The 57,025-nt window shown below is 52.4% G+C and carries 51 protein-coding genes and 1 pseudogene (1 of these 52 only partly in view); 23 read left to right on the top strand and 29 right to left on the bottom strand.

Going from position 1 to position 57,025, the window contains the following annotated elements; genetic code table 11:
- The 9 genes from atpB to earP form a co-directional block, all read right to left on the bottom strand.
- Positions 1-459, bottom strand: the 5' portion of a protein-coding gene (gene atpB, locus HNR75_RS12395; RefSeq protein WP_188027297.1) for a F0F1 ATP synthase subunit A. The gene continues 321 nt to the left of window position 1, outside the view; 459 of the gene's 780 nt are visible here — the first part of the coding sequence; its start codon is at positions 457-459; the stop codon falls past the left edge of the window.
- Between the two features lie 8 nt (positions 460-467).
- Entirely contained in the window at positions 468-857 is a 390-nt protein-coding gene (locus HNR75_RS12400) for an ATP synthase subunit I (RefSeq protein ID WP_188027298.1), read from the bottom strand.
- A 205-nt stretch (positions 858-1,062) separates the two neighbouring features.
- Complete coding sequence (locus HNR75_RS12405) at positions 1,063-1,971, bottom strand: ParB/RepB/Spo0J family partition protein (RefSeq protein WP_188027353.1); 909 nt, start codon at positions 1,969-1,971, stop codon at positions 1,063-1,065.
- 11 nt (positions 1,972-1,982) lie between these two features.
- Positions 1,983-2,780, bottom strand: coding sequence for an AAA family ATPase (locus HNR75_RS12410; RefSeq protein WP_188027299.1), 798 nt, complete (start codon positions 2,778-2,780; stop codon positions 1,983-1,985).
- Between the two features lie 11 nt (positions 2,781-2,791).
- Positions 2,792-3,421, bottom strand: coding sequence for a 16S rRNA (guanine(527)-N(7))-methyltransferase RsmG (rsmG, locus tag HNR75_RS12415; RefSeq protein WP_188027300.1), 630 nt, complete (start codon positions 3,419-3,421; stop codon positions 2,792-2,794).
- Between the two features lie 4 nt (positions 3,422-3,425).
- On the bottom strand, positions 3,426-5,315 hold the full coding sequence (gene mnmG / locus HNR75_RS12420; protein WP_188027301.1) for a tRNA uridine-5-carboxymethylaminomethyl(34) synthesis enzyme MnmG: 1,890 nt from the start codon (positions 5,313-5,315) through the stop codon (positions 3,426-3,428).
- A 550-nt stretch (positions 5,316-5,865) separates the two neighbouring features.
- Positions 5,866-6,321: an FMN-binding protein MioC gene (mioC, locus tag HNR75_RS12425; protein WP_188027302.1), complete on the bottom strand. Its 456-nt coding sequence runs from the start codon at positions 6,319-6,321 to the stop codon at positions 5,866-5,868.
- Between the two features lie 68 nt (positions 6,322-6,389).
- On the bottom strand, positions 6,390-6,953 hold the full coding sequence (gene efp / locus HNR75_RS12430; protein WP_024871994.1) for an elongation factor P: 564 nt from the start codon (positions 6,951-6,953) through the stop codon (positions 6,390-6,392).
- 34 nt (positions 6,954-6,987) lie between these two features.
- Positions 6,988-8,154, bottom strand: a complete 1,167-nt coding sequence (earP, locus tag HNR75_RS12435) for an elongation factor P maturation arginine rhamnosyltransferase EarP (RefSeq protein ID WP_188027303.1) — start codon at positions 8,152-8,154, stop codon at positions 6,988-6,990.
- A gap of 96 nt (positions 8,155-8,250) precedes the next feature.
- On the opposite strand from earP, the gene HNR75_RS12440 reads away from it, so the two are divergent.
- Both HNR75_RS12440 and HNR75_RS12445 read left to right on the top strand, forming a co-directional pair.
- A complete protein-coding gene (locus HNR75_RS12440) occupies positions 8,251-9,132 on the top strand; it encodes a DMT family transporter (RefSeq protein WP_188027304.1) in 882 nt (293 codons plus the stop codon).
- Between the two features lie 26 nt (positions 9,133-9,158).
- Entirely contained in the window at positions 9,159-10,229 is a 1,071-nt protein-coding gene (locus tag HNR75_RS12445; protein WP_188027305.1) for an AI-2E family transporter, read from the top strand.
- Here the strand turns inward: HNR75_RS12445 and HNR75_RS12450 are convergent, their stop codons facing one another.
- Positions 10,230-11,141: a LysR family transcriptional regulator gene (locus tag HNR75_RS12450; RefSeq protein ID WP_188027306.1), complete on the bottom strand. Its 912-nt coding sequence runs from the start codon at positions 11,139-11,141 to the stop codon at positions 10,230-10,232. It lies immediately after the preceding gene.
- 170 nt (positions 11,142-11,311) lie between these two features.
- On the opposite strand from HNR75_RS12450, the gene HNR75_RS12455 reads away from it, so the two are divergent.
- Both HNR75_RS12455 and HNR75_RS12460 read left to right on the top strand, forming a co-directional pair.
- Positions 11,312-11,623, top strand: a complete 312-nt coding sequence (locus tag HNR75_RS12455) for a copper-binding protein (RefSeq protein ID WP_188027307.1) — start codon at positions 11,312-11,314, stop codon at positions 11,621-11,623.
- An 83-nt stretch (positions 11,624-11,706) separates the two neighbouring features.
- Entirely contained in the window at positions 11,707-11,925 is a 219-nt protein-coding gene (locus HNR75_RS12460) for a DUF3820 family protein (RefSeq protein ID WP_188027308.1), read from the top strand.
- A gap of 95 nt (positions 11,926-12,020) precedes the next feature.
- On the opposite strand, the gene tkt is transcribed toward HNR75_RS12460, so the two are convergent.
- The 6 genes and pseudogenes from tkt to pdxA all read right to left on the bottom strand — a co-directional run bounded on the left by tkt (position 12,021) and on the right by pdxA (position 19,386).
- Positions 12,021-14,027: a transketolase gene (gene tkt, locus HNR75_RS12465; protein ID WP_188027309.1), complete on the bottom strand. Its 2,007-nt coding sequence runs from the start codon at positions 14,025-14,027 to the stop codon at positions 12,021-12,023.
- 18 nt (positions 14,028-14,045) lie between these two features.
- On the bottom strand, positions 14,046-15,002 hold the full coding sequence (gene tal / locus HNR75_RS12470) for a transaldolase (protein ID WP_343043282.1): 957 nt from the start codon (positions 15,000-15,002) through the stop codon (positions 14,046-14,048).
- A 21-nt stretch (positions 15,003-15,023) separates the two neighbouring features.
- Positions 15,024-15,482 carry a ribose 5-phosphate isomerase B gene (rpiB, locus tag HNR75_RS12475; RefSeq protein WP_188027311.1) on the bottom strand — a complete coding sequence of 153 codons (459 nt, stop codon included), beginning with the start codon at positions 15,480-15,482 and terminating at the stop codon, positions 15,024-15,026.
- Between the two features lie 61 nt (positions 15,483-15,543).
- A pseudogene (locus HNR75_RS12480) lies at positions 15,544-16,529 on the bottom strand (2-keto-3-deoxygluconate permease).
- A 106-nt stretch (positions 16,530-16,635) separates the two neighbouring features.
- On the bottom strand, positions 16,636-18,351 hold the full coding sequence (locus HNR75_RS12485) for a four-carbon acid sugar kinase family protein (protein ID WP_188027312.1): 1,716 nt from the start codon (positions 18,349-18,351) through the stop codon (positions 16,636-16,638).
- 27 nt (positions 18,352-18,378) lie between these two features.
- Entirely contained in the window at positions 18,379-19,386 is a 1,008-nt protein-coding gene (gene pdxA / locus HNR75_RS12490; RefSeq protein ID WP_188027313.1) for a 4-hydroxythreonine-4-phosphate dehydrogenase PdxA, read from the bottom strand.
- A 293-nt stretch (positions 19,387-19,679) separates the two neighbouring features.
- On the opposite strand from pdxA, the gene HNR75_RS12495 reads away from it, so the two are divergent.
- The 3 genes from HNR75_RS12495 to HNR75_RS12505 all read left to right on the top strand — a co-directional run bounded on the left by HNR75_RS12495 (position 19,680) and on the right by HNR75_RS12505 (position 22,428).
- Positions 19,680-20,468, top strand: coding sequence for a triose-phosphate isomerase (locus HNR75_RS12495; protein WP_188027314.1), 789 nt, complete (start codon positions 19,680-19,682; stop codon positions 20,466-20,468).
- 32 nt (positions 20,469-20,500) lie between these two features.
- A complete protein-coding gene (locus HNR75_RS12500) occupies positions 20,501-21,466 on the top strand; it encodes a sugar-binding transcriptional regulator (protein WP_188027315.1) in 966 nt (321 codons plus the stop codon).
- A gap of 275 nt (positions 21,467-21,741) precedes the next feature.
- Positions 21,742-22,428, top strand: coding sequence for a DNA-binding protein (locus HNR75_RS12505; protein WP_188027316.1), 687 nt, complete (start codon positions 21,742-21,744; stop codon positions 22,426-22,428).
- 82 nt (positions 22,429-22,510) lie between these two features.
- On the opposite strand, the gene mnmE is transcribed toward HNR75_RS12505, so the two are convergent.
- The 6 genes from mnmE to HNR75_RS12535 form a co-directional block, all read right to left on the bottom strand.
- Positions 22,511-23,872 carry a tRNA uridine-5-carboxymethylaminomethyl(34) synthesis GTPase MnmE gene (gene mnmE / locus HNR75_RS12510; protein ID WP_188027317.1) on the bottom strand — a complete coding sequence of 454 codons (1,362 nt, stop codon included), beginning with the start codon at positions 23,870-23,872 and terminating at the stop codon, positions 22,511-22,513.
- A gap of 115 nt (positions 23,873-23,987) precedes the next feature.
- Positions 23,988-25,637, bottom strand: a complete 1,650-nt coding sequence (yidC, locus tag HNR75_RS12515; RefSeq protein WP_188027318.1) for a membrane protein insertase YidC — start codon at positions 25,635-25,637, stop codon at positions 23,988-23,990.
- A 3-nt stretch (positions 25,638-25,640) separates the two neighbouring features.
- On the bottom strand, positions 25,641-25,898 hold the full coding sequence (gene yidD, locus HNR75_RS12520; RefSeq protein WP_188027319.1) for a membrane protein insertion efficiency factor YidD: 258 nt from the start codon (positions 25,896-25,898) through the stop codon (positions 25,641-25,643).
- Positions 25,865-26,221 carry a ribonuclease P protein component gene (gene rnpA, locus HNR75_RS12525; protein ID WP_188027320.1) on the bottom strand — a complete coding sequence of 119 codons (357 nt, stop codon included), beginning with the start codon at positions 26,219-26,221 and terminating at the stop codon, positions 25,865-25,867. Before rnpA ends, yidD begins: the two co-directional genes overlap by 34 nt.
- A complete protein-coding gene (gene rpmH / locus HNR75_RS12530) occupies positions 26,221-26,358 on the bottom strand; it encodes a 50S ribosomal protein L34 (RefSeq protein WP_188027321.1) in 138 nt (45 codons plus the stop codon). Before rpmH ends, rnpA begins: the two co-directional genes overlap by 1 nt.
- A 250-nt stretch (positions 26,359-26,608) precedes the next feature.
- Positions 26,609-30,079, bottom strand: coding sequence for an acyl-[ACP]--phospholipid O-acyltransferase (locus HNR75_RS12535; RefSeq protein ID WP_188027322.1), 3,471 nt, complete (start codon positions 30,077-30,079; stop codon positions 26,609-26,611).
- Between the two features lie 138 nt (positions 30,080-30,217).
- Here HNR75_RS12535 and HNR75_RS12540 point away from each other — a divergent pair, with 138 nt between their 5' ends.
- From HNR75_RS12540 to HNR75_RS12570, 7 genes are all read left to right on the top strand, one after another.
- Positions 30,218-30,973: a helix-turn-helix domain-containing protein gene (locus tag HNR75_RS12540; protein WP_188027323.1), complete on the top strand. Its 756-nt coding sequence runs from the start codon at positions 30,218-30,220 to the stop codon at positions 30,971-30,973.
- A 153-nt stretch (positions 30,974-31,126) separates the two neighbouring features.
- Positions 31,127-32,512 carry a chromosomal replication initiator protein DnaA gene (gene dnaA, locus HNR75_RS12545; protein ID WP_188027324.1) on the top strand — a complete coding sequence of 462 codons (1,386 nt, stop codon included), beginning with the start codon at positions 31,127-31,129 and terminating at the stop codon, positions 32,510-32,512.
- Positions 32,513-32,530: 18 nt separating this feature from the next.
- Complete coding sequence (gene dnaN / locus HNR75_RS12550) at positions 32,531-33,634, top strand: DNA polymerase III subunit beta (protein ID WP_188027325.1); 1,104 nt, start codon at positions 32,531-32,533, stop codon at positions 33,632-33,634.
- 5 nt (positions 33,635-33,639) lie between these two features.
- On the top strand, positions 33,640-34,713 hold the full coding sequence (gene recF, locus HNR75_RS12555; protein ID WP_188027326.1) for a DNA replication/repair protein RecF: 1,074 nt from the start codon (positions 33,640-33,642) through the stop codon (positions 34,711-34,713).
- Positions 34,714-34,733: 20 nt separating this feature from the next.
- Positions 34,734-37,154 (top strand): DNA topoisomerase (ATP-hydrolyzing) subunit B, encoded by a 2,421-nt coding sequence (gyrB, locus tag HNR75_RS12560; RefSeq protein WP_188027327.1) that lies wholly within the window; start codon positions 34,734-34,736, stop codon positions 37,152-37,154.
- Between the two features lie 177 nt (positions 37,155-37,331).
- Complete coding sequence (locus tag HNR75_RS12565; protein ID WP_188027328.1) at positions 37,332-38,345, top strand: polyamine ABC transporter substrate-binding protein; 1,014 nt, start codon at positions 37,332-37,334, stop codon at positions 38,343-38,345.
- Positions 38,342-40,768, top strand: a complete 2,427-nt coding sequence (locus HNR75_RS12570; protein WP_188027329.1) for an EAL domain-containing protein — start codon at positions 38,342-38,344, stop codon at positions 40,766-40,768. The genes HNR75_RS12565 and HNR75_RS12570 overlap by 4 nt, the downstream gene beginning before the upstream one ends.
- Positions 40,769-40,820: 52 nt before the next feature.
- On the opposite strand, the gene HNR75_RS12575 is transcribed toward HNR75_RS12570, so the two are convergent.
- From HNR75_RS12575 to glyQ, 3 genes are all read right to left on the bottom strand, one after another.
- Positions 40,821-42,062, bottom strand: a complete 1,242-nt coding sequence (locus HNR75_RS12575) for a valine--pyruvate transaminase (protein ID WP_188027330.1) — start codon at positions 42,060-42,062, stop codon at positions 40,821-40,823.
- Between the two features lie 102 nt (positions 42,063-42,164).
- Positions 42,165-44,237 (bottom strand): glycine--tRNA ligase subunit beta, encoded by a 2,073-nt coding sequence (gene glyS, locus HNR75_RS12580; protein ID WP_188027331.1) that lies wholly within the window; start codon positions 44,235-44,237, stop codon positions 42,165-42,167.
- A gap of 12 nt (positions 44,238-44,249) precedes the next feature.
- Positions 44,250-45,164: a glycine--tRNA ligase subunit alpha gene (gene glyQ, locus HNR75_RS12585; protein ID WP_188027332.1), complete on the bottom strand. Its 915-nt coding sequence runs from the start codon at positions 45,162-45,164 to the stop codon at positions 44,250-44,252.
- 106 nt (positions 45,165-45,270) lie between these two features.
- Here glyQ and HNR75_RS12590 point away from each other — a divergent pair, with 106 nt between their 5' ends.
- From HNR75_RS12590 to cbl, 8 genes are all read left to right on the top strand, one after another.
- Complete coding sequence (locus tag HNR75_RS12590; protein WP_188027333.1) at positions 45,271-45,846, top strand: DNA-3-methyladenine glycosylase I; 576 nt, start codon at positions 45,271-45,273, stop codon at positions 45,844-45,846.
- Positions 45,847-45,861: 15 nt separating this feature from the next.
- A complete protein-coding gene (zntB, locus tag HNR75_RS12595) occupies positions 45,862-46,878 on the top strand; it encodes a zinc transporter ZntB (protein WP_188027334.1) in 1,017 nt (338 codons plus the stop codon).
- A 118-nt stretch (positions 46,879-46,996) separates the two neighbouring features.
- Complete coding sequence (locus HNR75_RS12600; protein ID WP_188027335.1) at positions 46,997-47,998, top strand: sulfate ABC transporter substrate-binding protein; 1,002 nt, start codon at positions 46,997-46,999, stop codon at positions 47,996-47,998.
- Positions 47,999-48,064: 66 nt separating this feature from the next.
- A complete protein-coding gene (locus HNR75_RS12605; RefSeq protein ID WP_188027336.1) occupies positions 48,065-48,604 on the top strand; it encodes an RBBP9/YdeN family alpha/beta hydrolase in 540 nt (179 codons plus the stop codon).
- Between the two features lie 118 nt (positions 48,605-48,722).
- Complete coding sequence (gene cysT, locus HNR75_RS12610) at positions 48,723-49,559, top strand: sulfate ABC transporter permease subunit CysT (protein WP_188027337.1); 837 nt, start codon at positions 48,723-48,725, stop codon at positions 49,557-49,559.
- A complete protein-coding gene (gene cysW, locus HNR75_RS12615; protein WP_246358915.1) occupies positions 49,559-50,374 on the top strand; it encodes a sulfate ABC transporter permease subunit CysW in 816 nt (271 codons plus the stop codon). The genes cysT and cysW overlap by 1 nt, the downstream gene beginning before the upstream one ends.
- Before the next feature lie 16 nt (positions 50,375-50,390).
- Complete coding sequence (locus HNR75_RS12620; protein WP_188027338.1) at positions 50,391-51,476, top strand: sulfate/molybdate ABC transporter ATP-binding protein; 1,086 nt, start codon at positions 50,391-50,393, stop codon at positions 51,474-51,476.
- A complete protein-coding gene (gene cbl / locus HNR75_RS12625; protein WP_188027339.1) occupies positions 51,473-52,429 on the top strand; it encodes an HTH-type transcriptional regulator Cbl in 957 nt (318 codons plus the stop codon). The genes HNR75_RS12620 and cbl overlap by 4 nt, the downstream gene beginning before the upstream one ends.
- A 19-nt stretch (positions 52,430-52,448) precedes the next feature.
- On the opposite strand, the gene tusA is transcribed toward cbl, so the two are convergent.
- The 4 genes from tusA to HNR75_RS12645 are packed head-to-tail and all read right to left on the bottom strand — an operon-like array spanning position 52,449 to position 56,177.
- The gene (gene tusA, locus HNR75_RS12630) at positions 52,449-52,697 is read right to left on the bottom strand and encodes a sulfurtransferase TusA (RefSeq protein ID WP_188027340.1); all 249 of its coding nucleotides are present in this window, start codon (positions 52,695-52,697) and stop codon (positions 52,449-52,451) included.
- A 39-nt stretch (positions 52,698-52,736) separates the two neighbouring features.
- Entirely contained in the window at positions 52,737-53,990 is a 1,254-nt protein-coding gene (locus HNR75_RS12635) for an ABC transporter substrate-binding protein (RefSeq protein WP_188027341.1), read from the bottom strand.
- A gap of 2 nt (positions 53,991-53,992) precedes the next feature.
- On the bottom strand, positions 53,993-55,465 hold the full coding sequence (locus HNR75_RS12640) for an ATP-binding protein (protein WP_246358917.1): 1,473 nt from the start codon (positions 55,463-55,465) through the stop codon (positions 53,993-53,995).
- Positions 55,455-56,177 (bottom strand): response regulator, encoded by a 723-nt coding sequence (locus HNR75_RS12645; protein ID WP_188027342.1) that lies wholly within the window; start codon positions 56,175-56,177, stop codon positions 55,455-55,457. Before HNR75_RS12645 ends, HNR75_RS12640 begins: the two co-directional genes overlap by 11 nt.
- 212 nt (positions 56,178-56,389) lie before the next feature.
- On the opposite strand from HNR75_RS12645, the gene hemG reads away from it, so the two are divergent.
- Positions 56,390-56,911, top strand: coding sequence for a menaquinone-dependent protoporphyrinogen IX dehydrogenase (hemG, locus tag HNR75_RS12650; RefSeq protein WP_188027343.1), 522 nt, complete (start codon positions 56,390-56,392; stop codon positions 56,909-56,911).
- Positions 56,912-57,025 lie beyond the last annotated feature (114 nt).

The following is a 57,025-nucleotide window of genomic DNA, read 5'->3' on the forward strand; positions in this document are numbered from 1 at the left end:
GCTGTAGAACAGAATCAGGAAGAATACGCCAAACGACATAGACAGGGTGATATTAACGTCTGCAGATGGAACCACGCGCAGGTAGGGAATATTGCTGAGCTGTGCCAGACGAGGCAGATAATCGATAGGCAGTAAGTCCATCGCGTTCATCAGGAAAATCCAGACAAAAACTGTCAGTGCCAGCGGCGCGATCAGTTGGTTTTTGCCATGGAAAATACCCTTCACGGTGTCATCCACAAATCCGAACACCATCTCAACAAAACATTGCAGCTTACCCGGCACGCCACTGGTTGCTTTAACAGCGACTCGGCGGAATAACCAGATAAACAGCGTTCCCAAGACCACGGAAAAAACCATGGAGTCGATATTTACCGTCCAGAAGCCACTGCCGACCTGCAGATGATGCAAATGGTGGGCAATATATTCCTGGGAAGTAAGCGTTTCTCCTGTGGAAGCCATGCTAGTTCCTAGTAACGATTGTTGAGGGTTAACGATATTATCCACTGACTGACCAGCATCAGACTGAACGTGATCAGCACGACGGCATGATTCACATCCAGCCACTTGAACACCACGACAAAACAAACCAGCGTAGCAATCAGTTTTGAACCGGCAGCCAGATAGACATCCCACAGCACCAGTCCGACATCCAGTTCACGATCGGGTCGTGAGGTACTGAGAATGCTGAACAGTAACTGAGGTACCCAGTAAGTTCCGCCTCCGCTCAAGACGGAACCCGCAGTAACGCCATCTTTTACCAGCCAGGTAATTAATGTCGCTACTACTATCAGGGCAAGCTGAACCAGAAGCACAGACCACGCCATAGTTTTCACACTCATCGCAGGTCTTGGCAGCATTCAGCTTTCTCCGATTTCAGGCGCTCTTTTACAGCGCAGTTATTTAACACAAAACCAACAAAAAAGCATCTTTTTGTTAAAAAGAACACCAACACGCATTTAACATATATATTAAATGTAACTAATTGGTGCATAAGGATTTTTTTTGCTGATTTAAGCAAAACATTATCCGAATAGAACAGAAAAAACCAGCCGTTTTTGTGAACTAGTTCAAATTGAAAAAGCGGCGGATTTTCTCAAATTCAGCAGCATTCTGATAACTCAGAACAATCTTGCCGTTATTATTACCAGAACGTACAAATTGTACGGGAACCCCCAATTGACCGGAGAGGGATTCAGACCAGTCTGCCGTTTGCTGATCAGCTTCCGGCTCCGGTTTCGGTGCAGGCGGATTCAGCAGTTTCTGTACCAGCCGTTCGGTATCCCGGACCGTCAGATTCTTTTGCGCCACCGAACGGGCCGTTTCGCTCTGTAATTCGCCATCCAGACTCAGCAAGGCACGGGCATGCCCCATGTCCAGATCGCCGTGTTCCACCAGCTGTTTGACATCAGCGTTCAGCTGGTTCAAACGCAGCAGATTGCTGACCGATGAACGCGATTTGCCGACCGCATCGGCCACCTGCTGATGGGACAGTTCAAATTCGGTCATCAAACGTTGCAAAGCGACCGCTTCTTCGATGGCATTCAGATCTTCACGCTGAATGTTTTCAATCAGCGCAATCGCCACCGCGGCATTGTCTTCCACATTTTTCACCAGACACGGCACCGTTTCCAGCCGCACCAGCTGACTGGCACGCCAGCGACGTTCCCCGGCAATGATCTCGTACTGCTGCTCTGCCACCTGGCGCACCACGATCGGCTGAATCACGCCCTGGGCCCGGATAGAGCTGGCCAGTTCCTCCAGCGCCTCCTGCGACATATCACGCCGTGGCTGATATTTGCCCGGACGCAGCCAGCTGATCGGCAGGGTCTGCAATTCGCCTTTCTGGTTATCAACCGTGTTTTGCGCCGCATCCGCCTGCATATCACTGAAAATTTGTTTCTGCCGGGCGATCTGGCTGGTCCCCAGCAATGCTTCCAGGCCTTTGCCTAAACCTCGTTTTTTCGCTGTCATCACAAATTATCTCACGCCTGGGCTTCGGTTTTTTGCTGTTGTTCTTGCTCTTCACGGCGCAGCAGTTCACCGGCCAGACCCAGATAGGCCTTGGATCCCAGTGAACTCTTGTCGTAATACATCACCGGTGTGCCATGACTTGGCGCCTCGGCCAGCCGCACATTACGCGGAATGATGGTGCGGTAGACCTTGTCACCGAAATACTGCTTCAACTGTTCCGAGACCTCATTGGACAGGCGGTTACGGTGATCGAACATCGTCCGCAGCACCCCTTCAATCTTCAGATTCGGATTCACGACTGCCGCCAGTTTGCTGATGGTGTCCACCAGGGCGGTAAGTCCTTCCAACGCAAAGTATTCGCACTGCATCGGCACCAGCACCGAATCGGCTGCCGACATGGCATTGACCGTCAGCAGGTTCAGCGCCGGCGGGCAGTCAATGAAAATAAAATCATAATCATCCCGGATCGGAACCAGCGCATTGCGCAGGCGGATCTCGCGGGCAAACACTTCCATCAGCCGGATCTCGGCCGCGGTGGCATCGCCGTTCGCCGCGATCAGATCATAGCCTCCGGTGGTTTCGGTGATGATCACATCCCGTACCGGCAGCTCTTCGATCAGTAGTTCGTAGACAGTCCGGTCCGTTTCGTATTTATTGACACCGCTGGCCATGGTGGCATTTCCCTGCGGATCGAGATCGATCAGCAGCACCTTGCGGCGGGTCGCTGCCATTGACGCAGCCAAATTCACGCTGGTGGTCGTTTTTCCGACACCACCTTTCTGGTTTGCTATGGCAATGACTTTTCCCACAGTAGCGGATCCTAAAGTTGTTTTTTCACAATAATCAGATGGCGTTCGGCATCCAGTTGCGGCACGGTCAGACGATGCGCTGAAACCAGTTCAAATCCGGCGGGCAGGGTTGTCAGTTCATCCTGCGGATAAAGCCCTTTCAGCGCCAGAAACACCCCGTGTGGCGCCGGTAGATGCCGGCACCAGCCCAGCATATCGTTCAGCGACGCAAACGCCCGGCTCAGCACACCGTCAAAGCCGGTCTCATCGTGGAAGTCTTCCACGCGCGACTGGACGGCAACGACGTTTTTCAGTCCCAGTTCGAGGATAACCTGGCGAATGAAACGGATCCGTTTGCCCAGGCTGTCCAGCAGCACGAACTGTTTGTCCGGCTGGACAATCGCCAGCGGCAGACCCGGCAAGCCGGGGCCGGTGCCGACATCAATAAACCGGTTGCCGTTCAGATAGGGTGCCACCACGATGCTGTCGAGAATATGCCGCACCAGCATCGCTTCGGGCTCACGCACTGATGTCAGATTGTATGCCTTGTTCCACTTGTGCAGCAACCCGACCAGTGCCAGCAGTTGCTGTTTCTGCTGATCGGACAGCGATATATGGGCTTGTTGCAGCAGCGATTCCAGCTGCGGAAGTAATGTTTGCATATTTTCAGGCCGTTTTACGCAGCAGGCCGCGTTTTTTCAGATGAACCAACAAAATGGAAATCGCCGCCGGAGTCACACCGGAAATGCGCGATGCCTGACCAATGGTCTGTGGCTTGGTGTCGTTCAGCTTGATGCACACCTCTTTCGACAGTCCCGGTACCTCGCTGTAATCCAGATCCAGCGGCAACAGGGTTTCTTCATGGCGTTGCTGCTTATCGATTTCATCCTGCTGACGTTCGATATAACCGGCGTATTTCACCTGGATTTCAATCTGTTCCGCCGCCTGCTGATGCTCGATCCCCGGACCAATGCCCTCGATCGCCATCAGATCCGCGTAATTCACTTCCGGACGGCGCAGCAGATCCTCCAGGCTGGCCGGACGGCTCAGCGGGGTCTTCAGCAGCTGGTTCAGATTTTCGGTGGCCGGATGTTGTGGCTGGATCCAGCTATCCTTCAGGCGTTGCTGTTCCTGCGCCATCATTTCCAGCTTGTGATTGAAGAACGCCCAGCGTTCGTCATTCACCAGCCCCAGCTCACGGCCAATCGGTGTCAGACGCAGATCGGCGTTGTCTTCACGCAGCAGCAGGCGATATTCGGCACGGCTGGTGAACATGCGGTACGGTTCTTTGGTCCCCAGCGTGGAAAGATCGTCCATCAGCACCCCGATATAGGCCTGATCACGACGCGGCGCCCAAGGATCCTTGTCCTGCGCCCGCAGCGCGGCGTTGATCCCGGCCAGCATCCCCTGGGCGGCGGCTTCTTCGTAACCGGTGGTACCGTTGATCTGGCCGGCAAAGAACAGGTTCTGCAGGCACTTGTTTTCCATGTTCGGTTTCAGATCCCGCGGATCGAAAAAATCATATTCGATCGCATAGCCCGGACGGGCAATATGGGCATTGGCAAACCCTTTCATCGACCGCACGATCTGTACCTGCACATCAAACGGCAGGCTGGTGGAGATGCCGTTCGGATAGAGTTCATGCGTGGTCAGACCTTCCGGCTCGATGAAGATCTGGTGCGCTTCCTTGTCGGCAAACCGCATGATCTTGTCTTCGATCGACGGACAGTAGCGCGGACCGATGCCTTCGATCACACCGGCATACATCGGGCTGCGATCCAGGTTGGCGCGGATCACATCATGGGTTTGCGCATTGGTATGCGTGATAAAACAAGGCACCTGCCGCGGATGCTGTTCCGGCTTGCCGAGGTAGGAGAAAACCGGTACCGGATCGTCGCCCGGCTGGATCTGCAACTGGGAGAAATCCACGCTCCGCGCGTCGATCCGCGGTGGCGTCCCGGTTTTCAGGCGACCAATGCGCAGCGGCAGTTCACGCATACGCTCCGCCAGCGAGATCGAAGCCGGATCACCGGCGCGGCCGCCGCGGTAATGTTCCATGCCAATGTGGATCAGGCCGTTGAGGAAGGTACCGGCAGTCAGTACCACGGTTTTGGACAGAATGCGGATCCCGGCCTGAGTCACGACGCCACAGACGCGATCGCCATCCAGGATCAGATCGTCACAGGCCTGCTGGAACAGCTGCAGATTCGGATAGTTTTCCAGAGTATGACGGATCGTCTGTTTGTACAGTAAACGATCGGCCTGGGCGCGGGTGGCGCGAACCGCTGGGCCCTTGGATGAGTTCAGAATGCGGAACTGGATCCCGGCATGATCAATGGCCTGCGCCATGATACCGCCCATCGCATCCACTTCTTTGACTAAATGACCTTTCCCAATCCCTCCGATGGCCGGATTACAAGACATGTGTCCTAATGTCTCAATGTTGTGGGTCAGCAACAGGGTTTTCATGCCCATACGTGCTGCTGCGGTTGCGGCTTCGGTGCCAGCATGGCCTCCGCCAACCACAATCACATCGAATTGATCATGATACTGCATCTGCAAACTCCAATTATTGCCATCAAGGATCGTTATTCAGTGGGGCGCATATTCTAGCGGGTTTACGGGATCAATAACATCAGAGAACGATCTTAAGAGGAAAAGTGATCGCTTATTAGATCTAGGATCTTTTTATGATCTTCTTATTGATCTCTATTATATAGATCCGGGTCATCTGTTAATAACTTAAAAATGATCAGAATGATCAAGGTGTTGGGATGGATCCAAACCTGTGATTTTTCCGGGATCCAACGGGGTTGAACATGAGTATAACCATCGTTGTTATACACAGACCCGACTGAGCTATCTGGTTGTTAATAGGATAAAAAGAGCTTGATCAGTGGTTTTACGCATGGTTATACACAGAACTTTTTTTCATGATCCTTTCTTGTGTGTATCTGACTTTTTATGATGATCGAGTTGTCAGTGTTCTGTGGATAAATCTGTGCAAGGCTTTTCGGGGCACGATCGTTTCTGGAAGTGGATAAGATCATAAGCGGAAAAAGGGATCACGTCACGTGCTGCGGGTGATCCCGGGCGGAAGTGATGATCAGTTCAGAAGGGGGCTCCATTCGGAAAACCAGACATCGGCGGCATCTTCCGGAATATCGTGCTGGGTGACATCGATTTCCAGGCGTTCCCCGATCCGGCAGGCGCCGGTTTGCTCCATGAGCAGATCCAGCAGACGGCCACCGGCACAGAAGGTGTCATAGTTGCTGTCGCCCAGCGCAACCACGGCGTAGCGGAGATCCGGCAGTTGCAATGAGCGGGAGGCCAGATCCTGAGTAAACGGCTGCAGGTTATCCGGTACCTGACCGGCACCATGTGTGGAGGTGACGATCAGCCACAGCGTGTCCGGGCCTTTTGCGGCCAGCAGCTGAGCCAGATCCGGCTGATAATGCAGTGCGGTATGGTGGTGCTGGGTCTGTAGCAATCCGGCCAGATGTTCTGCCACATATTCGGCTGCCCCAAGGGTGGAGCCGATAATGATATCGATATGCGCCATTGTTGTTTCCTGCAAATAAAAAAAGGAGCCATAAAGGCTCCTTTTATAAAACGATTTCGTGCAGAAGACTACACGCGACGTTTGAATTCACCGGTACGGGTGTCGATTTCGATCTTGTCACCGATCTTCACGAAGTCAGCAACAGAGATAGTGGCGTCAGTGCCTTTCAGTTTGGCTGGCTTCATCACTTTGCCTGAAGTATCGCCACGAACTGAAGGTTCGGTGTATTCCACTTCACGAACGATGGTGATTGGCAGTTCCATGGAGATGGCTTTGCCTTCGTAGAAGGTCACTTCACAGATGTCTTCCATACCGTCGATCAGGTAGTTCAGTACGTCACCCAGGTTTTCTTTCTCGATGTCATACTGGTTGTATTCGGTATCCATGAACACATACATCGGGTCAGCGAAGTAAGAGTAGGTACACTCTTTACGTTCCAGCTGGACGGTGTCCAGTTTGTCGTCGGCTTTGAACACAGTTTCTGCACCTGCGCCGGACAGCAGGTTTTTCATTTTCATTTTAACAACGGCAGAGTTACGGCCGGATTTGTTGAATTCGGTTTTCAGTACGACCATCGGGTCTTTACCGATCATGATTACGTTACCGACACGGATTTCCTGAGCGATTTTCATGTGTTCAATTCCTGAATTGAGCTTAGCTGTAAATTTACGCGCTGCATTTTAGCTGTTTTTCGGCAAATTGCACCAACTGGCTGGCTAAATTTCCACCAGCAAGTGCAGTTTGCGGCCACTGTTGTGCCTGTTTTTGCCATTCTTGCCAGTGTGCTTGCAGGGTAAACCAGCTTTGTTTCAATTCTGCGCGGTGGGCCTGATTAAAGCTCATGAACAGAGTCCGGACCGCTGCGGCCAGTTCCGGCGACATGCTCCGGCAGTAGCGCTCGGTGAAAGCCTGCAGTTTTTCCAGATGTGCTTCGTCTTCCTGAGGGTAGATATGCCAGAGAAACGGGCGGGCGGCCCATTGCGCCCGCAGGAAAGAATCTTCGCCGCGGACGATGTTAAAGTCGCAGCTCCACAGCAGTTGATCGTAACCGGCCTGATCGGTCATCGGCAGGATTTCCAGGGTCAGTGCGCCTTGCTGCCAGCATCCACCTGCCTGACAAACCTCGTCGGGTAATACGCCTTGCAGGCTGTTCAGGGCCCGGCCGGCCGGAACCAGGCACCGGACCGGCACGGCACTGTGCTGCCAGCATTCCAGCAGCGTCGGCAGGACCTCGTTTTCATAAATGAACAGGCTGACAAACAGTTCGTTGTCCTGCGGTGGCCGCAGTCCCCGGTCTGCGCAGAGCTGTTGCCGGTGCCCGGGTTGCTGCTGCCAGTGATCGCGTGCCGCAAACAGATTGTTTTCGCACAGCAATCCGCCGCTTTTCTCACTGAAACCGGGGAAAAAAAAGTATTTGGTCAGGTGCTGCTGCCGGGATGACAGGCCATGGCAGCCATCGATCCAGCTTTCGGCCGTGAGGTATTCCAGATTCAGCCAGACCGGTGGCTTCGCCATGTGTTGCATGGTGTGCTGCACACTGGCCGGCAGCTCGCAGGCAAACGCTTCGATCACCACGTGGCCAGGCTGCCAGTCAGCCGGAAAAGCGGCATTCCAGTGACCGATCAGCACATTATCGATGTTCTGCATGGCCAGTGCCGGATCAAGCTGCGGACATAACCGCCGGAAACTGGCCAGATCATCGACCCAGAGGCGGACCGGCAGCCGGTATTCATTGCTTAACTGACGGGCCAGACGCCAGGTCACACCGATGTCGCCGTAGTTATCAACCACGGTACAGAAGATATCCCAGTAAGAGGAGGCTGTTTGCGGCATAAGATTCATCATCCTGCAAGATAGTGGCAGGATCGTAGCAGAAAATCAGGCAGAATAGCCGCACAGGCGCATTTCGCATTCAATGAAGAGATAACTATGCAAGCTAATCTGATGTTGTTGGTCACGGCGGCTATCTGGGGTTTTGCCTTTGTTGCCCAGCGGGTTGCCATGGACCATATGGGGCCGTTTTCCTTTAACGGGGTGCGCTTCCTGCTAGGTGCTATTTCACTGTTACCGCTGATCTGGCTATTTTCCCGCAAGCGGGCAGTGGCCACGACCTCGGCGGCCAAAACCTCGATCTGGCTGGCCGGTGGCGTCGCCGGCACCATTCTGTTTGTCGCGGCAGCCTTGCAGCAGGTGGGTCTGCTGTATACCACGGCAGCCAAAGCCGGTTTTATTACCGGTCTGTATATGATCCTAGTGCCGTTTCTGGGCCTGTTTCTGCGTCATGTGACCGGGCTGAATGCCTGGCTGGGGGCGGGGATTGCGCTGATCGGTCTGTATCTGCTGAGTATCAACGCGGACTTCACCATGTCGAAGGGTGATTTTCTGATGTTTATCGGCGCGATTTTCTGGGCCTGCCATATCCTGTGGATCGATTTTATTGGTCGGCGGGTCAATGCGCTGCAGCTTTCTGCGGTACAGTTCCTGTTCTGTGGCCTGCTGAGTCTGCTGGTGGCGTTCTGGCAGGAGACACCGTCGTTGTCTTCGGTGCTGCTGGCCTGGGAGTCGGTGTTATTTGCCAGTTTCATCAGTGTCGGCGTGGCTTATACCTTGCAGGTCGTTGCCCAGAAAAAGGCCAATCCAACCCATGCGGCTATTATCATGAGTATGGAAGCGGTCTTTGCGGCGGTGGGTGGGGTGGTATTCCTCAGTGAATCGCTGCCGTTACGAGGCTGGATGGGGTGCGCCCTGATGATGAGCGGTATGCTGTTATCGCAGATCCCGCTGCCGGGGCTGAAAAAAGCCGCCCACTGACAGAAATAACACAAGGAGCCGGAATCATGTCTTCCCGTTTGCAGGAATATACGCAGCCACTGATAGCCTTATTGTTACTGGTGGCGATTGTCTGGGCGGCCTTCATCGTGATTGCGCCGTTTCTGGTGGCCACGCTGTGGGCCATCATTCTGGTGTCGGCGACCTGGGATCAATTTGCCTGGCTGTCTGCGCGGCTGGGCGGTCGGGATGGGATCGCCGCGGTACTGGTGGTGGCGCTCATGCTGCTGTTTATCATCGTGCCGCTCGTGCTCGCTTCGGTGGAGTTTGCCCAGCAGCTGACGGTGCTGGCGCGGGAGCTGCAGCAACAGATAGAGTCGGGTGTCTGGCCGGCACTGCCGCAATGGCTGCTGGATTTACCTTATGCCGGCGAGTGGTTGCAGACCGAATGGCTGGGGCTGCAGCAGCAGGATCTGCAGGTGCTGACACAGTTAAAGGGTCTGGTGACACCGCTGGCCAGAATCATGCTGAGTGTTGCCGGGTCTTTTGGCGCCGGTATGCTGATGCTGCTGATCAGTCTGCTGATCGCCGGGGTGCTGTATGCACACGGCAATACGGTGCATCGCTGGGTGCTGGCATTCAGCCACAAGGTGGCACCACGGGAAGGGATCCGGCTGCTACATGTCGCGCACACAACGATTCGTGGCGTGGTTAATGGCTTTATCGGGGCGGCGATCGCGCAAGGCGCTTTTGCCTGGTTCGGTTATGCGATTGCCGGGGTACCGCATGCGTTGAGTCTGGGACTGGCGACCTGTCTGGTTTCGGTGATTCCGGGCGGACCGATGCTGCTATCGATTCCGGCGATTGGCTGGCTTTATCAGCAGGGCGCCATTGGCTGGGCCGGGTTCACGGCGGTATGGATCCTGTTTGCCGTTGGTTCCATTGATAACGTGGTGAAATCACTGGTGATTGGCCGCAGCAGTCCGTTGCCGATCGTGCTGATTCTGTTTGGTGTGGCCGGTGGCGCTATCGGTTTCGGGTTGCTGGGCGTGTTTCTGGGGCCGATTTTACTGGCGCTGGTTTATGCTTTGCTGAAAAACTGGGTGAATGCCGATCAATCTGAAACGACCGCCTCATGATCACCGGGCCGGGATCTGCCAGTCGGTGCCGGCCAGCTTTTCCGCCAGATAATCAATCAGCGTTTTTACTTTCAGCGACAGGTGTTTGCGTGACGGGTAGACCGCATGGATGCCGAAAGCGGGGCCGTGCCAGCCCCGGAGTATGGGTCGAAGTTTGCCTTCTTTCAGCTCGGAGACGATTTCAAACACCGGCAGCAGGGAAATGCCCTGACTGGCCAGGGTCAGAGCCCGGATCGTATCGCCGTTATTGGTGTGAATGCGCGGCTTCAGACTGACGCTGCATTTTTCGCCATCGGCCGACTGGAAGTGCCAGATATCGCCGGTAGGCAGATAGGAAAACGCAATGGTCTGATGCTGCACCAGTTCATCCGGTGTCGCCGGACAGCCGTGTTTTTCCAGATAAGCGTCGGTTGCGCACAGCAGCGGATAACTGTCGGCGAGACGCCGCGACACCAGTGTGGAGTCGGCCAGATTGCCGATACGGATAGCCAGATCAAAACCTTCTTCCAGTAAATCAATCCGGCGATCGGTCAGCTCGATATCCAGCGTCACGGCCGGATTGCGCTCCATGAATTCGGCCCATAAGGGCGCCAGATAACGGGTACCAAAGGAGAGTGGGGCATTGATACGGATATGACCGATCAACCGGCTGTTATGTGCACCGATTGCACTGTCGGCATCGTCGAGATCGGCTAAAATTTGTCTGGTGCGCTGATAATAATCCCGGCCGGCTTCAGTCAGCGCGATGCGCCGGGTCGAACGCTGCAGCAGGCGGACACCCAGATAGGTTTCCAGCTCCTGGATATAGCGTGATACAGCGGCTTTTGAGCTGTGCAGACGTTGCGCTGCCGCAACAAAACTACCACTTTCCACTACAGCGATCAGGGCATGCAGGCTACGCAGTCGATCCATGGATTGTTCCGGTTTCTGAAACAGTTAATTTTTATAAAAGCTATTTATCTGCGTCCGCTCAACGAATAAAGTGAGCTCATGCCAACGGAAAATGGTCACATGATTAAGAAGATCGTGCTGTGAGGGATCTCACAATGAATAACCAAAACTGATTTCCGGAGTTCCGAATTATGAAAAAGTCATTATCACGTATTACCGCCGTTGCTCTGTTCTCTCTGTTTGCGGCGACGGCAGCACAAGCAGCTGTCGAGACCTACCGTGCGCATGGTACCGTGCAACAGGTTGATGCGGCCAATGGTAAAGTCGTCCTGGCACAGGATGCGGTCACTGAACTGGGCTGGCCGGTCCGTACCATGACTTACAAGGTGCATGGCGACAAGACGCTGCAGGGTATCTCGGCTGGCCAGACCGTCGATGTGACCTTCACTACGACCTCACCTTATCAGGCTGCCATTCAATTCATTACCCCTGTTTCACAGTAACCGGGTTGTCTGCGGCGGGTCCTGTTACCGGCCGCAGCAATGATGGTATGCTTTTACGCTGACGTCATTGCCGGATCTGCCCCATGTTTACGCAACAACACCTGCTCCAGCTGGCCCGTACGCCGATGCCTTTCGGTAAATATCAAGGGCGGATGCTGATCGATCTTCCCGAAGAGTATCTGCTCTGGTTTGCCAAAAAGGGGTTTCCGCAGGGGGCGCTGGGGGAACTGATGGCGCTCTGTCTCGAGCTGAAGATAGAAGGGTTGGATAAGCTGATCAAACCGCTCAAACATCCGCAGTGAAACCGGATCTACCGGTTATCCTTTCCGGTCATTACACATGAAAAAGAGAAAGACTGTACGGGTCTTTCTCTTTTTAGTTATGTCTGCTTTTTTTGTTAACGTTTCAGCAATGCCAGCGCTTTTTCTGTCACATTCTCGGTGGTGAATCCAAACATCCGGAAGAGTTCATCCGCCGGGGCCGATTCACCAAACGTGGTCATACCGACCACATCGCCGTTTAAGCCAACGTATTTGTACCAGAAGTCGGCAATACCGGCTTCCACAGCCAGTCGGTTGCTGACCGCCGCCGGTAGAACCGATTCCCGGTAAGCGGCATCCTGACGATCAAACACCTCGGTGGCAGGCATGGAAACCACGCGGATCTGATATCCCTGCTGTGTCAGCTGGTCGGCGGCCTTCACGGCCAGTTCGACCTCAGAACCGGTTGCAATCAGGATCAAATCCGGGGTATTGCTGCAATCTTTAAGAATGTAACCACCACGGGAAACATTGGCCAGCTGCTCGGCGTTACGGCTCTGCTGCACCAGATTCTGACGTGAAAAGATCAAGGCAGAAGGGCCGGTCTGATGTTCAATGGCATAGCGCCAGGCCACTGCGGTTTCAACCTGATCACAAGGGCGCCAGGTGCTCATGTTGGGGGTCATGCGCAGTGAGGCCATTTGTTCAACCGGCTGGTGGGTTGGCCCATCTTCACCCAGACCGATAGAATCGTGGGTATAGACAAAAATCGCGCGTTGTTTCATTAACGCGGCCATACGTACCGCATTGCGCGCATATTCCATAAACATCAGGAAAGTGGCACCGTAAGGGATGAAGCCGCCGTGCAGGGTGATACCGTTCATGATGGCGGACATGCCGAACTCGCGGACACCATAATGAACATAGTTACCGGCCGGATCTTTATCCAGATCCACGCTGCCTGACCAGGTAGTCAGGTTGCTTGGACTGAGATCGGCGGATCCGCCCAGCATTTCCGGCAACAGACCGGCGATTTGTTCGATCGTATTCTGCGATGCTTTACGGCTGGCAATGCTGGCCGGGTTGTACTGCAGTTGCGAAATATAGTCGTCCATTTTGGCTGACCAGTCTTCCGGTAACTGTTTCTGTGTTCTGCGGGTAAATTCCCGGGCAAGTGCCGGATAAGCTTGCTGATACGCTGCAAACTTCTGATTCCAGGCTCTCTCTTTTGCGGCACCGGCTTCCTGAGCATTCCATGCCTGGTAAATCGCCTGTGGTACTTCAAAAGGAGAGAGGCTCCAGCCCAGTTGTTCCCGGGTTGCTGCGATTTCTTTATCACCTAAAGGTGCACCGTGACAGTCGTGAGAACCGGATTTATTCGGTGAACCAAAACCAATGACGGTTTTACACATCAGGATGGATGGCCGGTTGGTCTCGGCCTGGGCCAATTCAATCGCGGATTGGATAGATTCAGCATGATGGCCATCAATATCGCGGATCACATGCCAGCCATAGGATTCGAAACGTTTGGCGGTGTCATCGGTAAACCAGCCTTCCACATGACCGTCAATGGAGATGCCGTTGTCGTCGTAAAAAGCGATCAGTTTGCCGAGTTTCAGTGTGCCGGCAAGCGAACAGGCTTCGTGAGAAACACCTTCCATCAGGCAACCATCACCCATAAACACATAGGTGTAATGATCAACAATGTCGTGAGCCGGGCGGTTGAACTGTGCGGCCAGTGTTTTTTCGGCTAAAGCCATCCCAACGGCATTGGTGATGCCTTGGCCCAACGGACCGGTCGTCGTTTCAACACCCGGTGTATACCCCAATTCCGGGTGGCCGGGTGTTTTGGAATGCAATTGCCGGAATTGCCGTAAATCATCCAGTGAAAGATCATAGCCGGTCAGGTGCAACAAGCTGTACAACAGCATTGAACCGTGACCATTCGACAGAATAAAGCGATCCCGGTTGACCCAGTTCGGGTTGCCTGGATTATGATTCAGAAAGTCCCGCCACAGGACTTCTGCCATATCCGCCATGCCCATTGGCGCTCCCGGATGACCGGAGTTTGCTTTCTGGACACTGTCCATACTCAAAACACGAATCGCGTCTGCTAATTTGCGATGTGTATATTTGGTGCTCATGTTTCCCCCAGTCCTATTCTAAATGAGTGCTGAAATCATCTGTTCCAGTTTGATTTGATCGGCTGCGAATGCCCGGATACCTTCTGCCAGTTTTTCTACCGCCATGGCGTCACTGTTATGTTGCCAACGGAATTCGTCTTCCGTCATCGCGGCAGGACGCACTGCATTTGGGGTGCTGGTCGCGGTCAGTTTGCGGCTGACAGGCTGGTCGCTGGCGGTTAACTCGTCCAGAATTGCCGGGGAAATGGTTAAGCGGTCACAACCACACAAGGCGAGCACTTGTTCTTTTTTGCGGAAACTGGCGCCCATCACAACGGTGTTGTAGTGGTATTTTTTATAGTACTCATAGATAGCGCGGACTGATTTCACACCAGGATCGGTATCAGCAAGATAGTTTTCGGTTGGCTGATTTTTCTGATACCAGTCGTAAATACGACCCACAAAGGGTGAAATTAAAAACACACCGGCTTCAGCACAGGCGCGTGCCTGAGCAAAAGAAAAAATCAGTGTTAAGTTACAGTTGATACCTTCTTTTTCCAGTTCCTCTGCGGCCCGGATACCTTCCCAGGTGGCGGCGATTTTGATCAGAATGCGGGATTTATCGATCCCTTTTTCCTGATAAAGCGAGATCAGTTTTCGCGCTTTCTGAATACACTGGTTTTTGTTAAAAGAGAGGCGGGCATCCACTTCCGTTGATATCCGGCCCGGTACATATTTCAACACTTCGGCACCGATATTCACCGCGACTTGATCGCAGGCATTCATCAACATGGTTTCGTTGCTGCCGCCCAGTTCTTTCGCTGCATAGACGGCATTTTCAATCAGTTTTTTGTAGTGTGGTAACTGGGCCGCTTTTAACACCAGTGACGGATTTGTAGTTGCATCTTCAGGTGCAAATTGTTTGATGGAATCAATATCACCGGTATCAGCAACGACAATGGTATGTTTTTTTAATTCACTAAGCTGGCTCATAATATCTCCTTGACCAAATAATTATTATTTTTGGCAATAATGATCTTGGTAATAACTGATTCTATCTACTTTTGGTGCGGAGTTTCCGCCTTCGAATTCAGATTCAAACCAGGCGCTTAATATGTTTTTTGCAAGCTCGACACCAATAACGCGTGCACCCATGCAAATAATTTGCGCATTGTTGCTTTTACGTGCGCGTTCAGCAGAAAACGTGTCATGGCATTGTGCGGCACGAATACCCGGAACTTTATTGGCGGTAATGCTGACGCCAATCCCGGTACCACAAATTAAAATGCCACGTTCATGCTTTCCTTCTTTAATGGAGGTTGCAACATTATGTGCAACATCTGGATATAATTTATTGTCAGGGTTACGGTCGCTACTGTAATCGACAAATTCAATATGGTTAGCATTTAAATATTCAATAATTTTATTTCTGAAATCAAACGCAGCATCATCTGCACCAATCGCAATGGTAGTCATAATATTCATCCTTTATTTCGGGTTCAGGTCACCCAGATGAGTGACCTGGTTTGATATTTAATTACTGATGTGATGTCGCTGTTTCGGCATCTGGTAATTCTGTTCCGTATTTCTGTTTTAATTTCTTGTCGAAATAAGCAACCACCAGCGGTGCAATCAGCATGGTAATAATGCTGGCTGTCGCAAGCTGAGCGGTTGCTGACTGAACATAAACCTGTAGCGTCGGATCTGCTTGTGCAACCATGGCCGGTGTTAACGCTGAGCTGGCTGCTGTGGTTCCCAGTGCGGCACCCAGCGCAGTTTTCTTTTTCAGGAACAGGTTGTAAACGAAGTAGAAAATGACACCTGTACAAGCCGAGATCAGACCTAATACGATGCCTGATAACCCTGCGGTAAAGACAGTGTTCATACTGGAGTTCGCACCAATCGCAAACGACATGATGATGATGACCAGTGGTTGAGACGCGGCACACAACTGCTTGAATTTTTCATCCACATTTCCCCAAACCATGCCAATCAGCAGAGGAATAATCATGGATAACAGCGCAGCAAAAGGAATGTTCGCCAGTCCGCTTACGCCAAGCACAACCATGGTGACAAAAGGACCGTCTTTGATACAGAAGACAGAGATTGCCCCCGCATCACTGGAGTCGCCATAGTTGCTGCATAATGCGATATAAAGAGAACTGTTAGAGCTGGTAATACAGGCCACCAAGGCAAGCATCGAAATACCAATGAATCCTTCAGGTCCTAATAATGAACCGATGCCATACACGACAATCCCGCCCGCGATGACTTTCATCATTAATAACACGCCACCTTTATAAAGTGGTAAACCTCCTGTTTAATATTAATCGATGATCCACAAATCAGGAGGAATATCCCCATCATCGCACTTGAACCACTTTTGAATAGTGCTGTTGTTGGGCCGCCTATTTTTAATAGATCAGGGAAAAAAGTATTAATCAAAATTGCTGCCATCAGTGGAATGATAATTAAACCACCTGGCACTTTGTTCATTTTTTCAAAAATATTTATATTAGCCATGTATTCCTCACAAAGAGAAATTCATCGAATTTCTCGTTAACGGTTGTGTGTTGTTGTGTGAGTCAATTGATTTAAAGGTAAAACGGCCAACCTTATTACTGCAAAATCAAGCTGATTCTTTATAAATGTTATCGACAATTTGTTCGATAATGTTATCCGGCCCAGTCAGACCACCTTTCCCGATACAAACCATTCCTTCATACTCACCCCCAATAATCCGGACTAAATCAGTTTGTGGAATAACGTAATCGACCATTTCAATGCCTTTGGCGCCTAAATGTTTTAAGACATTCACCATGGTGTCGCCACCGGTCATGTAAATACCCTTAACATCACCACTATCCTGTTGCAGGATGTTTTTGACGATTTTGCCTAAACCACAGTTAATATTGGCTGCTGCCTGGCCTGCAGGGAGGAAGAATTTGGATTCTTCTTCTTTCAAGTCAAGCACACGGCCGGTTAATGCAGATTCAAAGACAAAAATTGAATTCCGGCGATTCGTGATTTGATTGCGTGCCTGCTCAACCACACGATTAATTTCGATGTCGGCGGAGTTTGCGCTATCAATCAGCAGTTCAGCGTCAACCGGGATGTGACAAACCCGCTTATCGGTTTCGAGCAAGCGCCCAAGCTGGCGTTTTGTCACCGGGCTCGCACTACCAGCAACAATGACAATCGAACCGCTCTGGCTTTCACGTGGAATGGCTTGTTTTTGGTTGAACCGTTCCTGTTTTGCCATATCACGGGCATAGGCCAGACGTTCGGTAAACGGACCAGGATCGACACACAATACATTCCAGTTCAGTTGAACTACCGCATTGGCAATCGTTTCAACATCATCCATCGAGATGGCATCGACAACCAGGACACGAGCACCTTGATTGCGTTTGGTTTGCATGGTTTTCGCGACCGAATCGGTACCAGCCAAAACCTGAGTCAGGGAAACATGATCAACCTGGTATTCTGTCTGACGGGCAATCAGATCAGGTACATAAGTTTCCGTCACCGGGGTACGCACATCTTTCGCCACATCCGTTTTAGACAACGCGACGCAATCGATCACCGAGAAACCACCCACCACAATACGACGAGATTGCGGCATTGCAGGCACCACTACGGCCATCGTATCTGCAGGCAGATTGTGCAACATGGCATCAATTTCATACCCAATCCCGCCACGCATGGTGGTATCGATACGTTTTGAGAAGTAAGTCGCGCCCTTTTCTTTTAACAGCTGGATGGCTGCAGAAACGCGGGACTGTGCCTGCTCTTTTGGTAACGGACGGCTGTCACTGCTCAGTACCATCGCCTGATAGTCTTTATTGACCTCCTGCAACGATTCCACATCAAAGAATGCTGCGGTTTCTACACCGGAACGCGCCAGCAGAACGCCGACTGTGGTTGCGCCTGTCAGGTCATCTGAGACGATCCCGATTTTTTCGTTTACACCACGTTCATTTATTTTTGTGATGTTTTCCGGGCGTACATCGGATACATAAATAGATTCCGTGATGTATTGCGCCAATGGGCCGGATTTTCCGGTGGCATGCAGGTTGATGGTCGGGATCCCGCGTTTCGGATACAGACCACAGCGCAGGGTACCGCCACAATCAATGACCGCGATCCCGATTTCAGTTTCTGGCGGTTCACCCTGTTTGAAGACATCCACCGCTTCCCAGCCAGTGAGACTTTCCAGTTTTTCCACCACCGCTGGCTTATTACCACCCGTGATGTATGTGATTTTCTTATTATTTTCGATCCGGACCTTGAGTGGACCACCCCAACCATCAACGCCTTTATGAATTTCCAGATATTTATCCATAGTCAGTGCCTTGTCTGAAATCAACGGTTATTGGTTTTTCATTTTCCAGTACTGCGCAGCTCTGAGAGTCGATTCAATCATGCTGATTGAACCTGCTTTACCTGTGCCTGCGATATCAAAAGCAGTGCCGTGATCGACAGAGCTACGCATGAATGGCAAGCCAAAAGTAATGGTGATCGAACGTTCAAAATCGAGGGTCTTACAAGCGATATGCCCTTGATCGTGATAGAGGGAAAGAATGGCGTCGTAATTGCCTAATTTACCAAGGTGGAAGACGGAATCGGCCGGCACCGGACCAATGGCATTAATGCCTTTTTCCTTTGCTGCCTGCACGGCAGGGATCAGATGGTCTTTTTCTTCATGACCGAACAAACCATTGTCTGAACCGTGTGGATTCAGTGCTGCGACCGCAATGCGTGGGTTTTTGATATTCAGTGCGGTAAATTCTTTATTAATTTGCTCAACACAGGCGAGCACACGCTCTTTATTGGCGTAGTCGCAAGCATCTTTCACGGACATGTGACGGCTGACAAAGAAAACGCGCAGGTTACGGGTATGAAACATGGTCAGACCATAGTCTGAATTGGTTTCGTGTTGATAGATCTCGGTATGCCCCGGATGTTTACACCCAACCAGTTTGATCGCTTCTTTATGAATAGGGGCTGTGGAAACCACATCGATTTCCTTGTTCATGCCCAGTTCAATCGATTTCATGACATAGTCATAGGACATTTGCCCAGCCAATTTCTGAACTTTACCCCATTCGATGCTGTTGCAATCGTAAGGACCGGTTTCCAGAACATCGATGGTGCCAAACTCGAATTTTCCTTCAGACGGTTTGCTGATTTTGTTTACTTTGAAATCGCATTTATTGATGTTCATTGCGCGTTCAATAATCGGCACCGAACCAATCAGAAATGGTTTGCATTCGTTATAGATTTCTTCTGATTGCATGGTTGCTACACAGATTTCAGGACCAATCCCTGCTGGGTCACCCAAAGTCACTGCGACTACAGGTTTTCTTGTTGAAGACATACAAACTTCCTCTATCGTTCGTTGGTGTTTGATAAAACGTTCATTACATGAACTTTTGTTATATTCAGTTTGTCGGTGTAACGATAAAATTTAATCGACCTGGATCACAAAAATCCCTACAAAATGCAGGGCGGAGAGATTTTGTGAGATCGATCAAATAAACAAATGACCGAATATATGTTTTGTATAAAAACAAATGTTCATGAAATGGTGAGGCATATCACTTTTATTTGTAGGGGTTCTGATTACCGTAAAAACACGAAAAATTTTTCAGGTATGACAGGAGCAGAGTCATGAAACAATATTGGGTTGGTACAAGCTGGAAAATGAACAAAACACTGGCCGAAGCGTTGGATTTTTGTGAGATATTACAAATACATAAAAACAATATTCCGAATTTTATCCAGCCATTTGTGATCCCGCCGTTTACCACTGTCAGAGAGGTAACGCGCCAAATCAGTCAGCAAGAAATACGGTGTTTAACTGGTGTGCAAAATATGCATTTTGCGGAAGAAGGGGCGTTTACCGGCGAAATTTCCCCCCGCATGGTGACCGAAACGGGCGCGACATTGGTTGAAATCGGGCATTCAGAGCGCCGGGCATACTTTGGCGAAACGGATATCACTGTGAACAAAAAAGTGCATGCCGCCTTAAATCATCAGCTTCGTCCGCTGGTGTGCGTGGGGGATGAGTTGTCTGAAAAACAATGGGGCGCCTCTGCAGAGACGGTGATCAGACAAATGAAAGCAGCCTTATATCAGGTTGCGGAACAAGATGTGCCGAAAGTCATTCTGGCGTATGAGCCCGTATGGGCCATTGGCGATGGTGGTATCCCTGCTACCGCAGAAGAAGCTGCCTATGTGCACGATGCAATGCGTCAGGCGCTGATAACGATGTATGGCGCAGAAATTGCGGAGAAAGTGACGCTACTTTATGGCGGAAGTGTTAATCTTAACAATTCATTAGAGCTCATCAGCCAGCAAAATATCGACGGTTTGTTTGTAGGTCGATCCGCCTGGAATGCAAATGGTTTTTGTGCGTTACTTGATAAAGTCGCTCAGTTTCTGGCTCAAAAACCCTAATTCCCAATACCGATAGCTAAGGAGGTCCGTTCATGGCAGAGAGTGATTCTGACAATGAACTGCTAACAGAAATTGCGATTGCGTATTATGAAAATGAGCAGACTCAGGAAGAGATAGCACAACGATTTGGTATTTCCCGTATCAAGGTTGGGCGTTTGCTGAAAAAAGCGCGTACGGAAGGCATTGTCGAAATTAATGTGAAATATCATCCGGTGTTCAGTTCCAATATTGAACAGCAACTGATTGATAAATTTGGCATTAAGAGAGCATTAATCGCGGTCGACCATCGGGATGAGGATGAACAACGCCAACTGGTAGCGGCGCTGGTTACCAATTACCTTTCCAGTGTACTGAAAAATGGGATGTCAGTGACGGTCGGTCAGGGCAGAAATGTGGCTGCGATTGCGGCGCATGTGGGTATTTTCCCGGAGCGCCAATGCAAATTTATCTGTGGGATTGGCGGTACGCATCGCGATGGCGAAATGATCGATAGCGATCATATCAGCCGGCATTTAGCGAAAAAGTTTAATGCCAGTAGCGAAACGTTATATGCCCCGGCGTATGTCGAAAACCGGGAAATGAAACAAGTATTCATGCAAAACCGGTTGATCAAAGACACGCTCGAAAAAGCAGCGAAAGCGGATATTGCGCTCGTTGGTTTGGGAGATATGAATGAAAATAGCTATATGGTCCAGTTAGGCTGGTTTACCTCGCAGGAAATCATGTCTGCACGCATGGATCTGGGGGTTGTCGGTGATATTGCCGGTTATAGCTTTATTGATATTCATGGCAAGCCGGTGGATACCGTCATGAATGATCGTGTCATTGGGCTTAGTCTTGAAGAATTAAGACATATTCCCTGTGTCATTGCGATCGCATCTGAAAACACCAAAGCGATGGCCATTTTAGCGGCCTTACGTTCCGGTGTGATTGATATTATTGCTACCAGTGCCTCTAACGCACGGACTGTGCTGAATCTGCAGCAGCAGGCGGGATAATCCAGGTTCTCCGAAAGGCATCTACGGATGCCTTTCCTTTTCCGCTCAGCATCCATCTTCCGGCCATTGTTTTACGTCACGTGAGCCTTTTTCTGATGTTCATATTTCCTTTGCATTGTCCGGCTAGGATCGTGATGTGATGGACTCAATGATTCTGACATTGTTATTGGTTTAACCAATGCGTATTTGTATATGTAACAGCTATACTTGATGTCATTTGATTCTCTCTCAGTACTTATAATTCATTAAATTAATAACCGGGTAACAGAATGAATATGACTATAACGCAAGATCAGGTGAATGCGGCTGCGGATGCTATCTGTGCTGAAGGCAACAAACCCACCGTTCTGGATGTCCGTAAGCGCCTGAAGGCTGGTTCGATGTCTGAAATCTGGCGTTTCTTTCAGGTATGGCAATCGATACAGGCGACCTCGGATGAACCGGAGTTTTCTGTTTCTGGCGAATTACAGCGCACATTAGAAGAGTTTATTACCCGGCAGGTCGCTGCGGTCAAAACGCAGCTTTCTCAGGACATTGACGTTTTACGTCAGACTAATACTGAGCTGATGGCAGAAATTGATCAGCTGACGCAGCAGTTAACACAGCAAACAGCGGAGTTAAATTCAGCCCGGACCATCAAGGATGAAGTGACTGGCCGGTTTGATCAGCTGAATGCCGAACTGAAACGGGCGCAGCAGGAGATCGAAATCGAAAAAGAGTCTGCAACGCATTCCAGAATGGAACTGGTCAAAGTGCAACTGAAACTGGAGTCAGTGCCACGTCTGGAGGCTGATCTGGATCAGCTGTATAAGAATCTGGAGCAGGAGCGGGTGGCCAAGATGAATGCCGAGCACGATGCGAAAACGCTGGCAGCCAAACTGGAAATTGAAACGGCTGCCCGTAAAAAGGCAGAAAGTGATTTACTGGAACAGATCCGCGGTAAGAATGAGCAACCAGCCTGAGCCGAAACTGATCTATAACCGGTCTGTGTGGAACAAAAAAGGAGTCTTAAGACTCCTTTTTCTATGGTGCCGGGGCAGCGATTTACTTCCCGATGCAGAATGAGGAGAAGATCCGACCCAGTAGGTCATCGGCACTGAAGGCGCCGGTAATTTCGCTTAACGCTTCCTGCGCCAGCCGCAGTTCTTCGGCCACCAGCTCACCGGCAAGATAGACCTCCAGTTGCACTTTCGCTTCTTCCAGTCGTTCGGAGGCCCGTTCAATGGCATCCAGATGGCGGCGGCGGGCAATAAATCCGCCTTCCAGCGTACTCTGGAAGCCCATGCAGGCCTTCAGGTGTTCCCGCAGCGCATCCAGTCCTAAACCGGTCTTAGCGGAGATTGGATAGACAGCATAGCCAGCTTCCTCGCTGACGGTCAGTTCTTCACCGGTCAGGTCGGCTTTATTGCGTACTACGGTGATACCGAGGTTTTCCGGTAACCGATCCACAAAATCCGGCCAGATATCATGCGGATCACGCGCATCGGTAGTGGTGCCGTCAACCATGAACAGGACGCGGTCGGCCTGTTCGATTTCCGCCCAGGCGCGTTCAATACCAATTTTTTCCACGGTATCGTCAGTATCACGCAGACCGGCAGTATCAATGATATGCAGCGGCATGCCATCCAGATGAATATGCTCGCGCAACACATCGCGGGTGGTACCGGCAATTTCAGTGACGATCGCGGATTCGCGGCCAGCCAGCGCATTCAGCAGGCTGGATTTACCGGCATTCGGGCGGCCGGCAATCACGACTTTCATGCCGTCACGTAACAGCGCACCCTGCTGTGCCTCGCGTTTAACCTGTGCCAGATCAGCCATTACACCGTACAGGGCATTCGCAATTTTGCCGTCGGAGAGAAAATCGATCTCCTCTTCCGGAAAATCTATCGCGGCTTCCACATAAATGCGCAGGTTCGTCAGGGAATCAACCAGCTGGTGGATTCGAGTGGAAAATTCCCCCTGCAGTGACTGCATTGCCGAGCGGGCGGCCTGTTCGCTGGTGGCTTCAATCAGATCGGCAATAGCTTCTGCCTGAGCCAGATCCAGCTTGTCATTCATAAAGGCACGTTCAGAGAATTCACCGGGACGGGCAAGACGAACACCATTTATCGTCAGTATACGGCGCAGCAGCATGTCCAGTACCACCGGACCACCATGCCCCTGCAATTCCAGCACATCTTCGCCGGTGAAGCTGTAAGGCGCCTTGAACAGCAATGCAATGCCCTGATCCAGCGCTCTGCCATCCGCATCACAAAACGGCAGCAGCTCGGCATGGCGCACTTTCGGTATTTTACCCAGCACTTCCTCCGCCACTTTGGTACATAACGGGCCGGAAATACGCAGGATACCAATCCCCCCGCGGCCGGGTGGAGTAGCGAGCGCGACGATAGTCTCTGTGTGCATGATGATTCTCGGAATAAGGTACTTTCTGAAATTGTAATGAATAAAACGGCGAATGCCGAATAGAAAAAGCCCCGCACACAGGGCGGGGCTTAAGTAAGGCTAACCGGCAGAAAAATTATTTCTTGCGGGTATGCAAGCCTTTTTTCTCCAGCTGACGGAAGATCAGCGTCTGCTGGGTAATGGTCACAAGGTTACTCACCACCCAGTACAGGGTCAGACCGGACGGGAACCACAGGAACATGAAAGTGAAGATGATTGGCATAAACTGCATCACTTTCTGTTGCATCGGGTCGGTAACGGTGGTCGGGCTCATTTTCTGGATGTACCACATGGTGGCACCCATCAGCAGCGGCAACACGTAGTACGGATCTTTAACCGACAGGTCAGTCAGCCACAGCGCAAATGGCGCATGACGCAGTTCTACAGACTCCATCAGGGTCCAGTACAATGCGATGAAGATAGGCATCTGGATCAGCAGCGGGAAGCAGCCGCCCAGCGGGTTTACTTTCTCTTCTTTGTACAGCTCCATCATCGCCTGAGACATTTTCTGGCGGTCATCGCCTAAACGCTCACGCAGTGCCGTCAGTTTCGGCTGCAGCAGACGCATTTTCGCCATGGAGGTGTACTGGGCTTTTGACAGCGGGTACATCACACCACGGACAATCATGGTGATCAGGATGATGGCCACACCCCAGTTACCCACCAGACCGTGCAGGAACTGCAGCAGCTGGAACAGTGGCTGAGCAATGAACCACAGGTAACCGTAGTCAACGGTCAGATCCAGATGCTGCGCAACCGCCGCCATCTGATCCTGCAGTTTCGGACCAATCCACAGGCTGGTACCAACAACGGCTTCACTATTGGCAGCAATGGTGGTCAGCGGCAGTTTGACACCGATAATCGCTTCACCACTGTCTTTGGCGTCAGCGTTCACATTCACCGCTTTGCCGTAAATGTGGTTCTGCGCGTCGGCTTTACCGGTCCAGGCAGTCACGAAGTAGTGCTGCAGCATGCCGGCCCAGCCAGCCTGGGTGGCCACATCCAGTTTGGACTCACCGATGTCAGCAAAGTTTACTTTTTCATAACGCTGTTCAGCGGAGGAGTAGGCGGCACCATGGAAGGCGCTGGCCATCATTCCCGGGGTGCTGCTGCCTTCCGGCGCGGCAATCGTCTGTTTCAGCTGACCATAGAACTGAACTTCCAGAGGCTGGGCAGACAGGTTTTTCACCTGATAATCCACGCCGATCGCATAACTGTCGCGTTTCAAAACAAAGCGCTTGGTGAATACGTTGCCTTTGGCATCGGTATACACCATTGGTACTACCAGTTCATCCTTGCCTTCAGCCAGAATGAATTCAGTACCTTCGGCGGTATACACCGGACGTTCCGCCTGGTTATCAACACCGTCACGACCAATCAGACCACTCTGGGCAACATATTGGCGCTGAGGTTTCTTTTCCAGCAGTACGAAGGGTTTGTCTGACCCCTGGGTTTCAGTCTGTTTCAGCAGTTTGGCTTCAACAATATCACCGCCCAGTGTATCCACAGTCAGTTCCAGCACATCAGAACGCAACGTCAGCAATGCATGTTTCGCACTGGTGGCCTCGTTTTGATTCGGAACATCACCGGTGGATGAGGTCGGGACAGAACTTTCCGCGGTCGCCGGGGTTGCAGGTTTCGGGGCCTTATCAACCATCCAGCTCTGCCAGAGCATGAAGGTGACCAGCAATAAGCCGATCAGGAGGAGATTACGTTGAGGTTGCATAGTTTATTTTCTTCGCTTCGATTGCTTAGGTTGCGGAACCGGATCATGGCCGCCTGAATGTAAAGGGTGACATTTTAATAGACGTTTGCCACCTAACCAAATGCCTTTTATGAGACCGTGCAGGCAAATCGCATCAATCATGTATTGAGAACAGGTTGGTGTAAAGCGGCAACGCGGGCCAAGAAGCGGACTAATGACCCACTGATAGACTCTTATGAGTGCAACGGCTAGCTTTTGCTGCGGCGAGCGAGGGTGCGCCATAGCTTGTCCAGCAGTTGTAATAAAGCAGGGTTATCCAGATCGCGAATACCTGATTTGGCAATCACCACAATATCAATGGGCGGCAGTTCGTGCTGATGCAGACGAAAGCTTTCACGTACCAGACGTTTTACCCGGTTACGCCATACCGCACGTTTTAATGCTTTTTTAGGTATAGCCAAACCCAGACGGGGATGCGTCAGTTCGTTTTGTATTGCCAGCAGAGTGAGATGTGGAGAAGATGCGCGCACAGGCTGCGCGAAGACTTTCTGGAAGGTTTCGGGAGTTAACAGACGTAACTCCCGAGGAAAGGTTTGCTTGACCATTAAGCAGTGGTCAGGCGAGCACGACCTTTAGCGCGACGAGCTGCCAGAACTTTGCGGCCGCCCTTGGTTGCCATGCGAGCACGGAAACCGTGGTTGCGGGCACGTTTCAGTACTGAAGGTTGGAAAGTACGTTTCATAGCTATAATCCGTGAATTAACTGTACAGATTTGATACTGCCGCCCATCGACGCGCCGATGATATGGCGAAAGCATCAATTCAAAGAGGCCGGATTTTAAACAGATAACGGGTATACGTCAATCGGCCAGTCTAAAACCGGCAGCAAGAGACGCAAGAAATCGTTGTTTTATCCGGATCCCCGTAAAAAAACACCACGATCCAGCAGGATCGTGGCCGGCGATTATATCGGTTTATGCCTGCGGAGCAAGATCACACTGCCGGATCTTGCTCCTGTGTTTGTTGCGCCACCTGCCGGGCCAGGCTGAAATCCGTTTTTCCGGAGCCCAGTTTCGGCAGATGCGTCAGCTGCAGGATCCGGGATGGCAGTAACAACGGCGGGCATCCCTGAGCCAGCATGGTTTTACGCAGACCGTCCGGATCCAGGCTGACGGTGGTCAGTAACACAATCTGTTCGCCTTTTTTCTCATCCGGCAGATTAACGGCAATGACTTCGGTTTCTTCAGGCAGTGCCTTTTGTACAGCCTGCTCCACCGTGGTCAGACTGATCATTTCACCGCCGATTTTGGCAAAGCGGGAGTAACGGTCGACGATAAACAGAAAACCATCTTCATCCAGATGACCTTTGTCACCGGTGACATACCAGCGGCTGTCATCGATCTCTTTGATGACGGAGGCGGTTTTTTCCGGGTTATTCAGATAACCCTGCATCACCTGAGGCCCGCCAATCAGGATCATGCCGTCACTGCCGGTTGGCAACTGCTCAAAGGTTTCCGGATCGACAATCCGCACACTGGAGCCGGGCAGGGGCATCCCCACGCTGCCGGTTTTACTGCCAATCTGCAGATCCCAGTATTGGGTATCCAGACAATCCGGCAGATTCACACTGGCGACCGGGGTGGTTTCGGTGGCGCCATAGCCTTCCAGTATGTGCTTATTGAAGCGGCTGAGAAAGGCTTCCCGTACCGCCGGATTCAGTTTCTCCGCGCCGGCCACCACGATGCGCAGACTTTCCATCATCAGCGGATGTACTTTCGGATGTTTGGCATACAGGCGGAAGAAGGTGGAGGTACCGCACAGAATGGTCGCCCGGTATTGCGCCACGTTTTTGGCCACACCTACGGCATCGGTCGGATCGGCATGACAGACCACCGGAATGCCTTCGATCAGCGGCATAAACTGGTTTACGGTCAGACCGAAGGCGTGGAACAGCGGCAGACAGGACATCAGCACATCCTGTTCCTGGGTGTTCACCACATCCGAAATCTGTTTCAGGTTGGCCATAATGTTCTGATGGCTGAGCATAACGCCCTTCGGCGACCCTTCGCTACCACTGGAGAACAGGATGGCGGCGGTTTGCTGGCTGTCATGCGCGTGATTGCAGAGATGTTTCAGAATGCGGGCGGGCAGCATCCGGATGGCCAGCCAGCGCCAGAAGGTTTCATTGAAATGGATCTGGCTGCGCAAGTCCTCGAGATAAATGATGTAACGGCCTTCCAGTACCGAGACGGCATCCGGATTGCGTTTGACCAGTCGTTCGATAAACCGGCGTGAGGTATAGATAGTCTGAATATCAGCCTGTTCGATCGCGGCTATCAACGCGTTTTTACTGGCGGTGTAGTTCAGGTTCACAATCGTTTTACCCGCCAGCAGTGTCGCCATGTTACACAGCACGCCACCGGTGCTGGTGGGCAACAGTACCCCGATATTCTGCTCCGGACTGATCTGACGGATACGGTGCGACAGTGCCCAGGCGGCAGTCAGTGCCTTATCGGCGGTCAATGGTTTGGAAATGCCATCGGCCAGTGACAGTCTGCGGCGTTCTGCTTTTTTGACTGAACTTATCCAGGCATTGGTCAGCGTCGGCAGGTTTTCCACATGACGCTGCCAGGACTGTACCGAGAGATCGAAGACGCGCTGTTTAACGAAGGTCGCATTGCTGGTCTTCGGCTGCGGCTGACCAAAGGCGACGATGATTTCGCGGTAGTAGCCACTGCGACGCAACGTTTTCAGTTTGTTGGAGGAGCGGGAAAACTGGCTGCCCCATAAACCCCGCAAATAAAAGGGCACGATCACGACGTCGTCATTGACGCGGCGGCAAGCCAGCTCAAAACCCCGGCGGAATTCGCCCAGATGGCCATTGCGGCTGATGCTGCCTTCCGGGAACAGACAAACCACTTCTCCCTGATTCAGCAGTTCACTGATGGTTTCCAGGGCGCGACGGCTGCCGGTGTTGGCAATCGGGATGCAGCCATACAGGCGGAATAACCATTTCAGGTACTTATGCTCATAGATGCTTTTGATGATCACAAAGCGAACCGGACGCGGACTGGCAATCTGCACAATCGCCCAGTCAATCCAGCTGATGTGATTCCCCAGCAGCAGGACACCACCGGTTGACGGGATATTCTGGATACCCTGAATATCGACTTTATAGCGCTGGCTGAGCAGGCCCTGGGCAATAAAACGCAGCAGGCTCTGCGGCATTTTACTGATGGTGTAAATGCAGCCGAGAACGGTCACCACGGCCATCAGATAGAGCAGATGTTTGCCATCGTAACCGAGTTCTGCCACCACCACGGTTAACACCAGGAAAGAGAGCATGGCAATGTTCTGGAACAGGTTGTTGCCGGCAATCACTTTACCGAGTTCATCTTCCCGGCTGTGGAACTGGATCAGTGCATTCAGCGGGACAATGAACATACCACCGGCGGTGCCGATCAGCAGAAAATCGAGGGCATACAGGGTGGTGCTGGTAAATTGCGGCAGCATGACCAGACCGGTGGCAACGCCGACAATGCCCACCGGGATCAGGCTGGTGGCGATGTAATTGCGCGAGAAACGGGCCGCCAGCCAGGAGCCCAGCGCAATACCGAGGCCGGTACAGGCCAGCACGCCCTGCAGCACCAGCGTGTTTTCAATGCCGGCCGTCTCTTTGGCAAAGGCCGGAAAGGCGGCCAGTAAAACCTGACCCACCGCCCAGAACAGCGACAGACCGAGCACGGACAAGCGGATGACATCACGCTCCAGTACCGGCTGCAGCTCCTGATGAAATTGTTTTATATGCAGACTGTTTTTCCAGTCAAACGCCGGCATGGGCTCCGGATGCTCCAGTGTGGGCAGGCGGTACAGCAGGGCTAATTCCAGCACGGTACAGCCCACTAGCATCCAGCCGGCCGGCGCCAGTGACTGCAGAATCGGCCCGCTGCTTTCGGTACCGGCCGGGAACCAGAGTTCAAATACCACGGTAAACGCCACCGTACCGGCCAGAATGGCAATAATCGAGACTGCCTGTACCGCACCATTGGCTTCGGCCAGATGGCTCTTGCCGAAAAGAGCCTGAATGTAGCCATATTTGGCCGGAGAGTAGAAGGTCGCCTGTATCGCGAGCAGGAAAGTCATCACGAACGCCGGCCAGAACCACCCCTGGTAGTAACAGAGCGTGATCGCCAGTGTCAGGCCGACGGCTATCCAGGCCGACCAGCGCATGACCTTGTCTTTCGGATATTTGTCGGAGCTGAACCCGGCTGGCGCAAAAAACATGATGAACGGCAGCAGGATCAGGGCATTGACAATCGCCGTCAGGATCACCTGCTGTGAACCGTCATAAATCTTGAAGACCGTATTCTGAATAATGATTTTATGCCCGAGATCGACAAAGGCATTCATAAAGCCGGCCAGCAGAAAGGCGAGGGCGCCGCGCTGGCTGAGTAGTTTAAACATCAAGGAAGTCCTGATTTCCATCTAACAATAGCTATATCGTGAGTAATGGTATCGTTTTTTACAAACAGAATTGACTATGTTGCGTCATTTACACCTCATGGTATCGTTTAACGATACTTTTATCGGGCGGAGAGCTTAATGAGTCAGACCCATACCCTGTTACAGACACTGAAAAAACAGTTACGGGCCCAGGGAAAAACCTACGCCGATGTGGCGCAGTTGCTGGGTTTAAGTGAAGCCTCGGTCAAGCGGCTGTTTGCCAGCCAGAGTTTCAGTCTGCAGCGGCTGGAACAGCTTTGCGACTGGTTACAGATTGAATTTGCCGAGCTGATGCAGCAGGCCCAGCAGCAGCCGCAACTGACCCAGCTGACCTTGCCGCAGGAACAGGAAATCGCGGCAGATCAGTTGTTGTTGCTGGTGGCGGTCAGTGTGATCAACGGTTTCACGTTTCAGGATCTGTTGTCGCACTATGCACTGACCGAACCGGAGTGCGTGCGCAAACTGGCCGCTCTGGATCGGTTGAAGATCATCGACCTGTTACCAGGTAACCGGATCCGGTTACGGCTGGCGACCCATTTCAGCTGGTTACCGGATGGTCCGATCCAGCGTTTTTTCCTGCAGCGGGTACAACAGGATTTTTTCCAGTCCCGTTTCGATAAAGAGACCGAAAAATTGCTGGTACTGAATGGCTTGCTCTGTAACAGCAGCAACCGTGAGCTGCAGCAGCTGATGACGCGCTGGTCGCGGGAGTTCAGTGAGCTGACGCGGGGGGATCGCAGCCTGCCGATGGACGAGAAACACGGTACCACGCTGGTACTGGCCGTCCGGCAGTGGCGGCATGTCCTGTTTGACGAGATCAGTCGATCATCGGTGAGTAATGTTGTGGATAAATAGTGAGCGCATTTGGAAATTATCCCAGCATTATCCACAATACTAGCCACATGATCCGCAATGATTGTGAAGATCCTGCGAACAAGATCTGGAGATCGATCCGCAAACGGGAGTAAAATAGAAAGTCTTTATAAAATGATCAGACAGGGGTGAAAAGTGACCGCTTCGCTATGGCAGCAATGCCTGACTCGGCTGCAGGAAGAATTACCATCCGGTGAGTTCGGCTTGTGGATCCGACCGCTTCAGGCTGAGTATGGTGATCGTTCGCTGACCCTCTATGCCGCTAACCGGTTTATTCTTGACTGGGTACGCGATAAATACCTGTTACGGATCAATAGTCTGTTTACCGAACTGTGTGGTGCCGATGCGCCAACGTTGCATTTTGCGGTGGGCCGTCGTCCGGCCGCCACCGGTGCTCCGGTGAGCACGGCGTCTGCGCCTGTGGCGGAAACGCGCAGTGAACCGGCGGTTACTGTCCCTTCCTGGAGCAGTAAACCGGATCTGGTGCCGGAAATTAACCACAAGAGCAACATCAACGAAACCTATACCTTTGATAATTTCGTTGAGGGTAAATCCAACCAGCTGGCGCTGGCGGCCGCGCATCAGGTAGCAGAAAACCCGGGCGGTGCCTATAACCCGCTGTTCCTGTATGGCGGTACCGGCCTGGGTAAAACCCACCTGTTGCACGCGGTGGGTAATGGTATCCGGGCGCGCAAGCCGAATGCCAAAGTGATCTACATGCAGTCCGAGCGTTTTGTGCAGGATATGGTGAAAGCATTGCAGAACAACGCGATTCAGGAATTCCAGCGTTATTACCGCAGTGTCGATGCGCTGCTGATCGACGATATTCAGTTTTTCGCCAAGAAAGAGCGTTCACAGGAAGAGTTCTTCCATACCTTCAATGCGCTGCTGGAAGGTAACCAACAGATCATTCTGACCTCCGACCGTTATCCGAAAGAGATCGACGGCGTGGAAGATCGTCTGAAATCCCGTTTCGGCTGGGGCTTAACCATTGCCATCGAACCGCCGGAACTGGAAACCCGCGTCGCGATCCTGATGCGCAAGGCAGAGGAGAACAAAATCCATCTGCCGCACGAAGTGGCCTTCTTTATTGCCAAGCGTCTGCGTTCCAACGTGCGTGAGCTGGAAGGGGCGCTGAACCGCGTGATCGCCAATGCCCGCTTTACCGGCAAACCGATCAATATCGATTTTGTGCGTGAAGCGCTGCGCGACATGCTGGCACTGCAGGAAAAACTGGTCACGATCGAAAATATCCAGAAAACGGTCGCCGAATATTACAAAATCAAAGTGGCGGATCTGCTCTCCAAGCGTCGTTCACGCTCGGTAGCGCGGCCGCGTCAGCTGGCCATGGCACTGGCGAAGGAACTGACCAACCACAGCTTGCCGGAAATCGGTGATGCCTTTGGTGGCCGCGACCATACCACCGTGCTGCACGCCTGCCGTAAAATTGCCGAGTTGCGCGAAGAGAGTAATGATATTAAAGAAGATTACTCGAATCTGATCCGAACCCTTTCCTCTTAATCGCGGGAGAAACAGTCCATGCAATTTTCCATTAGCCGTGACAGTTTGCTGCGGCCGTTGCAGTTGGTATCCGGTTCTATCGGCGGTCGTCCGACACTGCCGATCCTGAGTAACGTGCTGTTAAATGCGACCGAGCAACGTCTGTCACTGACTGGTACCGATCTTGAAGTGGAAATGATTGGTCTGGTGCCGTTAGCCGGTGCCGTGACCGCTGGCAGTGTCACCACACCGGCGCGCAAGCTGCTGGATATCTGTCGTGGTTTGCCGGATGGTGCTCAGCTGGATTTTGTGCTGGAAGGCGAACGTCTGATTCTGCGCTCCGGCCGCAGCCGCTATTCGCTCTCGACCTTGCCGGCCGCGGATTATCCGAATATTGAGGAATGGAACTCGGTACTCGAGTTCGATATCAGTCAGCAGGAACTGAAACGCCTGATGGAGGCCACGCAGTTCTCGATGGCCAGCCAGGATGTGCGTTTCTATCTGAATGGCATGCTGTTCGAAACCAGCGGTCAGGGTTTGCGTACGGTAGGAACGGACGGTCACCGTCTGGCCACCTGCCGCCGTGAAGTGCTGAGTGAGCCGCAGGCCGATCATCAGGTGATTCTGCCGCGGAAAGGGGTACTGGAGCTGGCGCGTTTGCTGGAAAATGACGATCGCACCATCCGTCTGCAGATTGGCCAGAACAACCTGCGCGCTGAAGCGGAAGGGTTCATTTTTACCTCCAAACTGGTGGATGGCCGCTTCCCGGATTATCGCCGGGTATTCCCGCGTCAAAGTGACAAGATTCTGATTGCCGAACGCGAACTGCTGAAACAGGCATTTTCACGTGCGGCGATCCTTTCCAATGAAAAATTTCGTGGTGTGCGGTTGCATCTGAAAACCAATCTGCTGCACATTACTGCCAACAATCCGGAACAGGAAGAAGCCGAAGAGCTGATCGATGTACAGTATGATGGCCCTGAGCTGGAAGTCGGATTTAACGTCTCCTATGTGCTCGACGTGCTGAATGCGTTAAAATGTGAGCAGGTGAAGTGGTACCTGACGGACGCAAACAGCAGCGCTCTGGTGGAAGATGCCGGCAATGACGATGCGCAATATGTCGTCATGCCAATGCGTCTGTAGGCCGCATGCTGCACAAGCTGCAGATCCAACATTTTCGTAATCTCAGCCAGGCGGAACTTGTTCCCTCTGGCGGGATGAACCTGCTGTTAGGGCTGAATGGTAGTGGCAAATCCAGCGTGCTGGAGGCGATTCATTACCTCAGCCTTGGCCGTTCTTTCCGCACTCATCTCACCAACCGGGTGATCATGCAAGGCGAGAAGGCCTTCACGTTGTTTGCCCAGCTGGAACAGGATGAACAACAGATCAGCATTGGTTTGCGAAAGGACCGGCAGGGCGATACGCAGCTGAAAATCGGCGGCAAAAATGCCGATAAACTGGCACAGCTGGCCAGCCTGTTACCGCTGCAGCTGATCCATCCGGAAGGGTATAATCTGCTGACCGGCGGACCGCAGCAACGGCGTGCGTTTGTCGACTGGGGCGTGTTTCACGTGGAACAGGCTTTTTTCCCGCTCTGGGGGAAAGTGCGGCGTCTGCTGAAACAGCGTAATGCGTTGTTGCGTCAATCCAGTCACTATGCGCTGCTGGCCTACTGGGATCAGCAACTGGCTGAATTCAGCCTGGCACTCAGTTTATTCCGGCAACAATATTGTCAGGCTTTGCTGCCGCTGGTGCAGCAGATCTGTCAGGAGTTGTTGCCCGAATATACTTTTCAGGCCACCTTTTATGCCGGGTGGCAGCAGGAGCAGGAACTGGCTTCGCTTCTGCAGGAAGGATTTGAGCGTGACCGCCAGTTGGGTCACACCGCAGTGGGTCCGCACCGGGCTGATTTACGGCTGCGGGCGGAAGGGGTCCCGGTGCAGGATTTACTGTCCCGGGGACAGCTCAAGTTACTGGTGTGTGCCTTGCGTCTGGCGCAGGGGTTATATCTGCGGCAGCACAGTGAGAAAACCTGCCTGTTTCTGATTGATGATTTCGCATCAGAGCTGGATGCGGAGAAACGCTATGTTCTGGCAAAACGGTTGCAGCAATGTGAGTCACAGGTGTTTATCACCGCCATTGACCAGCAACCACTGCAGGGCATGATGCAAGAATTTGATTGCCGTCTGTTTCACGTGAAACAGGGCAACATCACCGAATAGTCGATAATGCGAGAATAAACATGAGCGAGAATACTTACGACTCCTCGAGTATTAAGGTACTGAAAGGGCTGGATGCGGTACGCAAACGTCCTGGTATGTATATCGGGGATACCGACGACGGTACAGGTCTGCACCATATGGTATTCGAGGTGATGGATAACTCCATCGACGAAGCACTGGCAGGTTATTGCACTGAGATCGTGACACGTATTCATGAGGATGGTTCCGTTTCCGTGCGCGATAATGGCCGTGGTATCCCGGTCGATATGCACAAAGAGGAAGGCCGTTCCGCTGCGGAAGTGATCATGACCGTGCTGCACGCCGGTGGTAAGTTTGATGACAACTCCTACAAGGTCTCCGGCGGTCTGCACGGTGTGGGTGTGTCCGTGGTGAACGCGCTGTCCGACAAACTGCTGCTGACTATCAACCGTAACGGCAAAGTCCACCAGCAAACCTATTTCCTGGGTGAGCCGGAAGCGCCACTGGCCGTGGTCGGTGAGTGCGATGGCAATACCGGTACCGAAATCCGTTTCTGGCCAAGCCCGTCCATTTTCTCGGATGTGACTTTCCGCTATGAAATTCTGGCGCGCCGTTTCCGCGAACTGTCGTTCCTGAACTCGGGTGTGTCGATCCGCCTGATTGATGAGCGTGATGGCCGTGAAGATCATTTCCACTATGAAGGTGGTATCCGTGCCTTCGTGGAATACCTGAACCAGAACAAAACCCCAATCCATCAGAAAGCCTTCTATTTCGTGCTGGAGCGTGAAGACGGCATCGCGGTGGAAGTGGCAATGCAGTGGAATGATGCCTATCAGGAAAACGTCTACTGCTTTACCAACAACATTCCGCAACGTGACGGTGGTACCCACCTGGCCGGTTTCCGTGCTGCGCTGACCCGTACGCTGAACAACTACATGGATAAAGAGGGTTACAGCAAGAAAGCGAAAACCTCCGCGTCCGGTGATGATGCGCGTGAAGGTCTGACTGCGGTGATTTCGGTGAAAGTGCCGGATCCGAAATTCTCCTCCCAGACCAAAGACAAGCTGGTTTCTTCCGAAGTGAAGACGGCGGTGGAACAGGCGATGGGCGAAAAGCTGGATGAATACCTGCTGGAAAACCCGGGTGAAGCCAAAGTCATCGTCGGCAAGATCATCGATGCGGCTCGGGCGCGTGAAGCGGCACGTAAAGCACGTGAAATGACCCGCCGTAAAGGTGCGCTGGATATCGCCGGTCTGCCGGGCAAACTGGCGGATTGTCAGGAACGTGACCCGGCGCTGTCTGAACTGTACATCGTGGAAGGTGACTCTGCGGGCGGTTCTGCGAAGCAGGGTCGTAACCGCAAATATCAGGCCATTCTGCCGCTGAAAGGCAAGATCCTGAACGTCGAGAAAGCGCGTTTCGACAAGATGCTCTCTTCACAGGAAGTGGGCACCCTGATCACCGCACTGGGCTGTGGTATCGGCCGTGACGAATACAATCCGGATAAAATGCGTTACCACAACGTCATCATCATGACCGATGCGGACGTCGACGGTGCGCACATCCGTACACTGCTGCTGACCTTCTTCTACCGGCAGATGCCGGAAATCATCGAACGTGGCTATGTCTATATTGCGCAGCCGCCTTTGTACAAAGTGAAGAAAGGCAAGCAGGAGCAGTACATCAAAGACGAAGATACGCTGTTGGAATATCAGACCACACTGGCACTGGATGGTGCCGAGCTGCATGTGAATGATTCCGCTCCGGCGATCTCTGGCGCCCAGCTGGAGAAACTGGTACTGGAATACCGTTCCGCCCAGCACCTGATTACACGCCTGTCTCGTCGTCTGCCGGAGGCGGTGCTGCAACAGCTGCTGTGCATGCCGGTATTGAATGCAGAGCTGCTGCGTGATGAAACCCAGGCCAAGGCATGGGTTGCGCAGTTGCAAAGCAATCTGGACGAGCAGGGCAACAATGGCTCGCAATATGTACTGTCCGTACATCGCCATGCCGAGCATGGTGTTTATCTGCCTCAGATCCTGCTGCGTCAGCACGGGGTAGAGAAGCACTATCAGCTGGGCTTTGAGTTCCTGATGTCCCCGGAATATCAGCAGATCGTCAGCATCGGTCAGCAGATCACCAATCTGATTGAGCCGACCGGCTTCCTGAAGCGCGGTGACAAGGTGCGTCCGGTAGCCAGCTTCGAAGAAGCGCTGCAGATCCTGCTGGATGAAGGCAAACGCGGTCTGTATATCCAGCGCTATAAAGGGTTGGGTGAGATGAACCCGGAACAGCTGTGGGAAACCACGATGGATCCGATGACGCGTCGTATGCTGCGTGTGACCATTGAAGATGCGATTGCCGCCGACCAGCTGTTTGCCACGCTGATGGGCGATAACGTGGAGCCGCGGCGTGAATTCATCGAAAGCAATGCGCTGAAAGTGGCCAATCTCGACGTATAAACCACTGCTTAATTAGCGAAAATGAATAAACCCCGGGGATCACATCTCTGGGGTTTTTTTATACAGAAATGCAAGAGGAGACTAACGCGGCAAAGGGATGGTCTATAGTTAAACAGGTGCCTCTATTGGCTCCTGATTTATGGTGAGGGCATGTGAACAGATATAAGGGCAAACGGGATGCGTTATTGGCTCAATATGTTGTTGCTGTCATTCGCCGGCTATTGTCCGGCCTCAGAGTTGGTGATTTACACCTGGGAGTACTATCTTGCTCCGGAGGTGAAATCCCGCTTTGAGCAGGAGACAGGTGTCCATATCAAGGAAGTGAGTTATGACAGTGATGAAGCCCGTAATCGTCTGTTAGCCGGAGGCTATCCGCCGGAGTTTGATATTGTTTCCATCGATAGTCTGTCGCTGAACGATCCCACCTGGCGAAAGCTTTTCATCCCGATGCCTGCCGCAGTCAGAACACAGAATCCGGCCATTGATCCGGCATTTACCGCTCGCTGCGGTGATCTGGCTGTCCCCTATATGTGGGGTTCTCTGGGGATCGCTTACCGGCGAAGCCAGGTCTCTGAACCCATTACCCGCTGGCAACAGTTGTTCACACCGGAACCGGGGCTGGCAGGTCGCATCGTGATGGTGGATGACACGTTTGATCTGATTTCTGTGGCGTTAAAAGCCGCCGGCTTTTCGATCAATACCCACTCGGAAGCAGAGTTACAGGCGGCTTATCAGCTGCTGCGCAAACAGCGTCCCTTCGTTGCAACCTATCAGCTTTCTTTTGCGGCACTAGCGGACAGTCAGTGGGGAAAAAGGATTGCAGCGGCGATGGTTTACAGCGGCGATTTTAATGTTGTACGGCAGTATTCCGAATATGACGACTGGGTTTATGTTGCGCCGGACGAGGGGTCACCACTCTGGCTGGACTGCATGTCGGTACTGAAAACCAGCCAGCATCAAAACGAAGCGAAGCGTTTTCTGCAATTTCTGACCCGGCCCGATATTGCGCTGCTTAATGGACAAACCATGGGGTTCACTCCGGCATTGAAGAAGCACTATCTGCCGGAGGCAATACAGGGCAACAGCATCATTTATCCTCCGGCAAAACAGCTGCAGCGCTCGGAGTTTTATAACGCCGATGTGAGCAGCAGTGAACTGCGTCATGCCATCTATTTCTCGGTGCTGAAATGAAAGGGCTGGGCAGGAAACTATTACTCGCACTGCTGCCGGTTGTCATTCTGCCGTTGCTGGCGCTTGGCGTGCAAAGCATGATGAAGCTGGGCGATATGGCTAACCGTCATATGGAATTACGCCTGACCAGTATGGCCACCACCATCAACGAACACCTGAGTGGTGAACTGCGGCGGAATATGGTGGAGCTGACACAGCTACCTAACTCCGAAGCCCTGATCGCGTATCTGGCGACCGAAGTGACAGGAACCCAGAAAGTGTATATGGGGATCCGGGTCCAGCGCATGTTTCATCAATTACTGGTCAGTAATAAAGGATTTCTGCAGCTAAGCCTGCTCAGTCCGGAGAACAAGGCATTACTGCGCGTTGGTGAGGGCATCAATCCCTTCGATGACATAGCGCCGAGTAATCAGACATTTATGCAGCACTGGGCTGAACAGGCCGGGGCAAAAGAACAGTTCAATTATCTGATGTATTCACCCGAGATCGGCGAATTTGTCTATAAACAGGGCTACCGGTTTACAGCTTCCGGACCGGAGATATCTCGGAATGGAGATACAATCCAGAGCTACAACCTGATCCTGACATATTCGCTGCGCAAATTCGGTGAAATGTTTTTAAAACAGCAGGAGCAGCAGGGGATCTATTTATTGCTGCTGGATAAATCGAATACCTTTATTGCCGGCAGGACTCCACTTGGCTGGCGTAGCGGTAATCAGGATACGGATGAAATTGTTCTGCCGGAAGACGAGTTTCTTGTCCGCCGCCTGCCGTTAGATGATGGTCTTATTCTGGAGGCGTTGATTCCGAAAAAACTGATGACGGCGGAAGCAATGGAACTGCGTCTCACCACCGTGATCTGGCTGGTCATCAGTTGCCTGATTCTGCTGGCATTACTGCATGTTGTGCTGAAGCGTCTGATCCTGAATCCGGTCAGCAATCTGCGGGATTTGATGAAACAGGTGGCAACGCATGAAATCAGCGAGATCAATTCGGTGCCGTCCAAAGATGAAATGGATGAGCTGCATAACCATTTCGCCGGCATGTTCAGTCAGCTGGAGGTTTCCAAACGTGAGCTGGAGCGGGCCGCGTTTATTGATCCCCTGACCGGGATCGGTAACCGCGCTGCCTTTATCCGGTGTCTGCAAAATATGGTGGAGCGGCATCACAAGCAGCAAACCTGTTTTTATCTGGCACAACTGAAGTTGCATAACCTGACCTGGATTAATAATACGTTTGGTGCCAAAACCGGTGATCAGGCATTGCAACTGATGAGTCATATCCTGCAGCAATTACTGCATGAACACACCCAGGCAAATGCCCGCTGTGTCTGTCTGGCGCGCTCTGGGTCGGATGAATTTATTTTTTCTATTCCCTGTTATACGGGAGAACCAGGCCAGAACACACTGGTATTGCCGGATGCCAATACGCTTTGCGAACAACTGGCGGCCAGATTGAGCCAGCCGGTCATGCTGGGCAGCTATGCCATCAAACTGCGTTTCAGTGCCGGTATTGTCCGCTTTCCGGATATCGCCAACAGTGTTGAAGAGCTGATGGAGGGGGTGAGTAAAGCCCGGCGGCAGGCGAGCCGTTATCAGGGGAATCACTGGCTGCAACTGGACAATACCATGGTGCAGCATATCCGCGAGGACAAATGGCTGGAATCGGAATTGCGGGACGCGATAGCCGGGCAGCAATGCTTTGTTGTTTATCAGCCGCAGTACGACATTCACAGCGGACATATTGTCGGTGCCGAGGTGTTACTCCGCTGGCGGCATCCGTCATATGGTATGGTGCCGCCGGATCGGTTTATTCCGATAGCCGAAGTCTCCGGCCAGATCATGGAAATTGACCTCTGGGTTCTGGAACAGGCCTGCCGGTGTCTGGACAAACTTACGACCAGAGGGATCGCGGACTTTCGTCTGGCGGTGAATGCTTCCGGTACGGAGCTGTCCAATCCGGCCTATCCCGAGGCCGTACAGAGTATGCTGCAGCGCTATAAGATCCCGCCGCACCGCTTTGGTATCGAGATCACGGAAACCGCAATTGTGGAACTGGATGAGGTGGCGCGGGTGATGGTCCGGACACTGAAAGAAATTGGCGTCGAAATTGAACTGGATGATTTCGGCACCGGTTATACCTCGCTCAGTCATCTGACCAATTTACAGCTGGATGTTTTAAAAATCGATCGTTCCTACATCATGCAGCTGGAGAGTAATCCCAAACTGGTCGATTCCATCCTGCAATTGGCGGATGCGTTTTCATTGCGGGTCATTGCCGAAGGGGTGGAGACGATAGAGCAGCTCAAGCTGTTGCAGCAAAAAAGATGTCATATGGCGCAGGGGTATCTGCTGTCGAAACCGGTCACCGAGGAGGAGCTGATCGCGTTGCTGTTTGCCGACTGTCTGGCGGAGGGTGAATGAGATAAAGGAGGTGCCGGCCTGACTGCGCCTGACCGGCATTCCCGATACAACCTTACAGCGCGTTGATCACCTGCTGCAATATCGCAATACCCTGTTTCACTTTCTCTTCTGGCTGGGCGTAATTGAGGCGGATGCACTCATACTGGTGACGCCAGTTCTTATCCGGCAGACCAGGGAAGAAATAATGCCCCGGTACGATAATCAGCCCGTGCTGTTTCAGTCTTTCATACAGTTCCTGAGAAGAAACGCTGAGCCCTTCAAACCATAACCACAGGAAGAGCGCACCCTCCGGTTTATGGATCCGCAGTTTGGGCGCGGGGATGGCTTCCTGCAACCAGTGGACAGCCTGTTCCGCTTTCTGCTGATAGAACGGGGCGATGATATCGGCACTGTGCTTCAGAATATCGCCGGATTCCACCCAGCGTTGCATCAGCGCAGGGCCAATACCACTCGGCGCCAGATTGATGATGCCGGAAATATTGCTCAGCGCCTGAATGATCTTCTGATCCGCGATCACGATACCACAGCGCAGACCCGGCAAGCCCAGTTTGGACAGGCTCATGCACAGGATGGTGTTGTGGTTCCAGAACGGATTGACCTCACTGAAGATGATGTGCGGAAACGGTGTGCCGTAGGCATTATCGATGATCAGCGGAATATTCTTCGCCTGGGCAATTTCATCCAGCTTGATGATCTCTTCGTCAGTCAGCACGTTCCCGGTTGGGTTGGTCGGACGGGAGACGCAGATCATACCGATGTCATCACCAACCTCTAACGCATCAAAGTCGACCCGGTATTTGAACAGCCCATTCTCCAGAAAATCGATATGCGGCTTGCAGGCGACGAACTGATCTTCGGCCAGACCACCATCGGCATAACCGATATATTCCGGCGCCAGCGGAAACAGCACCTTTTTCTTTTTGCCATCCGCGTAATCGCCGGCCAGCAGGTTGAACAGGTTGAAGAAAGCACTCTGACTGCCGTTGGTGAGGGCAATATTGTCGGCAGTGATATTCCAGCCGTACTCGCGACGGAACAGTCCGGCCAGCGCCTGACGGAAACCGTCATGACCCTGCGGGCCGTCATAATTCAGCATGGCCTGCAGCAGGGCACCATCATCCAGCCGCTGCTGTGTTTCCTGCCGGAATAATTCGACCATTTGTGGAATCGCTGCCGGATTGCCGCCACCCAGCATGATGGCTTCCGGGTTCTTCAGACCTTCATTCAAATCATCCATCAACTGGCTGATACCAGCCAGGCGTGTGAATTTTTCGCCAAACTGTGAAAATTGCATATCTATGTCTCGACACTAACCCTGCGTTTCACGTGAAACATTAACGGGAACAGAAAAAATAAGGCCCGGAGAACCGGGCCTTGAATCATGTGCAGCGACCGGTTATTGCTGCAATAACGAAATATCCGCCGCCTGCAGGAACAGGGCCTGCAGACGCGCCAGCAGTGTCAGACGGTTCAGCTTCAGCGCTTCGTCATCCGCCATTACCATGACTTTATCGAAAAAAGTATCAACCGCTTCGCGCAATGCTGCCAGTTCGGTCAGTGCGAGCTGATATTCGCCATTGGCAAACAGAGGCATCAGTTTGGCTTCCATTGCTGCAACCTGCTGTGCCAGCACCTGTTCTGCCGGATCCTGCAGCAGGGCGGTATCGACGTTCTCTTTCAGTTTGCCATCAAACTTCGCCAGAATGTTGCTGACGCGTTTGTTAGCCGCAGCCAGTGCTTCGGCAGCATCCAGCGTACGGAAATGGCTCACTGCTTTCACGCGCGCATCAAAGTCAGCCGGACGAGTCGGACGACGCGCTAGCACGGCCTGAATCACGTCCACCGCGATACCTGCTTCCTGATAGGAGGCACGGAAACGGCCCAGCATGAAATCAACCACTTCTTCCACAACGGTTTTATTGCTGATTTTGCCATCGTAAAGTTCAGCTGCTTTGCTGACCAGCGTCACCAGATCCAGATCCAGCTGTTTTTCCACGATGATACGCAGGGTACCAATCGCGGCGCGACGCAGCGCGAACGGGTCTTTATCGCCTTTCGGTGCCTGACCGATACCGAAAATACCGGCGAGGGTATCCAGCTTGTCGGCGATCGCGACCGCGCAGGCGACCAGACCGTTAGGCAGTTCGTCACCGGCAAAACGTGGCATGTACTGCTCGTTCAGTGCCACTGCGACATCTTCCGCTTCGTGGTCATGACGCGCATAGTGCATGCCCATCACGCCCTGCGTATCGGTGAATTCCATCACCATGTTGGTCATCAGGTCACATTTGGACAGCAGACCGGCACGGGTCGCGTGTTCCACGTCAGCACCGATTTGCGCGGCGATGAACGCAGACAACTCGGCGATACGCACGGACTTGTCTTTCAGCGTGCCCAGCTGTTGCTGGAACAGCACGGTGTCCAGACTTTCCAGACGGGAAGCCAGGGTGTGTTTCTTGTCAGTATTGAAGAAGAACTCGGCATCGGACAGGCGAGGGCGAACCACACGTTCGTTCCCCTGAATGATCTGGGTCGGGTCTTTCGATTCGATGTTGCTGACGAAGATGAAGTTTGGCAGCAGTTTGCCGTTGCTGTCATACACCGGGAAGTATTTCTGGTCACCCTTCATGGTATGCACCAGTGCTTCGGCCGGTACCGCCAGGAATTTTTCTTCGAAGGTGGCAGTCAGGATAACCGGCCATTCCACCAAGGAAGTAACTTCTTCCAGCAGTGCTTCTTCGATATCGGCGATACCACCCAGTTGCTGCGCCGCTGCTTCGGCACCGGCTTTGATGAAGGCTTTACGCGCTTCGTAATCGGCCTGTACCTTGCCTTTTTCCAGCAGCAGGGTCGGATATTGATCCGCGTGGCTGATTTCAAACTGCGCTTCACCCATGAAACGGTGACCGCGGATGATACGGGCCGAGTGCAGACCTAATACCTCACCGGCCACCAGTTCGCCACCGAACAGCATACACAGGGTGTGTACCGGACGGATGAACTGGGTGCGTTTCGCGCCCCAGCGCATTGGTTTCGGAATCGGCAGACCAGCCAGCGCGGCAGCAACCATCGCCGGCAGCAGCTCGGTGGTTGGCAGACCGGCTACATTCGCGCGGTAAACCAGCCATTCGCCTTTGTCGGTAGCCAGACGTTCCGCCTGCGCTACTTCGATACCGTTGGACTTGGCCCAGCCAGCAGCGGCTGGTGTCGGGTTTCCGGCAGCATCAAACGCAGCGGCAACGGCCGGACCGCGTTTCTCAACCTGCTTGTCGGCCTGCTTGTCGGCCAGCTCCGCCACTTTCAGAGCCAGACGGCGAGGCGCGGCGAACCACTGTACGCCCTGATGTGCCAGACCGGCCTTGTCCAGTTCGGCAGTAAAGTTATCAGCAAACGCCTGCGCCAGTTTACGCAGTGCTTTTGGTGGCAGCTCTTCGGTGCCAAGTTCAATCAAAAAGTTTTCTGTTGCCATTTGCTTATACCTTTACGCTTTGGTTGCATTGCACATCGGGAAGCCGAGACGTTCACGTGCGGCGTAATAGGCTTCCGCCACCGCTTTGGACAACGTCCGGATCCGCAGGATGTAGCGCTGACGTTCGGTCACAGAGATAGCGTGACGGGCGTCGAGCAGGTTAAAGGCATGTGCCGCTTTCAGAATGCGTTCGTAAGCCGGCAATGGCAGTGGTTGTTCCAGACCGAGCAGGTGCTGACACTCTTTTTCGCACTGATCGAACAGCTGGAACAGGAATGGCACGTCGGCGTGCTCGAAGTTGTAGGTGGACTGTTCCACTTCGTTCTGATGGAACACATCACGGTAGGTGACTTTACCCAGCGGACCGTCAGCCCAGACCAGATCGTACAGACTGTCCACGCCTTGGATATACATCGCCAGACGTTCCAGACCGTAAGTGATTTCACCGGTGACCGGTGAACATTCCAGACCGCCGACTTGCTGGAAGTAGGTGAACTGCGTCACTTCCATCCCGTTCAGCCACACTTCCCAGCCCAGACCCCAGGCGCCCAGCGTTGGGTTTTCCCAGTTATCTTCCACGAAACGGATGTCGTGAACCAGCGGGTCAAAACCCAGCTCACGCAGCGAACCGAGATACAGTTCCTGGATATTGTCTGGTGACGGTTTCAGAATAACCTGAAACTGGTAATAGTGTTGCAGACGGTTCGGGTTTTCACCGTAGCGACCATCGGTCGGACGACGGGATGGCTGCACGTAGGCGCAGTTCATCGGCTCCGGACCAATGGAACGTAAGAAAGTCATCGGATGTGAAGTACCAGCGCCCACTTCCATGTCGAGCGGTTGTGAAATGACACAACCCTGGCGGGCCCAGTAATCTTGCAGGGATAAAATGAGTCCCTGAAATGTTTTAATATCAAATTTCTGCATGATAGATAATACGCTTGATTAGTCAGTGAATACTGAGCGGATAAACTGAAGAAGTATAACCCCGTAAACGGCGGGAATATAGGCAAATTCCACCCATGGAGCGAGAATGGAACGACATTGTGCCTGGATCATGACAGATCCCGACTATATTGCTTACCACGACCAGCACTGGGGACGTCCGGAATATGATGATCGGAAGCTGTTTGCCATGCTGTGTCTGGAAGGACAGCAGGCCGGACTCTCCTGGCTGACCATTCTGAAACGGATACCGGACTACCACCGGCTGTTTGCTGATTTTGATCCGGTCCGGCTGGCTGAATTTGATGAGGCGCAGGTACAAGCCCTGATGTCCGATTCCAGAATTATCCGTAACAGACTCAAGATTCAGGCCATTATCCAGAATGCCCGGGCCTATCTGGCACTACAGCAACAGGGCATTTCATTTTCTGAATGGATCTGGCAGTTTGTCGGTGGTCAACCCGTCGTCAATCACTGGCAGCAAAGCAGTGAGGTGCCGGCTGTGACACCACAGGCGGAAGCCATGTCTAAGGCACTGAAAAAAGCCGGTTTTAAATTTGTTGGTCCGACCATCTGTTATGCTTATATGCAGGCGGTCGGGATGGTGAACGATCACCTGATTGACTGTCCGTGGCATAGTCTGTGTAACCCCCTGCATTCCTGATCAGAAAGGCGAAATATGTCGGAGAATTTACCGTTCCACCCTCATCCGAAATCATCACTGCATCAGCCTAAAGCGACCGTGCCGGCTGAGCCGGTACTGGCGATGCAACTGGATGGCAATGGGCGTTACCACAAACTGTCGGCAGGGGGATCGGTGCCGGCGGAGCGCTGCTGGCTGCATCTTGATTATTCGTCGGAGAGTGCACAGGCGTGGTTGAGTATTTCGCCGCTGGTACCGGATGTTATCCGGCATGCGCTGCTGGGCGAGAGCAACCGGCCAAAACTGGTCAAAGTGAATAATGGTCTGCAACTGACACTGCGCGGAATCAACCATAACGAAGGTCAGCGGCCGGATCACATGGTGGCAATCCGCTTTTATATTACCGATCAGCTGATTATTTCCACGCGGCATCGCCGGGTGTATGCCGTGGAACAGGTGGTGCGCAATCTGCGGCAGGGTCTGGGGCCTAAGTCCACCGCCGACTGGCTGGTCGATGTCTGTGAAAATCTGGCGGAACAGGCCGGGGATTTTATTGATGAGCTCATGGACAAGATTGTCCGGCTGGAAGACGACATTCTGGAACACCGCATTCCGTCACGCCGGGAACTGGTGGAAATCCGCCGTCAGTTGATTGTGTTACGCCGTTATCTGGCACCGCAACGCGATGTTTTCAGCCGGCTGGCAAATGAGAAAATCAGCTGGCTGGATAAGGAAGATCACCGTCACCTGCAGGACATCGCCGATCGCATGGGACGCTGGCTGGAAGACCTGGATGCCAGTATTGCGCGGACCTCGCTGCTGGCGGATGAAATCAATGCCTTAATGACCGAGGCGATGAACCGGCGAACCTATATTATGTCATTGTTTGCCATGATCTTTTTACCGTTATCCTTTTTTTCCGGTCTACTTGGCGTCAATCTGGGCGGTATTCCCGGGGGGAATTCTCCGTGGGGATTTGCCAGTTTCTGTCTGTTGTTGCTACTGGTTGCCGGTAGCATTCTGTCATGGCTGAAACTGCGGAAATGGGTGTAGTCAGCACATCCTGTCACTTCTTTATGCTTTTTTTGGATAATCAAAGCGAATCTATTTAGTTCAGTTCAGAAGGGGATTCCGGCAATTTACCTGTAAAAGTATGTAACCGGAGTTCGCCATGAAAAAAGCAGTGTTGTCAGCGCTCGGAGTGCTGAGTCTCTTAGTCGCGCCACACCTGATGGCGGAAGAAGTGAAATTACTGAATGTGTCTTACGATCCAACCCGGGAACTGTATCAGGAATACAACCAATACTTCTCTCAGTACTGGCAGCAGCAGCACGGTGATACGGTTAAGGTAAACCAGTCCCATGGTGGCTCCGGCAAGCAGGCGCGGTCGGTGATTGAAGGTCTGAATGCCGATATCATCACACTGGCGCTGGCACAGGATATCAATAAAGTGGCACAGCAGGGTCTGGTTGCTGCTGACTGGGAAAGCAAGCTGCCGAATCATGCCTCACCATTCACTTCTACTATTGTGTTTCTGGTACGCAAGGACAATCCGAAACAGATTAAAGACTGGGATGATCTGATCCGTCCGGATGTGGAAGTGGTCACGGCAAACCCGAAAACCTCCGGTGGTGCGCGCTGGAACTATATGGCGGCTTGGGGGTATGCGCTGCATAAAACCGGCAATGAACAAGGCGCCCGGGACTTTGTCAGCCGGTTATATCGTAATGTTAAAGTGCTGGATTCCGGGGCGCGGGCTTCGACCACCAGTTTCGTAGAACGTGATCTGGGTGATGTACTGATTGCCTGGGAAAACGAAGCCTATCTGGTACTGAATGAACTGGGTAAAGACCGTTTCGAATTGATTGTGCCTTCCGAGTCGATCCTGGCCGAGCCGCCGGTTGCCGTCGTAGATAAAATCGCGAAAAAGCATGGTACTGAGGCGGTGGCCAAGGCCTATGTGGAACAGCTCTATTCCGATGATGCACAACGGATTGCGGCTAAGCATTACTATCGTCCTGGCAACCCGGAAATTGCCAAAGAATTCGCCAGCCAGTTTGCACCGGTAAAATTATTTACCATCCGCGATCTGGAGGGTAACTGGGATAGCGCGCAACAGAAGCATTTTGCCAATGGCGGAATCTTTGATCAGTTATATCAACCCGGATTATAAATTTACCGTCAGCCTGTGTAGCGCCTCACGCCAGTGGGGCCTGCTGTCGTTTCAAGAGTATCTGCTATGAATAATATTCTGCTTGTTCCCGGTTTGCATGATTCCGGTCCGCAGCACTGGCAAACGCTGTGGCATCAGCAACATCCGCACTGGCTGCGAGTGGCGCAGTCGGACTGGACCACACCGGATTTGCTGCGCTGGGCACAACCGGTGATTGAACAGCTTGCGAACAGCCAGCAGCCACTGACGCTGGTGGCGCACTCGTTCGGCTGTCTGGCCAGTCTGTATGCGGCACGACAGCTACCGGAGAAAGTCAGTTCTTTATTTCTGGTTGCGCCAGCTGACCCCGATTTACTGGGGGTTCAGGAGGCGTTAATTAATCATCCGGCAGCAGCAACGGGCCGCATCATCGCGAGCAGCAATGATCCGTGGATGCCGCTGGATCGGGTCTGTTTCTGGAGTCAGCGCTGGCGGTTGCCATTCAGCCTGCTGGGGCCGCTGCGTCACATCAATGCTGAGTCCGGGCATGGCCCATGGGCGGAAGGATTGGCTCTGTTACGCTGGCATTGCCAGTTACAGGATGAAGCGGTCTGTGCATTAAAATAGCCGCTATATCCAAAAAATGGATATAGATTGCTTTTTTTCTTATTTGTTTTACGGCACAACAGACTGAAGAATACGCATAAAGCGATGTGAAATGCATCGTACTGTGAGGAAATAGTCCATGCGTTTTCGATCTCGTTCTGTCTTGCCGGGTTTTGCACCGACACTGGGGTTCAGTTTGCTGTATCTGAGCCTGATGGTCTTACTGCCCTTATCTGCGCTGGTGTTATACAGCCTGACCAAACAGGAACTGAGCCAGTTCTGGCATGTTGTCAGCAGCCCGCGGGTTATCGCGTCCTATAAACTGAGTTTTGGTGCCTCGGCCGTTGCCGCATTACTGAATACCATCTTCGGTTCCATTATCGCGTGGATACTGGTGCGTTATCAGTTTTTCGGAAAACGCATAATGGATGCACTGATCGACCTGCCGTTTGCCATGCCAACGGCCGTGTCCGGCATTGCCTTATCGGCTATCTATGCGGGCAATGGCTGGATTGGACAGTTCTTTGCTCCCTTCGGTATCAAGCTGGCGTTTAATCCCGTTGGTATCGTGATTGCGCTGACCTTTATCGGATTACCGTTTGTGGTGCGTACCATGCAGCCGGTGCTGAAAGAGCATGAGCGTGAACTGGAAGAAGCTGCAGCCTGTCTGGGTGCCAGTCGCTGGACAACGTTCCGCCGTATCATTTTTCCGGCCATGGTGCCTTCAGCTTTAACCGGATTTGCACTGGCATTTGCCCGTGCGGTCGGCGAATACGGCTCGGTGATTTTTATTGCCGGTAACCTGCCGATGGTATCGGAAATTGCACCGCTGATGATCATGAGTCACCTGGAAGAGTATGACTACGCCGGCGCTGCCGCGATAGCCACGGTGATGTTGGCGGTCTCTTTTGCTCTGTTACTGCTGATTAACCAGTTGCAAGCCTGGAGCTGGCAGCGTCTGGGAGGAACCCGTTAATGACCTCGATTACATCTGAACCGCGCTGGGTTCGTTATCTGCTGATATTGCTGGGGGCGGGCTGGTTTGCGGCACTGCTGCTGTTGCCACTCGCTGTCGTGTTTACTCAGGCGCTGGCAAAAGGTCTTGCATTCTTCTGGCAAAGTCTGGTGGATACTGATGCGCTGGCAGCGTTGCGGCTAACGCTGTTTACCGTGATTTGCTCGGTGCCGCTGAATATCCTGTTCGGATTAACGGCTGCCTGGGCGATCGGACGCTTCCGTTTCCGTGGCCGTCAGGCTCTGATCACGCTGATTGACCTGCCATTCTCGGTATCACCGGTCATAGCCGGACTGATGTTTGTGCTGCTGTTCGGTAATCGCGGCTGGTTTGGAGAGTGGCTACAGGAACAGGACCTGCAAATTATCTTCAATACCCCGGGGATTATTCTCGCCACCATGTTTATTACGGTGCCGTTTGTCGTGCGTGAACTGCTGCCGCAAATGGAAGCCCGCGGCTCGGAAGAGGAAGAAGCCGCGCAGGTCCTGGGGGCGAACGGTTGGCAGACATTCTGGCGCGTGACCTTGCCGGGGATACGCTGGAGCCTGCTCTACGGTGTGATCCTGTGTACGGCGCGTGCGGTCGGCGAGTTTGGCGCGGTTTCCGTTGTCTCCGGACATATCCGTGGTCAAACCAATACACTGCCGCTGCATATTGAAATTTTATATAACGAATACCAGACGAATGCTGCTTTTGCCGTGGCATCCCTGCTGGCTCTGTTTGGTCTGTTTACCCTGCTGGCGGAAACCGTATTAAACCGCCTGCGCCATCGTTAATGAGGAGTTGTCAGTCATGAGTATTCAGGTAGAGCACATTGAGAAACGCTTCAACCAGTTTGCCGCACTGCATGACATCAACATCACTTTCCCGACCGGAGAGCTGGTGGCGCTGTTAGGTCCGTCCGGATGTGGTAAAACCACCCTATTGCGTATTATTGCGGGTCTGGAACAAGCGGACAGCGGCCGGATTCTGCTGAATGGCACGGATGCTTCCGATCTGCATGTCCGGGATCGGCATGTCGGCTTTGTATTCCAGCACTATGCCTTGTTTCGGCATATGACGATCTTCGAGAATGTGGCGTTTGGTCTGCGGGTAAAACCGCGCAAGGTGCGTCCGAGCGAAAACGAGATCCAGAAAAAGGTAAAAAGTCTGCTGGATCTGGTGCAGTTAGGACATGTTGCCGACCGGTATCCGACCCAACTGTCGGGAGGGCAGCGTCAGCGTGTGGCGCTGGCGCGTGCACTGGCAGTAGAACCGCAGGTATTGCTGCTGGACGAACCCTTCGGCGCCCTGGATGCGCAGGTACGTAAAGAGCTGCGCCGCTGGCTGCGTCGTCTGCACGATGAACTGCATGTCACCAGCCTGTTCGTGACCCACGATCAGGAAGAGGCGCTGGAAGTGGCGGATCGCGTGGTACTGATGAATGCTGGGCGAATTGAACAGTTCGCCACGCCGCAGGAAGTATATGAAAAACCGGCGACCGAATTCGTGCACCGTTTCCTCGGTACCGTGAACCTGTTCCACGGCAAACTGCATAGCGGTCATCTGGATATTTCCGGTGCCACACTGACCAACAATGTCTCCGGACAAACGGAGGCTGATGTCAGCACCATCGCCTATGTACGCCCGCATGAACTGGAGTTGTTGCCGGCCAATGTGCCGCACGGCATTCCGGCAACCGTGGTGCGGATACTGCCGTTTGGCGCGGCCTACCGAGTGGAGGTGACCGCAAATAATGGAGTGGCCCGCACACTGATTGAAGTGGATGTGCCGCGCGAGCGGGTAAGTATGTTAGAGTTATTGCCAGGTAAATCAGTCAGGCTGGTGGCTCGTCAGGCGCAGCTGTATCAGTCGGAAACTAAGGACAACGTGGCTTGAATTTTCAACAGCTCAAGATTATCCGTGAAGCAGCGCGCTGCCACTTCAATCTGACCGAAGTGGCCAATACTCTCTATACCTCCCAATCCGGCGTCAGCCGGCATATTAAAGAACTGGAAGACGAGCTTGGCGTTGAGCTCTTTATCCGTCGGGGTAAGCGACTGCTGGGTATGACGGAGCCGGGGAAGGCGCTGCTGACAATGGCAGAGCGTATTCTGACCGAAGCCAATAACATCCGCCGTCTGGCGGATAACTTTACCAACAGCGATCGTGGCCGGTTGCATGTGGCGACCACACATACCCAAGCCCGGTATGCGTTGCCGGGTATCATCAAGGAATTCCGCACTCAATATCCTCAGGTGCAGCTGGTCTTGCATCAGGGGAGTCCGGCCGAAATCGTCTCTATGCTGCTCAGTGGCGAAACGGATATCGGTCTCTCCAGTGAGCTGCTGGCAGATTATGACGAGATCGCCGCATTTCCCTATTACAGCTGGCATCACGCGATCCTGGTTCCCCGGGGGCATCCGTTGACCGAGTTGCCGGAAGTCACACTGGAGGATTTGAGTGCCTGGCCGCTGGTTACCTACCAGAGTGGCCTCACCGGCCGTACCAAGATTGATGCCGCGTTTGCAATGGCGGATATCGAACCGGATATTGTGTTAAGTGCGCAGGATTCCGATGTCATCAAAACCTACGTGGAGCTCGGGCTTGGTGTCGGGATCCTGGCTGATATGGCGATCGATTCGGTGAAAGACAGCAATCTGGTCCGCTTGAGTGCAGAACATCTGTTCCCGGCCAATACAGCCTGGTTCGGACTGAAAAAAGGCAAACTGCAGCCAAATTTTGCCTGGCATTTCCTGCAGCTTTGTAATCCCGCGTTATCTGCCAGTGATATTCAGGCGCAGGTATTTTCCACCGGCGATATTCAGACACCGTTGCATTACGAAATCTAACAAGAGAAGAGGGCTGAGATTAATTCAGCCCTTTACGGATCAGATAGCGGTAGGGTGGATTTTCGGTCTCGCTGGCTAACAGCGTGTGATCCATAAAACGGCAGAAGCTTGGAATATCCCGCACCGTAGCCGGGTCATCGGCGATGACCAGCAGGGTTTCCCCCTCCTGCATCAGACGTACGGTTTTACGAACCATCATTACCGGCTCAGGGCAACGCAAACCACTGGCATCCAGTGTCTGGTCGATATTTTCAGCCGAAAAAGTCATGTCTGTTCCTCTGCATCTACAACCCTGCAGAGCATATCATTAACGCTGGGCGGAGAGTACCGCCCGTGCCAGCTGTCGTGCCGCCAGTTTGGCATCACCATCCGGATTATTGAAATAACCGCTCAGTACATCACCGATAGCCAACCGGACATAGCTTGAGTTTGCCATGCCTTCTGCCATGCTCGGAACCAGTTGCTGTTCCTTTATTGCCTGTTGCAACTGCTGCGCAGAATTCTGGGCACAGTGATCAAAACTGGTCAGTGGCTGCTGTTGCAACACCGGAATGGAGCCTTTTACCCGGTTAAAAGCCTGCTGAAAATCCGCTGTCATGATCATGTTGGCCAACTGCAGTTGTGCCTGCTGTTTCTGGTGATCCTTGACATCAAACATCGCAATCGAATCGAGGTTGTAGCTGAACTTTCCATTGGTGCCAGGTGCCGGCAGACAGAGAATATCCTTACCCGGGATCACATTCGCTGCGGTCAATTCGCCTTTTACCCAGTCGCCCATCAGCTGCATTGCGGCAGAACCTTCAACCAGCATGTGGGTGGCCTGATTCCATTTTATATCGCCGTAATCATCCGAAATATAATCCCGTAGCTGGTGGAACAGTTCCAGCAAGTGCAGCATGGTGTCACTTTGTAACGTCGTCTGATCAAGCTGAACGAACGCACGACGATAAAAATCACTACCGCCTTCACCCAATACAATCGCTTCAAACAGAATATTGAGTTGCCACTGGTCATCACCAATGGCCAGAGGGGTGATACCGGCCTGTTTCAGTTTTCTGGCAATGGTTAATAACTGAGGCCAGGTTTCCGGAGGGGTCAGCTGATAGCGCGCAAAGACTTGCGGGTTAACCCACAACCAGTTAACCCGGTGAATACCAACCGGTACAGCAACATAATGTCCCTTGGACTGTACGCTGTGCTGAACAAATTCCGGCAATACCTTTTCCCATTCCCCCTGTCTGGCGACATGATCCAGATTACGCAGAAAGCCCAAAGCAGCCCACTCCTGGAGCTCGCTGCCTTTCAGATGCGCCGCCTCTGGTGGGGTACCGGAGAGCGCCCGGCTTTTCAGCACGGTCATGGCCGATTTGCCGCCGCCACCGGAGATGGCAGAATCCTGCCACTCATTACCCAGCGCTTGCCAGTAGCTGCGAAATACATTGGCCGCCTTGGCTTCTCCGCCGGCAGTCCACCAGTGCAGCACCTCTACCGAAGAGGCCATGGCAGAGACAGAGACCAGTGACAGCATCAAACTGGATACAAGGTAAGAACGGAAGGTCATTATCAGTTCCTTGGCAGGGAAAGAATTGCCTGTAAACCGCCGTGAGGGCGGTTTTCCAACACCAGGTCACCACCATGAGCACGGGCAATACTTCGGGCAATACCCAAACCGAGGCCATTACCACTGCTATCCTGTGCCAGACGGTAATAAGGTTCAAAAACCTTCTCCAACTGCTGTTCCGGCAGACCAGGACCCTCATCGATGACATAAAGGTATAGCATGTTCGTTTGGCTGTTTTTTTCCAAATCATCCATGACAATGACGCGAGCCTGATCACCATATTTAATCGCATTATCAATCAGATTGGCGATACAACGTTTCAGTGCCAGTGGTTTACCCCGGTAGAGATGTTTGCAATGACCCTCGATGGTGACACGAGGTTCCAGCAGATTATAGTCTTCCGCCATATCCGCCAGCAGCCGGTTAATGTCAATGGATTCAATATTTTCGTGGATATGGGTATCTTTTACAGTCTGCAAGGCACCCTTGACCATCATCTCCAGATCGTCCAAATCCTTACTGAATTTTTCGATCTGGGTATCATCATCCAGCAATTCAACACGCAACCGGAGACGGGTAATCGGCGTTTTCAGGTCATGAGAAATGGAACTGAACAGTTTCTCCCGATCACCGATATACCGCCGGATACGCTGCTGCATAATATTGATCGCACGGGTAACGGCGACTATCTCACTGGCTCCGGCTTCCGGTAATGGCGGCTGATCAATATCTTTACCCAGGCTGACAGCCGCTGCCGCCAGATGACGTAACGGACGGGTTTGCCAGCGTACCAGGGCAAAGGTAAACGGGAACAGAATGATCGTCAGCAATATAATGAAACGGAACTGATGCGGTGAAACCACATTCTCATCCAGCGTCATATAGGGTGCCGGCAATAACGCAGCCAGATACAGCCACTCGCCGTTATCCAGTTTTATTTGCGTAACCAGGATCGGCGGGTTAATCGGCTCCATCAATAGCGTATAGCGTGACCATGAGGGGGGAATATCGGAAAGCAGCGTTTCATTATTGAATACATGTAAATCAGCCGGGTAGGAAAAGTCCGTTTTGATCAGCATGCTCTGTCCCAGCTTATGCAGCAGTGTCTGATTCACCTCTTTCAACACCAGCTGTTTCTTTGGACTATCCTGGATCCCGTTGAGAATAATTTCCTGTTTGTTTAATGAAACAAAAAAACGGCTGCCACCCATATTTCGCAGTTGATCTAATGCAATAGGGCGATATTGCAAAGGCAGAGACGTGAAGAAGCTGACGGTAGCGGCCGCTGAATTAGCCAAATCACGGGTTGCCGCCAGCATGCCGTCTACTTCCCGTTTTTCCAACTGCTGCATCCAGATCCCTGAAATCAGGCTCTGTGCCAGAATGATCGCCAGCAGTAATAGCAGCAGCATCCGCGACAATAGCGACCGCGGATAGAATAAGAAGAAGAAACGGCGCAAGCGGTTACTCTTCATGCTCGACATCAGCAATCAGCATATAACCACTGCCACGAATGGTTTTAATAATGCGCGGACCTTTCCCGTTATCGCCTAATTTCTGTCGCAGACGACTGATCTGAACATCAATACCGCGTTCCATTGGTAACGACTCACGCCCTCTGGTTGCATCGCTGATCGTATCCCGGTCCAGGATCTGCCCTGGATGCTGCAAAAAGAGATGCAGTAAAATAAAGTCACTACCGGTCAGATCAATGCCAGAACCATCATCATGCGTCAGTAACTGCGTCCGGGTATCGAGTGTCCAGCCGGCGAACTTCAGTTTGCGACCGGAGACGACTTCTTTTTCCGGCTGGCGGAATTCGGCTCGGCGCAACAAGGCTTTGATGCGAGCCATCAATTCACGTGGACTGAATGGTTTCGCAATATAGTCATCCGCGCCCAGCTCCAGACCGATGACTCGGTCCGCCTCATCAGAGGCGGCAGTCAACATAATGATCGGTACCTGTGATTTACGTCGGATCTGCTGGCAAAGGTTAAAACCATCATCGCCCGGCATCATAATGTCGAGAATAATCAGTTCAGGCGTTGATTGTGCAAGTTGCTGGTACATTTCAACACCATCACAGGCAGTCAAAACATCAAATCCAGCCCTGGTCAGGTATTCTTTTAATAATTCCCTGATTTCCTGGTCATCATCCACAATCAGGATCGGTTTACCTTTCGCCATGAATAACCTTCGTACAATTCTGTTAATGCAAGAATTGAACACATTCTGTTGCAAAAAAGCAAGAAAACGCCAAGGAAGGTAGGGCTAATTTGCTGTTTGTATCTGTAACCGGTTCCAAAATGAACTGTTTGTTGCATATTGTGCGGAATAAAAGATTGCTAATATAGAAGTGGGAAAAATCTCGACAAAAAGCACAAGGACACCGCGAACTCATGACAAAACGAATTCTGGTTCTTTATTCCAGCAGGGAAGGGCAAACCCGCAAGATAGTAGACGCCATGCTCACACACGCACCGGATTGGCAGGCCGATTGGTATAACCTGCACGAAAATCCCATCATCGATCTGACTGCTTATGACAAAGTGCTGATTGCTGCCTCCATTCGCTACGGCCACTTTCATTCAAGTCTGAACAAATTTGTGGCTCAGCATTCAACAGCACTAAAAGAAAAAGAGTCGGCTTTTGTTGCAGTTAATCTGGTAGCAAGAAAGGAAGAGAAGAATACGCCGGAAACCAATCCCTATACCCGCAAGTGGCTACAGCAGACAGTATGGAAACCACAGCACGTTGCTGTATTCGCTGGCGCATTGCGGTACTCGCAATATAACTGGTGGCAGAAGCGAATTATCCAGCTCATTATGTGGATGACAGGGGGAAATACCGATACCAGTTGTGATATTGAGTTCACAAATTGGTCAAGTGTGCAAAAATTCGCCGAACGATTGCTGAAATAACAAAAATAGCAAAAAAGCACTTGCCTAAAAAACTTTGCTCCCTATAATGCGCCCTCACTGACACGGCAGACGCCGCAACGAACTGAGGAATCAGCGAGTTACGTCAGTAAAGAT

This window comes from Tolumonas osonensis (assembly GCF_014202415.1).
GTDB lineage: Bacteria > Pseudomonadota > Gammaproteobacteria > Enterobacterales > Aeromonadaceae > Tolumonas > Tolumonas osonensis.

Bases quoted from the DNA above. Each gene is read 5' to 3' on its own strand.
- HNR75_RS12400 (WP_188027298.1), bottom strand. From the start codon at position 857: ATGCTGCCAAGACCTGCGATGAGTGTGAAAACTATGGCGTGGTCTGTG.
- HNR75_RS12405 (WP_188027353.1), bottom strand. From the start codon at position 1,971: ATGACAGCGAAAAAACGAGGTTTAGGCAAAGGCCTGGAAGCATTGCTG.
- rsmG (WP_188027300.1), bottom strand. From the start codon at position 3,421: ATGCAAACATTACTTCCGCAGCTGGAATCGCTGCTGCAACAAGCCCAT.
- mnmG (WP_188027301.1), bottom strand. From the start codon at position 5,315: ATGCAGTATCATGATCAATTCGATGTGATTGTGGTTGGCGGAGGCCAT.
- mioC (WP_188027302.1), bottom strand. From the start codon at position 6,321: ATGGCGCATATCGATATCATTATCGGCTCCACCCTTGGGGCAGCCGAA.
- efp (WP_024871994.1), bottom strand. From the start codon at position 6,953: ATGAAAATCGCTCAGGAAATCCGTGTCGGTAACGTAATCATGATCGGT.
- earP (WP_188027303.1), bottom strand. From the start codon at position 8,154: ATGCCGCAAACAGCCTCCTCTTACTGGGATATCTTCTGTACCGTGGTT.
- HNR75_RS12440 (WP_188027304.1), top strand. From the start codon at position 8,251: ATGCAAGCTAATCTGATGTTGTTGGTCACGGCGGCTATCTGGGGTTTT.
- HNR75_RS12445 (WP_188027305.1), top strand. From the start codon at position 9,159: ATGTCTTCCCGTTTGCAGGAATATACGCAGCCACTGATAGCCTTATTG.
- HNR75_RS12450 (WP_188027306.1), bottom strand. From the start codon at position 11,141: ATGGATCGACTGCGTAGCCTGCATGCCCTGATCGCTGTAGTGGAAAGT.
- HNR75_RS12455 (WP_188027307.1), top strand. From the start codon at position 11,312: ATGAAAAAGTCATTATCACGTATTACCGCCGTTGCTCTGTTCTCTCTG.
- HNR75_RS12460 (WP_188027308.1), top strand. From the start codon at position 11,707: ATGTTTACGCAACAACACCTGCTCCAGCTGGCCCGTACGCCGATGCCT.
- tkt (WP_188027309.1), bottom strand. From the start codon at position 14,027: ATGAGCACCAAATATACACATCGCAAATTAGCAGACGCGATTCGTGTT.
- rpiB (WP_188027311.1), bottom strand. From the start codon at position 15,482: ATGACTACCATTGCGATTGGTGCAGATGATGCTGCGTTTGATTTCAGA.
- HNR75_RS12485 (WP_188027312.1), bottom strand. From the start codon at position 18,351: ATGGATAAATATCTGGAAATTCATAAAGGCGTTGATGGTTGGGGTGGT.
- pdxA (WP_188027313.1), bottom strand. From the start codon at position 19,386: ATGTCTTCAACAAGAAAACCTGTAGTCGCAGTGACTTTGGGTGACCCA.
- HNR75_RS12495 (WP_188027314.1), top strand. From the start codon at position 19,680: ATGAAACAATATTGGGTTGGTACAAGCTGGAAAATGAACAAAACACTG.
- HNR75_RS12500 (WP_188027315.1), top strand. From the start codon at position 20,501: ATGGCAGAGAGTGATTCTGACAATGAACTGCTAACAGAAATTGCGATT.
- HNR75_RS12505 (WP_188027316.1), top strand. From the start codon at position 21,742: ATGACTATAACGCAAGATCAGGTGAATGCGGCTGCGGATGCTATCTGT.
- mnmE (WP_188027317.1), bottom strand. From the start codon at position 23,872: ATGCACACAGAGACTATCGTCGCGCTCGCTACTCCACCCGGCCGCGGG.
- yidC (WP_188027318.1), bottom strand. From the start codon at position 25,637: ATGCAACCTCAACGTAATCTCCTCCTGATCGGCTTATTGCTGGTCACC.
- yidD (WP_188027319.1), bottom strand. From the start codon at position 25,898: ATGGCGCACCCTCGCTCGCCGCAGCAAAAGCTAGCCGTTGCACTCATA.
- rnpA (WP_188027320.1), bottom strand. From the start codon at position 26,221: ATGGTCAAGCAAACCTTTCCTCGGGAGTTACGTCTGTTAACTCCCGAA.
- rpmH (WP_188027321.1), bottom strand. From the start codon at position 26,358: ATGAAACGTACTTTCCAACCTTCAGTACTGAAACGTGCCCGCAACCAC.
- HNR75_RS12535 (WP_188027322.1), bottom strand. From the start codon at position 30,079: ATGTTTAAACTACTCAGCCAGCGCGGCGCCCTCGCCTTTCTGCTGGCC.
- HNR75_RS12540 (WP_188027323.1), top strand. From the start codon at position 30,218: ATGAGTCAGACCCATACCCTGTTACAGACACTGAAAAAACAGTTACGG.
- dnaN (WP_188027325.1), top strand. From the start codon at position 32,531: ATGCAATTTTCCATTAGCCGTGACAGTTTGCTGCGGCCGTTGCAGTTG.
- recF (WP_188027326.1), top strand. From the start codon at position 33,640: ATGCTGCACAAGCTGCAGATCCAACATTTTCGTAATCTCAGCCAGGCG.
- gyrB (WP_188027327.1), top strand. From the start codon at position 34,734: ATGAGCGAGAATACTTACGACTCCTCGAGTATTAAGGTACTGAAAGGG.
- HNR75_RS12565 (WP_188027328.1), top strand. From the start codon at position 37,332: ATGCGTTATTGGCTCAATATGTTGTTGCTGTCATTCGCCGGCTATTGT.
- HNR75_RS12570 (WP_188027329.1), top strand. From the start codon at position 38,342: ATGAAAGGGCTGGGCAGGAAACTATTACTCGCACTGCTGCCGGTTGTC.
- HNR75_RS12575 (WP_188027330.1), bottom strand. From the start codon at position 42,062: ATGCAATTTTCACAGTTTGGCGAAAAATTCACACGCCTGGCTGGTATC.
- glyS (WP_188027331.1), bottom strand. From the start codon at position 44,237: ATGGCAACAGAAAACTTTTTGATTGAACTTGGCACCGAAGAGCTGCCA.
- glyQ (WP_188027332.1), bottom strand. From the start codon at position 45,164: ATGCAGAAATTTGATATTAAAACATTTCAGGGACTCATTTTATCCCTG.
- HNR75_RS12590 (WP_188027333.1), top strand. From the start codon at position 45,271: ATGGAACGACATTGTGCCTGGATCATGACAGATCCCGACTATATTGCT.
- zntB (WP_188027334.1), top strand. From the start codon at position 45,862: ATGTCGGAGAATTTACCGTTCCACCCTCATCCGAAATCATCACTGCAT.
- HNR75_RS12600 (WP_188027335.1), top strand. From the start codon at position 46,997: ATGAAAAAAGCAGTGTTGTCAGCGCTCGGAGTGCTGAGTCTCTTAGTC.
- HNR75_RS12605 (WP_188027336.1), top strand. From the start codon at position 48,065: ATGAATAATATTCTGCTTGTTCCCGGTTTGCATGATTCCGGTCCGCAG.
- cysT (WP_188027337.1), top strand. From the start codon at position 48,723: ATGCGTTTTCGATCTCGTTCTGTCTTGCCGGGTTTTGCACCGACACTG.
- cysW (WP_246358915.1), top strand. From the start codon at position 49,559: ATGACCTCGATTACATCTGAACCGCGCTGGGTTCGTTATCTGCTGATA.
- HNR75_RS12620 (WP_188027338.1), top strand. From the start codon at position 50,391: ATGAGTATTCAGGTAGAGCACATTGAGAAACGCTTCAACCAGTTTGCC.
- tusA (WP_188027340.1), bottom strand. From the start codon at position 52,697: ATGACTTTTTCGGCTGAAAATATCGACCAGACACTGGATGCCAGTGGT.
- HNR75_RS12635 (WP_188027341.1), bottom strand. From the start codon at position 53,990: ATGACCTTCCGTTCTTACCTTGTATCCAGTTTGATGCTGTCACTGGTC.
- HNR75_RS12640 (WP_246358917.1), bottom strand. From the start codon at position 55,465: ATGAAGAGTAACCGCTTGCGCCGTTTCTTCTTCTTATTCTATCCGCGG.
- HNR75_RS12645 (WP_188027342.1), bottom strand. From the start codon at position 56,177: ATGGCGAAAGGTAAACCGATCCTGATTGTGGATGATGACCAGGAAATC.
- hemG (WP_188027343.1), top strand. From the start codon at position 56,390: ATGACAAAACGAATTCTGGTTCTTTATTCCAGCAGGGAAGGGCAAACC.